The organism is Streptomyces sp. NBC_00273, assembly GCF_036178145.1.
Lineage (GTDB): Bacteria > Actinomycetota > Actinomycetes > Streptomycetales > Streptomycetaceae > Streptomyces.
The window spans coordinates 9,180,040-9,237,432 of the sequence record NZ_CP108067.1; the positions used below are offsets into that span (position 1 = coordinate 9,180,040).

General features: G+C 72.2%; 48 protein-coding genes and 1 pseudogene (2 of these 49 cut by a window edge). 19 read left to right on the top strand and 30 right to left on the bottom strand.

The features are described 5' to 3' along the window. Together OG386_RS41180 and OG386_RS41185 are read right to left on the bottom strand one after the other, a co-directional pair. On the bottom strand, window positions 1-40 hold the 5' end (the start) of the coding sequence (locus tag OG386_RS41180; protein WP_328792431.1) for a GlxA family transcriptional regulator. It extends 917 nt beyond the left edge of the window; only the first 40 of its 957 coding nucleotides appear in the window; the start codon lies at window positions 38-40; the stop codon falls past the left edge of the window. Between the two features lie 127 nt (window positions 41-167). Then, window positions 168-1,430: a hypothetical protein gene (locus tag OG386_RS41185; RefSeq protein ID WP_328792432.1), complete on the bottom strand. Its 1,263-nt coding sequence runs from the start codon at window positions 1,428-1,430 to the stop codon at window positions 168-170. 257 nt (window positions 1,431-1,687) lie between these two features. Here OG386_RS41185 and OG386_RS41190 point away from each other — a divergent pair, with 257 nt between their 5' ends. From OG386_RS41190 to OG386_RS41200, 3 genes are all read left to right on the top strand, one after another. Beyond that, complete coding sequence (locus tag OG386_RS41190) at window positions 1,688-2,698, top strand: hypothetical protein (RefSeq protein WP_328792433.1); 1,011 nt, start codon at window positions 1,688-1,690, stop codon at window positions 2,696-2,698. Between the two features lie 168 nt (window positions 2,699-2,866). Continuing rightward, complete coding sequence (locus tag OG386_RS41195; RefSeq protein WP_328792434.1) at window positions 2,867-3,301, top strand: hypothetical protein; 435 nt, start codon at window positions 2,867-2,869, stop codon at window positions 3,299-3,301. Between the two features lie 83 nt (window positions 3,302-3,384). After that, complete coding sequence (locus tag OG386_RS41200; RefSeq protein ID WP_328792435.1) at window positions 3,385-6,855, top strand: NB-ARC domain-containing protein; 3,471 nt, start codon at window positions 3,385-3,387, stop codon at window positions 6,853-6,855. Window positions 6,856-6,859: 4 nt separating this feature from the next. On the opposite strand, the gene OG386_RS41205 is transcribed toward OG386_RS41200, so the two are convergent. Next, window positions 6,860-7,996: a hypothetical protein gene (locus OG386_RS41205; protein WP_328792436.1), complete on the bottom strand. Its 1,137-nt coding sequence runs from the start codon at window positions 7,994-7,996 to the stop codon at window positions 6,860-6,862. Window positions 7,997-8,064: 68 nt separating this feature from the next. Continuing rightward, window positions 8,065-9,186 (bottom strand): aldo/keto reductase, encoded by a 1,122-nt coding sequence (locus OG386_RS41210; protein WP_328792437.1) that lies wholly within the window; start codon window positions 9,184-9,186, stop codon window positions 8,065-8,067. 146 nt (window positions 9,187-9,332) lie between these two features. Between OG386_RS41210 and OG386_RS41215 the strand changes: the two genes are divergently transcribed. Further along, window positions 9,333-10,292 (top strand): MBL fold metallo-hydrolase, encoded by a 960-nt coding sequence (locus tag OG386_RS41215; RefSeq protein WP_328792438.1) that lies wholly within the window; start codon window positions 9,333-9,335, stop codon window positions 10,290-10,292. A 41-nt stretch (window positions 10,293-10,333) separates the two neighbouring features. Here OG386_RS41215 and OG386_RS41220 read toward each other — a convergent pair whose 3' ends face one another. The 3 genes from OG386_RS41220 to OG386_RS41230 form a co-directional block, all read right to left on the bottom strand. Beyond that, on the bottom strand, window positions 10,334-11,731 hold the full coding sequence (locus tag OG386_RS41220) for a DUF7824 domain-containing protein (protein ID WP_328792439.1): 1,398 nt from the start codon (window positions 11,729-11,731) through the stop codon (window positions 10,334-10,336). 276 nt (window positions 11,732-12,007) lie between these two features. Further along, window positions 12,008-12,919, bottom strand: a complete 912-nt coding sequence (locus OG386_RS41225) for an SDR family oxidoreductase (protein ID WP_328792440.1) — start codon at window positions 12,917-12,919, stop codon at window positions 12,008-12,010. A gap of 26 nt (window positions 12,920-12,945) precedes the next feature. Then, window positions 12,946-13,575: a TetR/AcrR family transcriptional regulator gene (locus tag OG386_RS41230; RefSeq protein ID WP_328792441.1), complete on the bottom strand. Its 630-nt coding sequence runs from the start codon at window positions 13,573-13,575 to the stop codon at window positions 12,946-12,948. Between the two features lie 95 nt (window positions 13,576-13,670). Here OG386_RS41230 and OG386_RS41235 point away from each other — a divergent pair, with 95 nt between their 5' ends. Further along, window positions 13,671-14,219 carry a GNAT family N-acetyltransferase gene (locus OG386_RS41235; protein ID WP_328792442.1) on the top strand — a complete coding sequence of 183 codons (549 nt, stop codon included), beginning with the start codon at window positions 13,671-13,673 and terminating at the stop codon, window positions 14,217-14,219. Window positions 14,220-14,716: 497 nt separating this feature from the next. Here OG386_RS41235 and OG386_RS41240 read toward each other — a convergent pair whose 3' ends face one another. Then, the gene (locus tag OG386_RS41240) at window positions 14,717-15,532 is read right to left on the bottom strand and encodes a DUF2182 domain-containing protein (RefSeq protein ID WP_328792443.1); all 816 of its coding nucleotides are present in this window, start codon (window positions 15,530-15,532) and stop codon (window positions 14,717-14,719) included. Beyond that, window positions 15,532-16,965 carry a tyrosinase family protein gene (locus tag OG386_RS41245; RefSeq protein WP_328792444.1) on the bottom strand — a complete coding sequence of 478 codons (1,434 nt, stop codon included), beginning with the start codon at window positions 16,963-16,965 and terminating at the stop codon, window positions 15,532-15,534. Before OG386_RS41245 ends, OG386_RS41240 begins: the two co-directional genes overlap by 1 nt. 246 nt (window positions 16,966-17,211) lie before the next feature. On the opposite strand from OG386_RS41245, the gene OG386_RS41250 reads away from it, so the two are divergent. After that, on the top strand, window positions 17,212-17,529 hold the full coding sequence (locus tag OG386_RS41250; RefSeq protein ID WP_328792445.1) for an ASCH domain-containing protein: 318 nt from the start codon (window positions 17,212-17,214) through the stop codon (window positions 17,527-17,529). A 96-nt stretch (window positions 17,530-17,625) separates the two neighbouring features. Here the strand turns inward: OG386_RS41250 and OG386_RS41255 are convergent, their stop codons facing one another. Beyond that, the gene (locus OG386_RS41255; protein WP_328792446.1) at window positions 17,626-19,509 is read right to left on the bottom strand and encodes an ABC transporter ATP-binding protein; all 1,884 of its coding nucleotides are present in this window, start codon (window positions 19,507-19,509) and stop codon (window positions 17,626-17,628) included. Window positions 19,510-19,877: 368 nt separating this feature from the next. Beyond that, window positions 19,878-20,432, bottom strand: coding sequence for a flavoprotein (locus OG386_RS41260; protein WP_328792447.1), 555 nt, complete (start codon window positions 20,430-20,432; stop codon window positions 19,878-19,880). A 304-nt stretch (window positions 20,433-20,736) separates the two neighbouring features. On the opposite strand from OG386_RS41260, the gene OG386_RS41265 reads away from it, so the two are divergent. Next, window positions 20,737-21,231, top strand: a complete 495-nt coding sequence (locus tag OG386_RS41265; protein ID WP_327387703.1) for a hypothetical protein — start codon at window positions 20,737-20,739, stop codon at window positions 21,229-21,231. Here the strand turns inward: OG386_RS41265 and OG386_RS41270 are convergent. Beyond that, window positions 21,209-21,808, bottom strand: a complete 600-nt coding sequence (locus tag OG386_RS41270) for a GNAT family N-acetyltransferase (RefSeq protein WP_328792448.1) — start codon at window positions 21,806-21,808, stop codon at window positions 21,209-21,211. The two genes, OG386_RS41265 and OG386_RS41270, sit on opposite strands and share 23 nt — an antisense overlap. A gap of 161 nt (window positions 21,809-21,969) precedes the next feature. Here OG386_RS41270 and OG386_RS41275 point away from each other — a divergent pair, with 161 nt between their 5' ends. Both OG386_RS41275 and OG386_RS41280 read left to right on the top strand, forming a co-directional pair. Then, window positions 21,970-22,866: an NmrA family NAD(P)-binding protein gene (locus OG386_RS41275; protein WP_328792449.1), complete on the top strand. Its 897-nt coding sequence runs from the start codon at window positions 21,970-21,972 to the stop codon at window positions 22,864-22,866. Between the two features lie 68 nt (window positions 22,867-22,934). Then, on the top strand, window positions 22,935-23,945 hold the full coding sequence (locus tag OG386_RS41280; protein WP_328792450.1) for an AraC family transcriptional regulator: 1,011 nt from the start codon (window positions 22,935-22,937) through the stop codon (window positions 23,943-23,945). A gap of 21 nt (window positions 23,946-23,966) precedes the next feature. On the opposite strand, the gene OG386_RS41285 is transcribed toward OG386_RS41280, so the two are convergent. After that, complete coding sequence (locus tag OG386_RS41285; RefSeq protein ID WP_328792451.1) at window positions 23,967-24,461, bottom strand: GNAT family N-acetyltransferase; 495 nt, start codon at window positions 24,459-24,461, stop codon at window positions 23,967-23,969. Between the two features lie 194 nt (window positions 24,462-24,655). Between OG386_RS41285 and OG386_RS41290 the strand changes: the two genes are divergently transcribed. Continuing rightward, the gene (locus OG386_RS41290; RefSeq protein ID WP_328792452.1) at window positions 24,656-25,228 is read left to right on the top strand and encodes an anthrone oxygenase family protein; all 573 of its coding nucleotides are present in this window, start codon (window positions 24,656-24,658) and stop codon (window positions 25,226-25,228) included. 54 nt (window positions 25,229-25,282) lie between these two features. Here OG386_RS41290 and cpt read toward each other — a convergent pair whose 3' ends face one another. After that, window positions 25,283-25,804, bottom strand: coding sequence for a chloramphenicol phosphotransferase CPT (cpt, locus tag OG386_RS41295; RefSeq protein WP_328793538.1), 522 nt, complete (start codon window positions 25,802-25,804; stop codon window positions 25,283-25,285). Between the two features lie 121 nt (window positions 25,805-25,925). Here cpt and OG386_RS41300 point away from each other — a divergent pair, with 121 nt between their 5' ends. Continuing rightward, entirely contained in the window at window positions 25,926-28,097 is a 2,172-nt protein-coding gene (locus OG386_RS41300; protein WP_328792453.1) for a hypothetical protein, read from the top strand. A 176-nt stretch (window positions 28,098-28,273) separates the two neighbouring features. On the opposite strand, the gene ligA is transcribed toward OG386_RS41300, so the two are convergent. From ligA to OG386_RS41315, 3 genes are all read right to left on the bottom strand, one after another. Next, window positions 28,274-30,337 (bottom strand): NAD-dependent DNA ligase LigA, encoded by a 2,064-nt coding sequence (ligA, locus tag OG386_RS41305; RefSeq protein ID WP_328792454.1) that lies wholly within the window; start codon window positions 30,335-30,337, stop codon window positions 28,274-28,276. Window positions 30,338-30,452: 115 nt separating this feature from the next. Next, a complete protein-coding gene (locus OG386_RS41310; RefSeq protein ID WP_328792455.1) occupies window positions 30,453-32,030 on the bottom strand; it encodes an APC family permease in 1,578 nt (525 codons plus the stop codon). A gap of 105 nt (window positions 32,031-32,135) precedes the next feature. After that, window positions 32,136-32,873 (bottom strand): TetR/AcrR family transcriptional regulator, encoded by a 738-nt coding sequence (locus tag OG386_RS41315; RefSeq protein WP_328792456.1) that lies wholly within the window; start codon window positions 32,871-32,873, stop codon window positions 32,136-32,138. Window positions 32,874-32,978: 105 nt separating this feature from the next. On the opposite strand from OG386_RS41315, the gene OG386_RS41320 reads away from it, so the two are divergent. Next, a complete protein-coding gene (locus OG386_RS41320; RefSeq protein WP_328792457.1) occupies window positions 32,979-34,220 on the top strand; it encodes a saccharopine dehydrogenase family protein in 1,242 nt (413 codons plus the stop codon). A gap of 116 nt (window positions 34,221-34,336) precedes the next feature. Here the strand turns inward: OG386_RS41320 and OG386_RS41325 are convergent, their stop codons facing one another. Next, on the bottom strand, window positions 34,337-34,612 hold the full coding sequence (locus tag OG386_RS41325) for a hypothetical protein (RefSeq protein ID WP_328792458.1): 276 nt from the start codon (window positions 34,610-34,612) through the stop codon (window positions 34,337-34,339). Window positions 34,613-34,752: 140 nt separating this feature from the next. Here OG386_RS41325 and OG386_RS41330 point away from each other — a divergent pair, with 140 nt between their 5' ends. Further along, window positions 34,753-35,751, top strand: a complete 999-nt coding sequence (locus OG386_RS41330; protein WP_328792459.1) for a helix-turn-helix domain-containing protein — start codon at window positions 34,753-34,755, stop codon at window positions 35,749-35,751. A gap of 165 nt (window positions 35,752-35,916) precedes the next feature. Then, a complete protein-coding gene (gene fabV, locus OG386_RS41335) occupies window positions 35,917-37,131 on the top strand; it encodes an enoyl-[acyl-carrier-protein] reductase FabV (protein WP_328792460.1) in 1,215 nt (404 codons plus the stop codon). A gap of 72 nt (window positions 37,132-37,203) precedes the next feature. On the opposite strand, the gene OG386_RS41340 is transcribed toward fabV, so the two are convergent. From OG386_RS41340 to OG386_RS41360, 5 genes are all read right to left on the bottom strand, one after another. Continuing rightward, window positions 37,204-38,154 carry a carbohydrate ABC transporter permease gene (locus OG386_RS41340; protein ID WP_328792461.1) on the bottom strand — a complete coding sequence of 317 codons (951 nt, stop codon included), beginning with the start codon at window positions 38,152-38,154 and terminating at the stop codon, window positions 37,204-37,206. Then, window positions 38,151-39,485, bottom strand: a complete 1,335-nt coding sequence (locus OG386_RS41345) for an ABC transporter permease (protein WP_328792462.1) — start codon at window positions 39,483-39,485, stop codon at window positions 38,151-38,153. Before OG386_RS41345 ends, OG386_RS41340 begins: the two co-directional genes overlap by 4 nt. A 10-nt stretch (window positions 39,486-39,495) precedes the next feature. Continuing rightward, window positions 39,496-40,827, bottom strand: a complete 1,332-nt coding sequence (locus OG386_RS41350; protein ID WP_328792463.1) for an ABC transporter substrate-binding protein — start codon at window positions 40,825-40,827, stop codon at window positions 39,496-39,498. A 135-nt stretch (window positions 40,828-40,962) separates the two neighbouring features. Next, entirely contained in the window at window positions 40,963-42,645 is a 1,683-nt protein-coding gene (locus OG386_RS41355) for a glycoside hydrolase family 13 protein (RefSeq protein ID WP_328792464.1), read from the bottom strand. A gap of 213 nt (window positions 42,646-42,858) precedes the next feature. Then, window positions 42,859-44,139, bottom strand: a complete 1,281-nt coding sequence (locus tag OG386_RS41360; RefSeq protein ID WP_328792465.1) for an ABC transporter substrate-binding protein — start codon at window positions 44,137-44,139, stop codon at window positions 42,859-42,861. Between the two features lie 168 nt (window positions 44,140-44,307). Between OG386_RS41360 and OG386_RS41365 the strand changes: the two genes are divergently transcribed. Genes OG386_RS41365 through OG386_RS41375 form a run of 3 tightly spaced genes read left to right on the top strand, consistent with a single transcriptional unit; the run spans window position 44,308 to window position 47,944 of the window. Continuing rightward, window positions 44,308-44,814 (top strand): PadR family transcriptional regulator, encoded by a 507-nt coding sequence (locus OG386_RS41365; protein ID WP_314252823.1) that lies wholly within the window; start codon window positions 44,308-44,310, stop codon window positions 44,812-44,814. Beyond that, window positions 44,811-45,596: an ABC transporter ATP-binding protein gene (locus tag OG386_RS41370; RefSeq protein ID WP_328792466.1), complete on the top strand. Its 786-nt coding sequence runs from the start codon at window positions 44,811-44,813 to the stop codon at window positions 45,594-45,596. The genes OG386_RS41365 and OG386_RS41370 overlap by 4 nt, the downstream gene beginning before the upstream one ends. A gap of 2 nt (window positions 45,597-45,598) precedes the next feature. Further along, window positions 45,599-47,944 (top strand): ABC transporter permease, encoded by a 2,346-nt coding sequence (locus tag OG386_RS41375; protein ID WP_328792467.1) that lies wholly within the window; start codon window positions 45,599-45,601, stop codon window positions 47,942-47,944. 446 nt (window positions 47,945-48,390) lie between these two features. Here the strand turns inward: OG386_RS41375 and OG386_RS41380 are convergent, their stop codons facing one another. The 5 genes and pseudogenes from OG386_RS41380 to OG386_RS41400 all read right to left on the bottom strand — a co-directional run bounded on the left by OG386_RS41380 (window position 48,391) and on the right by OG386_RS41400 (window position 52,849). After that, the gene (locus OG386_RS41380; RefSeq protein ID WP_328793539.1) at window positions 48,391-48,936 is read right to left on the bottom strand and encodes an AAA family ATPase; all 546 of its coding nucleotides are present in this window, start codon (window positions 48,934-48,936) and stop codon (window positions 48,391-48,393) included. A 219-nt stretch (window positions 48,937-49,155) separates the two neighbouring features. Next, window positions 49,156-49,554 (bottom strand): annotated as a pseudogene (locus tag OG386_RS41385) (NUDIX domain-containing protein); the annotation flags it as partial. Between the two features lie 39 nt (window positions 49,555-49,593). After that, entirely contained in the window at window positions 49,594-50,493 is a 900-nt protein-coding gene (locus OG386_RS41390; RefSeq protein WP_328792468.1) for an NUDIX hydrolase, read from the bottom strand. 247 nt (window positions 50,494-50,740) lie between these two features. Continuing rightward, window positions 50,741-51,229: a DUF4265 domain-containing protein gene (locus tag OG386_RS41395; RefSeq protein ID WP_328792469.1), complete on the bottom strand. Its 489-nt coding sequence runs from the start codon at window positions 51,227-51,229 to the stop codon at window positions 50,741-50,743. Between the two features lie 90 nt (window positions 51,230-51,319). Then, complete coding sequence (locus OG386_RS41400; RefSeq protein WP_328792470.1) at window positions 51,320-52,849, bottom strand: adenosine deaminase family protein; 1,530 nt, start codon at window positions 52,847-52,849, stop codon at window positions 51,320-51,322. A gap of 319 nt (window positions 52,850-53,168) precedes the next feature. On the opposite strand from OG386_RS41400, the gene OG386_RS41405 reads away from it, so the two are divergent. Together OG386_RS41405 and OG386_RS41410 are read left to right on the top strand one after the other, a co-directional pair. Beyond that, window positions 53,169-53,669, top strand: a complete 501-nt coding sequence (locus OG386_RS41405) for a hypothetical protein (RefSeq protein ID WP_328792471.1) — start codon at window positions 53,169-53,171, stop codon at window positions 53,667-53,669. 524 nt (window positions 53,670-54,193) lie between these two features. Then, on the top strand, window positions 54,194-55,027 hold the full coding sequence (locus OG386_RS41410; protein WP_328792472.1) for a PIG-L family deacetylase: 834 nt from the start codon (window positions 54,194-54,196) through the stop codon (window positions 55,025-55,027). Between the two features lie 22 nt (window positions 55,028-55,049). On the opposite strand, the gene OG386_RS41415 is transcribed toward OG386_RS41410, so the two are convergent. After that, window positions 55,050-57,155 carry a xanthine dehydrogenase family protein molybdopterin-binding subunit gene (locus OG386_RS41415; protein WP_328792473.1) on the bottom strand — a complete coding sequence of 702 codons (2,106 nt, stop codon included), beginning with the start codon at window positions 57,153-57,155 and terminating at the stop codon, window positions 55,050-55,052. Window positions 57,156-57,195: 40 nt separating this feature from the next. Further along, window positions 57,196-57,393 carry the end of an FAD binding domain-containing protein gene (locus OG386_RS41420; protein ID WP_328792474.1) on the bottom strand. It continues 810 nt past the right edge of the window, so only the last 198 of its 1,008 coding nucleotides appear in the window; its start codon lies beyond the right edge, outside the window; it ends in the stop codon at window positions 57,196-57,198.

A 57,393-nucleotide genomic window follows, 5' to 3' on the forward strand; every position in this document is an offset into this window, starting at 1 on the left:
GGACGAGGACGGCTACGCGGTGGAGACGGGAGGGCGGCACGGGGTTCAGGGTACGGCGGGGGAGGGCACGGTCCGTCGTCCGGCCTTCCGTCGTCCGGTCCTCCGTCGTCACCGGCGGCGAGGACCGGACGGTACGAACGGGGTACCTGGCCTCCCCCCGGCCGGCGCTACAGCTGTCCGGCGATGAGGTCCAGGTCCCCGCGGGTGAAGCCCGGACCGTCGGAGCCGTCCGGGGCGAACGACTCGATGACGGCCTCGACGGCGGGAGCCGCGTCCGTGCCGTTCACCTCGGTGAACTGCACGTTGTAGAAGACGAGCCGGCCGTCCACGTCCTCGTTGGAGATCTCCAGGACCTCGTCGAGCCAGTCGGCCGCGTGGGCCACGTTGCCCAACGTACGGTCCAGTTCGCGCAGGGCGCTACGGCCGATGCCCGGCAGCAGCGTCGTGGCGAGGGCCGTGGCGTCGGCGAAGGTGCGCACGTCGGGCCAGAAGGTGTTGACGGGCCGCGGCCGGGACGCGTCCGTGAAGTCGAAGAACGTGAGCGTGTGGCGGACGCACACGTGGTGCACGTTCTCCTCGGCCGCCGTCAGCCGCAGGGTGACCTGCCGCCCGCCCACGGCGGCCCGGACCGTGGCGGTGGCGGCGGCGGCCCCGGAGGCGGCGTACGCCGCGATCGACGGCGCGTTCGACCGGGCCCCGGCGAACAGGCGCCGGCCCTGCTCGGGCGTCGGGAACGGCGTCAGGCCCTTGCGCAGGTTCTGCTTGGTCGTGGAGTCGTACACCCACTGCTCGCGCAGCGGCGGGTACAGCACCCGCTCACCGCGCTCGATCCGTTCGGCGGCGGTGTGCGCGGTCTGCAGGTGCCGGTGCAAGGTGGTCCAGAGCGCCGCGTCGTACGTGCCGCGCCCGTGGTCCGCATCGGCCGCGGTCAGCCAGGCGGTCTCCAGCTCCTTGAGCGCGATCGACACGGCGTCCATCCGACGGGTGCCCGGGCCGCCCGGCACCGGCTCGGTGTCGGGGTCGAAGTTCATGCCCGGGTCGTTGGCCGGGCTCTGCGGGCCGAGCGACACCATCAGCGGCAGGTTCCACAGCAGCCGGTGCGGGTTGGGGCTGCCGCTGTGCCCCGCCATGGCCACGGCCTGGGCGACGCTCTCGCCGGCCACCGTCCAGCACAGGTTCCAGAACGCCCGCGCCGCCCCCTGGAGCCGGGGGTCCTTCGCGTTCCAGGCCGGAGTGAGCTGCTCGGCGATCGAGCTGAGCCGCTCCTTGGAGATCTTGTGGTGCAGTGCACCGGATTTCCACTCGGTGGGCAACGCGTAGGCCAGCTTGCCGTCGTTCAGCGGTTTGACGGCCCACTTGCTCTTGTCCGGGACCTCTTTGGCGGTGCTCGGCGGTGGTGCCGGCCTGCCGGCCACCGGTGACGTCGTCATGGCACTCCCTCCGCGGCCCACGGGCGCGGGCCGGCCCCATCTTCGGGTCCCCGGGGAACGGGCGTCCACCGGTTCCGGCGCATTGGGAAGGGTGGGACGAGGGACCACACGAGAGGGGGTTTCTGACGTGCCAGGGCCGACCAGCCAGGGCCGACCGGCCCGGCCGACCGGTGGGCTCGGGCCCGGTCCACGGCGGCCGCACGCGGTGGTGACGTGATGTCATGCTTCGGCAGGGAGGAGGCGGACAGAATGTCCGCATGGAGGCCACGATCCGCTTCGAAGGTCCGGGAACAGGTGCGCAGGACGGCCGGAGGCTGGGGCTCCGGCTCTACGACCGGTGCGAGGTCGTCCTCGCGGGGCCGGACGCGTTCGTGGAAGCGGCCGCCCGGTATCTGTGGCCGCAGGCGCGCCCGGTGCCAGCCCACCCCGCTCTGCCCGCGGTCACACTCGTACCGGGCCGGATCGCGCCGGGGCTGACGGCCGATGCCTCGCGGCGGACGGTCACGCTCTACGCGTCCCCCGACGGTCACGTCCCCGACTTCAACGAAGGCGTCGAGTACACGGGAGTACCCGGCGTGGACCGGCTCGTCCTCAACCCGCACACCGGCAGCCGGTTCCTGATCACGGGCAGTGACGTCCGCGTCGTGAACCCCGACGTCGAGTCGGGCACGCGCGACGCCTTGCGGGTCGTCAAGCAGCTGGTGACCACGGAGTTCGAGGCGGCGGGCGTGTCGACGGTCCACGCGTCCGCGTTCGCCGTGGGCGGCGGGGCCGTCGCCGTGGCGGGACCAGCGGGTGCGGGCAAGACCTCGACCGTCCTCGCTGCGGTCGCCGCGGGCGCGCGCATGGTGGCCAACGACAAGCTGTACGCCCGTACCGATGCGGGCGGCACCCGCATCCGGGGTTGGACGGATCCCATTCGGGTGATCGATGCTCCGGGACGGCCGAAACGGACCGCCACGCTCGCCGCGTACTTCGCGGGCGACGCCGATCGTGTCGTCGTGGACCCGCTGCCCCTGCGATCGGTCGTCCTGGCGTGCGTCGGCACACCGTCGGTGCCGGTCCGGTGCGAGGAACTGGACCCGACCGCCGGCCTGGTGCTCCTTCGGCAGGAGGTCCTGCCGCCACGGGTCCGCTGGCTGGGAACCGAGCCCTGCGCGGCGAGCGCCCTGCTCCCACCGTCCGCCGACCGCTTCTTCCGCCTGACGTACGGCTACCGGGACGCGGCGCGCGCCATGGACCTGCTGATGCGGCGCCTGACGGTGTGAGCACCTGATCCCGTCCGAAGGCGAGGTACCCGTTGCCTGCGGTTTCTTCCGCAATGGGCCAACTGCTATTCATGCGAGCGCCTTTGCCTCACAATGGTCCGTTCGGGCACCGACGCCACACGTGCGGTCGCGGGGGCCCGCGGCACACGAGGCGGGGAGGGCCTGAACGTGTCCACAGGAGCACGCCGGATCGTCGCGTGGTCGGTCGGCGCCGTCTGCTCGGCCGTGGTGATCTGCCTCGTGGTGACGGCCGCGGTCGATCTGCCCGTCGCCGACAGCACGGCCAGTGTGGTCGCCGCCGTCGTGGCGGTGATCGGGCTCGGCCTGTCCGGGATCACCCTCCTGCGCGACCGCGGAAGCTCCGGCCCCGGCGGTGGCAGGACCGTCAGGGTCCGGGCCCGCGGCAGCGGCAGCATCGCCGCGGGCGGGGACCTACGGGGCAACGCCATCGGTGCCCGGTCCACAGCGACCGGGGCGGCCGGCCCCCCGGCCGGCGGCCGCCCGGCCCGGGGCGGGCAGGACGTCAGCGCGCGCGGCGCGGGTGCCGTCGGTGCGGGCGGGGACATCGTCGACAACGCCATGGGCGAGGACAGCGAGCGATGAGGCTGTGGCCCTGGCGGCGGGACTCCCGGGCACCGCGTCCGTCGCCACCGCCACCCGCACCGGAGGCGCCTGACGGGCGTGCGGTGGGACCGGGACCGGGGGAGCACCTGGACCCGGCGGGCCCGCCAGCTCCCGCGCGCGGGGCCGATCCCGGCGGGCAGGTCGGACGGTCCGAGGTCCGCGCGGACCGGGGCGCGCTCGGTGCCGGCGGCCACATGATGGGCAATGCCATCGGTACGGGCAGCAGCGCCACCCTGATCGAACAGGTGGTGGTCGGCTGGCCCCCCGGCCCCGAGCCGCCCCGCCGCCGGCAACTCGCACCCCCGCCGCTCGGCGAGACGGCGAACCGCGCGGGCATCAGCGCTTCCGTGAAGGAGGCGCTGTCGGACGGGGAGTGCGGGGGCCGGGCACCGGTGCTCTTCCTGGAGGGGTACGGCGGGATCGGGAAGACGACGGTCGCGCTCCAGACCTGCTGGCTTCCGGAAGTGGCCGAACGCTTCCCCGGCGGAGTGGTGTGGACGGTCATCGGCCAGTCCCGGACCGGGCCCGAACTGGCCGACCACATCGCGGACATCTGCGAGCACCTGTCCGGCCGCCGCCCGACGACCACCGATCCCCTCCTGGTCGGCGCCCTGCTCGGCGAGATCCTCGACGAGGGCGGTCCCGCCCTCGTGGTGGTCGACGACGTCTGGACGGAGGAACAGGTCAACGCCTTCCTCGTCGGAGGCATCGGATCCGCCCGGATGTTCACCGCACGCAACCGAGGCCTCGCGCCGGCCGTCGCCCGGATCGTCGAAGTCGGCCAGATGACGGAGGACGAGGCACGCGCGACCGCCTCGGCCGGCCTGCCCGAGCTCGACGCGTCGGTCCTGGAGAGCCTGCTGCGCTTCGCCAAGGGCTGGCCCGTCCTGCTCGGGCTGATCAACGCCTCGCTACGGGCCCACATCCGGGCCGGCGGACCGCCGGCAGAGGTGGCCGCCTGGGTCGCCCACCTCGTCGCCTCGGACGGGCCCGAGGCGCTCGACGCCACGATGCCGCCCCACATGCGCTCCACCGTCGCCGCGACGGTCAGCGCGAGCCTCGACCTGCTCTCCGCCGAGGAACGCGAACGCTACTTCGATCTGGCCGTCTTCGACGAGGACGCCGAAGTACCCGAACACGTCGTGGCCCTGCTGTGGAGCGTGACCGGGGGACTGGACCGCACCGAGAGCCGCAGGATGACGGCACTGCTCTCCACCCTGCGTCTGGTGTCGCAGCGGTGGTGCGACGGCGAGCCGGCGATCGCCGTCCACGACGTCCTGCGGTCGTACGTGCGCCACCAGATGTCCCCGCACGACCTGGTGACCCGCAACCGGTCGCTGGTGGCCGCGCTGCGCACGTTGCTGCCCGCCGGTGCGGCCGCCCAGTGGTGGCTGCTGCCGCCACGTGAGGAGTTCGCGCTCCAGTACCTCCCCTACCACCTCCAAGCGGCCGGGTTGCACGCCGAACTCGCCGAACTCGCCTGCGATCCACGGTGGATCGAATCACAGATCCGGTACCTGGGCTCGGTGGTGCTCGCCGTCTCCACCCTGTCCGGGATCGACACCGCCCGGGCCGCCGCGCTGGTGGCCGTACTCGACCGCGACGTCGAGGTCTTCGTCCCGGAGGCCGCCCCGTCGGCCGTCGGGGCGACCCTCGCCAGCCGGTTGGCGGGAACCGCGGAACTGGACGGAGTCGTCGAGCGTTACCTCGACGGGATGGCGCGCCCCCTGTTGCGCGCGCACTGGCCGCTGCCCGACACCGATGCGGCCACCGACGACGGGCACACCGGTCCCATCGGCGACTGCGCGGTGTCACCGCGCGGTGATGTCATCGCCACCGCGTCCGACGACCGGCTGGTGATCCTGTGGGACGCGGCCACCCTCCGGGTCCGCCACGTCCTGCGCGGGCACAGTCAGCGGGTCCGGGCCTGCGCGTTCAGCCCGGACGGATCCCGACTCCTGTCCGCGGCGACCGACGGAACCGTCCGGATCTGGAGCGTCGTCGACGGCCGTCCGCTGCACACCCTCGGGGAGCACTCCGCCCGCGTGCTGGGATGCGCGTGGTCCCCGGACGGCAGGTGGGCCGCCTCGACGACCGGTGACGGCACGGTGACCATCTGGGACGCCCGTACCGGCGAGAAGCGCCGCGAGATGCGCAGCCCGAGCGGAAACGAGTGGGACTGCGCCTTCACCCCTGACGGAGACGGCCTCGTGTCGGTCGGCGAGGACGGTGTCCTGCGGATGTGGGACACCGCCCGCGGTGTCGCGCGCTGGAGCACCGTCGTCCACGAGGGGAGGATCCGCTGCTGCACGGTCGCCCCCTCCGGCACCCTGATGGCCACGGTGGGCAGCGATGCGACGGTCCGCGTGCTCCGCACCGGCACGGGGGAGTTGGTGCACGTCCTGCGGGCGCACACCGACCGGGTCCGGGCCTGCGCGTTCTCGCCCGACGGCACTCTGCTGGCCAGCGCCTCGGAGGACCGGACGATCCGGCTGTGGGACACCGCCAGCGGGCGCCAGGTCCGCGTCCTGCACGGACACACCGACTGGGTGGGGGCATCGGTCTTCACGGCCGACGGCGGGACCCTCATCAGCTGCGGCGGGGACGCGACGCTGCGGACGTGGGACGTGACCGCCGACACGCCGCCCCGGACCGTACGTGCGACGCGCCGGGCCGTGGGGTGCTGCGCGTTCTCCGCGGACGGACGGCACGTGGTGGCCGGCCACAGCGACGGCGTCGTCCAGCTCTTCGACATCGCGACCGGCCGGGTGCGCTTCGAGGTCGACGGGCACGACGGCAGGGTCCTGGACTGCGCGGTCGCGCCCGACGGAGACGTCGTCACCGCGGGCGCCGACGGCGATCTCGCGCTGTGGGCCGCGCCCACGGGCGAGCTCCGGCGCCGGTTCAAGCGCCATTCGGGCCGGGTCTGGGGGTGCGCCGTCTCACCGGACGGCACCCGGATGGCGTCGGCGGGCGAAGACGCAGTGGTGAGGGTCCACGACCTGCGCACCACAGAGGTTCTCAGCGAGCTGGTGAACCACGACGGACACGCCCTCGGCTGCGCCTTCTCACCCGACGGAGAGCTCATCGCCTCCGTCGGGGACGACGGCACGCTGCGACTGTGGGACAGCCGCACCGGACGCCTGCGGTCGACGCTCTCGACGGGCCGGGAGAGCTCGCTGTGGAGTTGCTGCTTCTCGCCCGACGGTTCCCTGCTGGCCTCGGTCGGTTCGCCGGCGACGGCGCTCACCCTGTGGTCGACCGCAGATCGGACGGTGGACACGTCCGTCCCGATCGGCGGCGACCGGATCACCGGCTGTGCCTTCTCCCCGTCGGGACGGCAGATCGCGACCTGCGGCGACGAAGGCTACCTGGGTGTGTGGGACGTGGCCACGGGCACGCCCCTCACCGGCATCCGGGTCGCCTATCCGCTGCACCGGTGCGCCTGGTCCGCCGCGGGCACCGGCACCGGTTCCATGATCGCCGCCGCGGGGAACGGCGGGCTGTACCTCTTCGCCTACGAGGACGACTGACCGGTCAGGCGCCGTCGGCCGGGTCACCACCGGGGCCGTGCCGGACGAAGCCGTGGCGCGAGTACGACGCCGTCTGCACCAGCTCGGTCACCAGCCGACCGGGGGTGTGATTCCGGATGGCGGCGAGGAACTCCCGCGTCCCCCCGGCGAACAGTCGCGGGGCGACGTCGGGATGCTCGAGCAAGGAGACCCCGGGCGCCAGGTCGTAGGTCCGACCGTTGAGGGTCAGCCGGTCGGCCGACTGGGTGACGTCGAGGGGACGCGACACAGACATCCCCCAGCCGTGCGGTACGACGAGCCGGTCCTCCCCGGTGAGGAGGCGTACCGCGTTGAGGCCGCCGACGGAGGGCCGGAACATGGCGATCGGCCGTCCCGGCGCACTGAACACGGGGACCTCCTCGTCCGGCTCGCACAGATAGCAGCCGATCACCGCGGAGGAGGGAGTCGGCATGAAGTAGTGGTGCTTGTGGTATTCGTCGACCGTTTCGATCTGTCCGTCCAGCAGCATGGTCGCCACGAAGCGGTGCCGCAGGACGTTGAATCGCAGCAACATCTGCGCGAGATCGGCGAAGAGTTCCGCCTTCTTCCCGACCAGGAGCCGGATGCGTCGTTCTCCGCCGAAAGTGAGCACCGAGTCCGCGAACCAGTTCTCCGGTGTGGGGCACAATCCGTTGAACTGGTCCTTGAACTCCTTCTCGTTGCTGTGCAGCAGTAGCGCGTACCTGCCGTCGCTTTCCCTGCGACAGGTGAGGATGAAGTGGTTCCCGCGGTCGAAGTTCCATTCGTAGCTGCTGTCTTCGGTGATGCGCCCGCGCAGTGTGTTCACCGCCTTCTCCGTGAACACCTCCGCCGGGTCGCCGTCCAGCCAGAAAATGGACGACGTGTCGATGTTCATCGTGGTGTCCACCGGAACCACGGGCACGCCGCATTCCCATTCGACCAGGCATCCGGTGGCGAATCCCCCGGCCAGCCGCAGGACGTCGTAGGGGATTCCCAAGTCGGCGGCCGGGCTCACGCGGCAGTCCGCCCGGCGGTCCAGGGTCCGCAGGGCATCGCGCAGCAAGCGCTCGGTCTGCTGGAGATAGGGGATGAGGAATCGTTGTGCCCGGTCGTCCTCGACCATTGCGTCCGGTGCGGACACCACTCGGCCTCCTCTTCCTCTTCCGAGGGATGCGTGAGGGAAATGCGGCACCCTTCTACGGCACCCGTCTACGGCACGACGGCGACGGCCTCGATCTCCCGCAGGGTGTCGTCGGACACGGTCACCTTCGTGGTGCCCGCCCAACTGTCGACCTGGCCGGGAAGGCGCGCGCCGACGATCGCCCCGCTCACCCCGGGCCGGGTGAGCACCCAGGCGAGGGCGAGCTCGGAAACCGTGTGCCCGAGCGGGTCGGCGATGGTCCGCAGCGCGTCGACGACGGCCAGCTTGTGGGTCAGTGCGGGCTCGGCGAACTTCGAGGACCTCTTGCGCCAGTCGTCGGGCGCGAGCGCCCCGACGCGCGCGTGGTCGAAGGCTCCGGTCAACAACCCGGAGGCCAGGGGCGAGTAGGCGATGACGCCCGTGCCGTGCTCCTGACACCAGTCGAGGAGCGGGAGCGACTTCCGGTCGAGAAGGCTCAGGGACGGCTGCAACGAGTCCACGTGCCGGACCGCCTCGCAGCGGTCGAGCAGGTCACGGTCCACGTTCGACAGCCCGATCCAACGGACCTTGCCCTCGTCGACGAGTTCCGCGAGCGTGGCCCAGGAATCCTCGATCGACGTGCCGGTCCGGGCATCCGGCCGGTGGATCTGATAGAGATCGATCCGGTCCACGCCCAGGCGTTTCAGGCTGGCCTCGCACTCCTGGCGGATACTGCTCGGCCGCAGGTCGGACACGACCTTTCCGGGATTCTCGGCGTCCCAGACGCGACCGCATTTGGTGAAGACCAAAGGCCTTTCGGACGGATTGAGTTGCCTCAGCGCCGCCCCCACGACCTCTTCCGAGTGGCCACACCCGTAGGCGGGCGCGGTATCGAGCCAATTGAGGCCGCGATCGACCGCATGCAGGACGGTCCGTACCGAAACGGCGTCGTCGACCGGCCCCCACCCGTGCTCGTACGGTCCGCCGATGGCCCAGGTACCCAGTCCCAGGCGGGTGATCTCGGGGCCTTCGCGCCCCAGGCGCGTGGTGTCGACCTGATTCTGGACGGATTGCGATCGCGTCTTGTCTGGCTTCACGGTCGCGCATCTTAACGTGAGGCGTAACTGGCTGTCGATGAGGCCGATTTGAAGCGATCGACAATCGATCTCGCTCGCGATGGATATGGATCCCACGCGATCATTCGCGTTCACGGTCCCTGTCCGTGCCACTCGGCCGTGGTAACGGGCCGGCCCGGACTGCGTCGTGTCCGGCGCCCGGAAAACGGCGGGCCGCGGCGGGGCGCACCCCGTTACGATCGGGCCTCCACCCGATCACGGCGGTCCCGACGGAGGCACCGATGACACTGGCCCCTTCGCGGACACCCGCCCATCCCGAACGGCTGGAGCAAGGACACCCGTTCCGCCAGTGGAAGACCTGGCGCATACCCGGCACCGAGCTGACGCTCACCGGGTACTCGCGCGCCAACGACAAGACGTTCTTCCACGTCCCCGAACTGCGCTGCGCGCTCGACGCGGGCCTGGTGGAAGGGCGTCAGCCGGAGACCGTCTTCCTCACCCACACCCACCACGACCATTCCAAGGACCTCGACCACCTCGCGGCCAGGCCCGACGGGGTCGACATCCACCTGCCCGCCGCGGCGGTGCCGTACGTGGAGTCCTTTCTACGGGCCTCCGCCGAACTGAACCACGGCACCGCCTACGATCCGGCCCTCGCCGCGGGTTGCCGGCTCCACGGGGTGCGCGGCGGAGACGAGTTCACCTTCGGGCGCCGCGGCCACCACGTACGGGTGGTGGAGTGCGTGCACAAGGTGCCTTGCGTGGGGTACGCCTTCGCCGAACGCCGCAAGGCCCTGCTGCCCGAGTACGAGGAACTGCGCCACGACCTCGCCGCACAGGGCCGGGGCGCGGAGTTCGGCCGCATCCTGGCACGGCGGCGCAAGGAGGGCGCCGAGGTCGAACGCGAGGTGCGCAAGCCGCTGTTCGCCTTCCTCGGCGACACCCATGTCAGCGTCTTCGAGGACAATCCGTGGCTCTTCGAGTATCCGGTGATCATCACCGAGTGCACGTTTCTCGACGACGCCGAACTGGAGCGGGCCGACCGGGTCGGACACACCGTCTGGAGCCGGCTGAAGCCCGTCGTCGAGGCCCACCCGGACACCCTTTTCGTCCTCACCCACTTCAGCCTGCGTCACTCGGACCAGGACGTCCTGGACTTCTTCCGCGACGAGCGGCTCGACAACGTACTGCTGTGGGTGCACCCGGACAGCCGACTGCCCGAGCAGCACCAGCACGGCTGACCGCCGCGGGCCCCGTTCCGGCCGCCGTTCCTGGGCCCCGGTCAGACCCCCGCCAGCGCGTCCCGCAACCTCCTTGCCTGTCTGAGGAGTTGGGACGAACCCGGTCGCTGCGCGAGCGCCGTCACCTCAGGCAGCTCGCCGCGCGCGCCCGACAGCCGGGCGGAGTCCGCCGCGACGGCCAGCAGCGCCCCGTGCACCTGGGGCCGGGTGCGGGCCAGCAGACCGGGCAGGGCGGTGGCCAGGACCGCCCAGACCGCCCCGGCGCCCTCCGGTACGGTGACGGCCGCCCGCAGTGACTCGGTCAGCAGGGGCACCCTCAGCGTGCCCAGCCCGACGAGTTCGGTCAGCTCCCGGCCCAGCAGCTCGCCGTCCAGCCGGCCACGCGAAGCCAGCACCACCAGCGCCCGCCCCGCGGCCTCCCGCTCGGGCTCGGGGACGGCGGCGAGCCCGTAGGCCACGGCCAGATGCACGGCGGGCCCGGCAGGGCCGTCGGCCCGGGCGAGCGCCTCCAGGAAGGCGGGGGAGCCGCAGCCGTCCTGGTCGGCCGCCGACGCGACACCCGTCAGGAGCCGGGCCGCGGCTATCTCCGGGTGCCAGGGCAGGGTCGCGACGGTGTGCGCGTCCCGGTAGTCCGGCAGGGACCAGTGCGGACAGGAGATGGCCGGCTCGAAGACGCGGAACAGTGACCAGAACTGTCGGGGGAACGCGCCGCGGCCCTCGATGGCCTCGTGTCCCACCAGGATCCGGCGGCCGATGCGTGCTCCCCGGCGCCTGCTGGGACGCTCGGCCTCACCCGCTTCGCGCTCCCGCCACCACGCCGGCCGGGGCAGACCGCCCTGTCGCAGCCAGGCGGCCACCCGGGTCCCCTCCGCCAGCCCCAACCCCTCCGCGGCACGCACCGCTTCGGGGTCCACCCGGCCGCCGCAGCGCAGCAGTGCCTGCCCCAGGTCCGCCGGTCCGGGCCGGACACCGAGGCGTTCGTACTCCGCGAGGCGCTCGACCAGCTCGTACGGCTCCACCGCGCCCGTCGGCCGGCTCGGTACGGACAGCAGGAACGGCACGGGGTCACCGGCCCGCAACCGGGCGGCGACCTCGTCGGCGCGCGCGCCCGCCACGTAGTCCAGCGCCACGTGCTGGCACAGTTCGAGCCAGCCCGCCCGGGTGTTCTCCCAGGGCTCCTCCGGCCGTACCGGACCGACCGCCGCGCCGACGATGCCCGCTATGCACCGCACCTGCCCGTGCGGCTTCACCTTGAACTCGCGCGGGACGGAGCCCAGCGAGGCGGCCACTGCTTCCCTGTCCCGGAAGTCGTGGCTCACCACGGCGTTGAGCACCCGTTCGAACGGCACCACGCCGGGGTCGTGGCGACCGGCCAGCACGGCCGCGACCTCGTCGGCGAGCGCACTCAGTGACGGTACGGCGAATTCCCCCTTGATCATGTGATGAAGGCTAGACGCTGCCACTGACATTGATACTCGTAGCGGGTTCCGGTGGTCGTGGCTCTGCCACTGACTGACGCCCTGCTGGGCTGTCTTCCCGCTGTACCGTCCGGCTGCCGGGCCCGTTCTTCATGGCTCCGGCCAGGTGGAACATGACCTGATAGGAGCTTGGTCAGAAGCCCCCTCAATGTCCTGTCTGTCCCACCTGGCCGGTGTCACCTCCGGCTAGGAAGGCACCTCCAGCATGACAGCAGCGCCCCCGTCGGCGCGGTGGGGTCAGAGCGGGTCGCCGAGGGGGCCGTACTCCGCCTCCAAGTTCTTGGCCCAGTGCGCGGCGAAGTCGGGCTGGGTGCCGTCGGCATCCGTGAACCCGTACTCCTTGTAGAGGTCCCAAGTGGCCAGCGCCCGGCCGCTCCTGGCGATGACGTCCGGGTCGGCTGCCAGGGCCACGACGGCCCGCCCCAGGTAGGCGGGAGTCTCGGAGTGGGCGAAGTTCGGGTCCTCGGCGGCGCCGTCGCGCCAGTTGGCCTCGGTGACGCCGAAATGCTCCAGCAGCGCCTCCGAGCGCAGGAAGCCCGGCGTCAGGGAGACGGCCGCGACGCCGTGCGGCCGCAGCTCGGCGGCCTGCGCGACCGCCAGCCGGATCACCGCCGACTTCGCCATGTCGTAGAAGAAGGAGCCGCGGTAGCGGGCGGTGTTGCCGTCGGTGACCTCCACGACCAGGCCGCTCCCGCGGGCGACCATGAGGGGCAGCGCGTACCGGCTGGTGATCACATGGGTCTCCACGGCTCGACGCAGGAGGCGCAGGCCCCGGTCCAGGTCCTGCTCCCACAGAGGGTGCTCCCAGTCGGTGAGCGGGTCGCCGCCCCAGACGGAGTTGACCAGGACGTCGAGCCGGCCGTCCTGCTCCGCCGCGATCCGCGCCACGAGGGCCCGGACTTCTTCCGGGTCGCTGTGGTCGGTGCGGACCGGGACGCCCACCCCTCCGGCGGCGGTGATCTTCTCCGCCGTCTCCTCGATGGTCTCGGGGCGGTCGAGGTCGGAGCGCGAGGTTCCGCTGCTGCGGCCGGTCACGTAGACGGTCGCCCCGGCGGCTCCGAGCTCGATGGCGATACCCCGCCCGCCGCCCCGGGTGCCGCCGGCGACCAGTGCGACCCTTCCGGCGAGCCGTGGTGTCTTCGTCGTCATCTCTTCCTCCATGTCTTCCAGCGGATTCACGTGGTGGAGGCGGCGGTGGCAGCGGCGGCGTCGGTTGCGGTGGCGACGTGGGGGGCCAGTACGGCGTCGAGCCCGTGCCGGACGCGCTGCACGAGGGCGCCCTCGCGGTCGAGCGCCCAGATGAGACCCGCCCCGGAGGTGACGGCCTGCACGGTGGCGGTCAGCGCCTCGACATCCGTCGTGGCACGGAGCTCGCCCGTGGAAACGGCCGCCGCCAGCAGCGTTCCGACCGCCCGGCGCTGGGCCCGGTGCACGGCGAGGGCCCGCTCGTGCAGCTCGGGGTCCGTGAGGTCCGTGCACAGGAACGCCAGGTGGTTGGCGAAGGTCTCCGGCGAGACCATCGGAGTCATCCACTGCGCGAGGAGGGCGGCCAGGGCGCCGAGCGCCGAGCCCTGCTCCCCGCGGATCCGGTCGGGCAGTGCCTCCGTGTCCCGCACGGACCGATCGGCCAGTGCCAGGATCAGGCCGCGCTTGGAGCCGAACCGCTGCACGAGCGTGCCGGGGACCAGGCCGACCTCGCGGGCCACCGCCGCCAGGGTCAGCCCGGACGGCCCCACCCGCCCCATCACCTCGGTCGCCGCACGCAGGATCACCTCGTCTTCCACCCCGCGGGGACGTCCGGCCACAGTCGCTCCTCCTTAATAAATGAACGTGCATTTATTAAAGCACGCCGAGATCCGCGCCCTCGCCCCAGGGGCCCGCCAGGCCCTAACGTTGGCCCATGATCAATACGCCGTCACGGGTCGAACTGCGCCCGCTCACCGCCTCCGACCAGGACGAGTTCTGCACGCTCGTGCGGGCCAGCTCCGAGCTGCACCGGCCATGGATGCAGCTACCGTCGACCGCGCAGGAGTTCCAGGTCTGGACGCGCCGCTTCGACGACGGCACCAACTTGGGCTTTCTGGTCCGTGCCCGGGAGACCGGCGCGACCGTCGGCATGGTGAACATCAACTCGATCATCCGGGGCCGCTACCAGGGCGCGTCCCTCGGCTACGCGGCCTTCGCCCCGTCCGCGGGGCGCGGCTACATGACCGAAGGGGTCGCCGCCACCCTGCGGTACGCCTTCACCGACCTGCGGCTCCACCGGCTGGAGGCCAACATCCAGCCGGCGAACACGGCGTCCCTGGCCCTGGTCCAGCGGCTGGGCTTCCGCTACGAGGGGCTCTCGCCCGCCTACCTCTACATCGACGGGGACTGGCGGGACCACGAACGCTGGGCCGTCACCGCACCGAGCCCCTGGACACCCGATCCGTCCCTTCCCGAGGTCTGAGCCGTACGGCGCCGCCCGTGGAGCACGCGCTACGGCGAGCCGGCCAGTAGCCGACGTCCTCGAACAGCAGCCAACGCAGCACAGGGTGGTCACCGGGCAGCTGGTCGGCGAACCGCGCGGCGGTCGCCCGGCAACTCGTACAGCGCCCCGTGCGGCTGCCAGGGTTGAACCAGATACCGTGCGCCCGGCCCTTTCCCCCGGCGTTGCGGCGAAGGTCTGGAACGGGTTCCGAACTGGACCCCTCCGCACCCTCATGCCACGCCTCCCGGTCCGGCCGTCGGCCGTCGCGCCGTCAGGTTCAGGTAGCGGTGATGGGTTGGCCGTCGTACGCGGCGCCCAGGTCGTCAGGTCGTCAGGTCGTCAGGTCGTCAGGTCGTCAGGACGTCAGGACGTCAGGACGTCAGGACGTCAGGACGTCAGGACGTCAGGACGTCAGGACCAGCTTCACCCCGCGCCGGGGAGAGCGCACTCCGGATCGGCGGCGCTCCCCCCGGCGCTCAGTACCACCGTCCGGCGGCCGCCGGGAGGGCGACCGCCAGGGAGGCCGCGGCGAGCGCCGCCGCGGCGAGGCGCGTGGGGCGCCGCGGCTTGCGGGCCAGCCTCTCCGTCATGACGATCCCGGTCAGTGCGGCCATCCACACGAGCATCCCGCTCCTGCCGCTCGCCACGGCCATCACCAGCATCAGCGCCCAGCACGAACGCAGGCACGCGCCACCCTGGCGCAGACCGAAGCGGCCCGCCCCCGCCACCGCGCGCCAGCCCGTCGGCGGCAGCGGGGAGGAACGGTGACAGTCCCGCAGGGCGCGCCGCTTGTGCACGGTCAGCTGCCAGGCGGCCGCGAGGGCGAGCGCGCAGGCGAGTGCGACATCGTCCGGCAGCCGCGCCCACAGCGCTGCCGGACCCAGGAGCAGTGCGCCGTATCCGATCCAGACCGCCAGGTAGACGGCCGCGCACGTGGCCATCGCGCGCTGTCGGCGTCGCCGCAGGCTGTTCGTTCCCACGTGCTCGAGCGCAGGGACGGCCGCCGGCAGCATCATCGCGACGCTCATCAGCGCCCACATCGCCAGATCCCCGGAACCGGCGACGTCGTGGACCGCGTGCGTCGTGGACACGTGGTGGTGCGGGTCCCCGGTACCGAGGCCGCGGGCCGCGCCGTCGGCGCCGTGCGACCCGCCGGTCACGGCCAGGGCGACCAGGGCGATCCAGGCGGCGACGGCCGCCAGCTCGAAGGCGAGCGAGACGCGCGGCCGCAGCAACCGCCGCACCGGCGCCGTCCGCGGGGGCCGTACCCGCGCCGCACCCTGAACCGTCATCAGGTGTAGCCGAGGCTGACCCGCCCGATCTCGACGGGCGGGTCCTCGGTCTCCGCATCGACCGCGTCGACCGGGCCGAGCGCACCGAGCGGCAGGAACGTCACGCGCAGCGCACGGTCGTCCCACGCGTTCTGCGCCGCCAGCCTGCGCACGAGCGGGGTGATCTCCACGGTCACCCGCAGACCGTGCGGGTGCTCGTCGCCGCGGGGATCCTGGGCCCGCTCGATGCCGAAGAAGGAGAGGTTGCCCACGCGGTGGCTCTCCGCCAGTTCGCGGGAGGCTCCGTCGGGCAGGTTGACGTAGATGCCGTAGACCGTGTCCGGGTTCTGCTCGCCCTCGATGTCCTCGACGTTGAGGTACACGCGCCGGTCGGCCTCGGGGACGGGGACGCCCAGCGCCGCGCCGAGCGACCGCGTCGTCCGTTGGTCGATCGGTACGGTGACGCTCGCCGCGCGACCGACGAGCTGCACGGTGTCCTGGGAGGCGCCGGCCATCTCGCGCCGCTTGGGCGGCACCGGCCCGGACTCGTTCGGACTGCTCATCGACGCCTCGGGTACGGGGGAGGGGGTCGGGGGAGGAACTGGAGGTGGCGCAGGAACCGGTACGGGCGACTCGTACGTGTACCCCAGCTGACCGGCGATGTCGACGATGGCGGACGCCGCCAGTGTCCGTTCGCTCCCGTCGGCGTCGAAGAATCGGTACTCCTGGGTGATCCAGCGCGGGTCCGTCGGGTTGTCGTGTCCCGGGCGGCTCGCCCATGTGTGCCAGAGGCGGTCGATGTTGGCGTGGTGGAGCCAGAAGATCGGGTCCAGCGCCGCCGTGTCGGTCCTCCCCATCCAACGGCCGATGTGGCTGTGCACGGCGTTGTGCGGGGTGCTCTCGACGGCTCCGTCCCGGTTCCAGAAGGCATCGCCGTCCGGTGTGATCCCGCCGCCGAACTCGGCCTCGCCGACGAACTGGGTGCGCCCCAGCGCATAGGCCGGGGAGGTGATCTCGAAGGGTAGTGGTGCACCCAGGTTGAGGCGGTGCGCCCGCTCGGCGAACAGGGGGTTGGCGCCGCCTTCCTCTTCGCGGAAGGCCGGCGGGATCCGGGCCTGCGAGGGGTCGGCGTCGTAGTCCCAGAACGGCAGCGCCCAGTCGGCCGGACCGCCCAGGTCCACGACCGCGGCGCGGACGATCCGCTCGAAGTACCAGAGGTACATGCGGTGCCAGGAGAGGAAGTACCACGAGCCGTGCTTGCAGCTGTTCCACAGCGGTTTCGGCGGTGTCTCGGCCGTCCCGTGGATGGCCGCCTGGTAGGCCCAGCTCGTGGGGTCGTCCGCGTCCCGCCCCTTCATCTCGGTGACGGCTGCCGCGTAGTGCGCGAGGGTCAGGTCGTCTTCCGGCAGGGTCCACACGTTCTTGCGCACGTGCACGACCGGCTGAGGGCACACCGCGTCCGCCTTCCGTCACGCCGGCCGTGATGCGGTTCCCGCGGCCCGTTCCCCGCGGCCCCGTTCCCCGCACCGCCGTGCCGCCAGTTCTCCATCGAGTCAGGTCGGAAAGAAATTCGGGATGAACCATACCCAAACGGAATCCCGTGATCGACCAGGCGCGCGGGCGGCGGTGGGCCCCGTCGGGATTCGCCCGCTGCGACGGGGGTGGGGCAAGATCGGGACAAGACGATCTGAGGTGTGCCGATGAACTCGCAGTCCCTGTACTTCCATCCCGACTACCTCGACGCCGTGCGGGCCGGCCGGAAGACCACCACCGTCCGCTTCCGTGACCCGGTGGAGGCGGGCCCCGTCAGCCTGGTGTTCGAACTGGACGAGGAGGTGGTCCTGCCGGGTGTCGTCACGCAGGTCACCGAGAAGACGGTCGCCCGGCTCAGCGACGTGGACGCCCGGGCGGACGGCTTCCGCGACCTGGCCGAGCTCCACGACAGGCTCCGGTACCACTACCCCGACATCGGGCCGGCCGACACCATCACGGTCGTGCACTTCCGGCCGGTGCGCTGAGCCGGTGGCCCCGGGCGAGCACGCCGGGAGGCGCCCTCGGCGGGGCCGTGGGTCCGGGGGACGTGCGGCGCGGCGCGTCCCCCGGACGTCACCGGGCTACCGGTCCTGGGAGAGCCGGACCAGCTCGGCGAAGGAGCCGTCCAGTCGCACCAGCTCCTCGTAACCGCCCTGCTCGGTGATCCGTCCCGCGTCGAGGACGATGATCCGGTCGGCGAGGCGGCAGTTCTCCATCCGGTGGGTGACGATCACCGTGATGCGGTCGTCCTTCATGTCTCGCAGCCCGGAGAACACCATGTGCTCACCGCGCGGGTCCATGGCCGACGTCGGCTCGTCCATGACCAGCAGCCCCGGCTTCCGGTGGAACGCCCGCCCGCACGCCAGGCGCTGCCACTGGCCGCCCGAAGGCTCGTGCCCGCCCCAGATCGAGCGGGCCAGCAGGGTGTCCAGGCCGTCCGGGAACTCCTGGACCGCCGCCCGCATGCCGACCGCGTCCAGCGCGTCCCAGACGGCTTCCTCGCCGCGCGGGTCGGGCTGGCCGAGCGTGATGTTCTCCCGGGCGGAGAAGGGCCAGTACCCGTACGACTGGGTGACGAGGCCGACGTGCTGCCAGGCGGTGCGCTGGTCGGCGTCGGCGGTCGGGACCCCGTCCCAGGAGACGACGCCGGACGTCGGGGCGGTCAGTGAGGTCAGCAGCCGGATCAGGGTGGACTTGCCCGCGCCGTTCTCGCCGACGACGGCGATGACCTCGCCCCGGGACAGGGTCAGGGAGACCGGTCCGAGCGAGGGGGTGTCCTTGCCGGGGTAGGTGTACGTGGCCTCCTCCAGCCGGATCTTCTCCGGTGCGGCCTCCATGACCTGCGGGCCCCGCGGACCGGACTTCTCGGCGGCCTCGGCGACGAAGGCGGTGTAGTCGCCGAGGTAGAGGGCGTGCTGGAACATGGCCGCCCCGTACACGACGAGCTGCGAGAGCGCGGCGGTGGAGGTCCGCATGGCGACGATCGCCGTACCGGCGGCGGCGATCGCCATGTACCCGCCGATGACCAGCCCGGCGAGGGCGCCGTAGGTCGCCACGACGAAGACCCCCGAGGCGGTGGCCGCGATCAGGTAGACGGTGAGGTAGCGGGGCGCGGAGCTGACCATCCTGGAGTCGATGCGCTCGCAGACCGCCGCGTACCAGTGGTGGGCGTACGGACGCATGCTGTTGCCGCGCAGCTCGTCGGCGAGCTTCGGGGTGGTCAGGTGCCAGCGCATCATGTGCTTGATGTTGCGGGAGGCGACCGTCTGGTTGTGCAGGCGGTAGTCGAGGCGGGCGGCGTAGACCGAGCCGAGGCCGCGCGGGACCACCGACAGCAGGAGCAGCGGCAGCAGCACGGGATGGACCACCGCGAGGACGGACGCCACGGCGACCATGTCGATCAGGCCGCTGGTGAAGCCGAGGGCGTCCTGGAGCAGCATGGCGGAGCGGGCGGATCCGGTCTCGGCGGCCTCGGAGCGCTCGGTGAAGTCGGGAGCGTCGTACGCGGCGAGTTCGACGTCCATGTGGGCGTCGACCATGGCGAGGTCGGCGAGGGTGGCCATGCCGGGATTCAGGCGGCGGGCCGCGCTGCCCGAGGCGATGGAGGCCAGCGCCCCGAGCGCCGTCATGGCAGCCGCGACGACCAGCGGCCAGGCCGCCGCCGAGATCCGTTCCTCGATGCCGTCGCCGGTCAGGAGCGGGACCATCGCCCGCGAGATCGCCGCGAGCGCTGCCGCCGTGCAGATCCCGCCGAGGACCTGGGCGCCGACCAGTACGTGGAACGCGGTGCGGTTGACGGCGAGCGCGAGCCGCGCGGTCTGCCGGAGGGCGGACGGAACCCGGCGGGCCATCTGCCCGAGCGACAGCGCCTCCATGGTCTCGTTGTGCTGGCCCCAGGTGTACTTGAACTCGGGTGGGGCCGGTGGTGCGGCCGTCTTGCGGTGCTCGGTCTGCTGCTCGGACATCCTGCGTCTCCTTCAACTGGGTTGTCTTGGAGGCCGGTTCGACGCTCGCAGCGCATGCCGGAGAAGCCCGGCTCCGCGGTGTGCGGAGGGGCGGCAGCGTGGTCGCGGGAACTGGAGGCAGTGAGTACAGCGCAGGCCGAAGGCCGGAGCAGCGGGATCTGGCCGACCTCGCGGCGACGGCTCCCTAGCCGTGGCCGCTGATCGTGTTCGGGCGCCGTCGGGCTCCCGGGCGCAGACGCACGGGAGGTTGGCCGGAACCCGCCGGTACGGGGGTCAGCCCACCGGAAATCGCTTGCGGGCCCGCGGCGCGCCTCCGGCTTCCGCCAGGTCCGGGGCGCGGGGGACGGCGAGCAACGCGGGAAGGCGCTCTAGATCTGGGGCACGGCGCGGTCGAGGGCACCCAGGGCATTGATGGCGGTGGGCCAGGGGAAGTGGATCGGGGCGTCGGGGTCGGCGGGGTCGGGGGCGTATCCGGTTTCGCCCTGGAGGAGTTCGACTCCGGCGTTGCGCAGGGTGTTCAGGGAGACGTCGAACTGGGGGTGGGCCGCGAGGGCGGTGTTGGTGCAGGGCATCGCGATGACGGGCGTGCCCTTGCCGGTCGCTTCGGCGGCGAGGCCGACCACGAAGTTGTGGGTGAGGCCGAGGGCCCACGCGTTGATGGTGTTGAAGGTGGCGGGTGCGAAGAGGAGGGCATCGGCCGCGGGCCACACGTCGGGCTGGCCGGGGAGCTTGTACTGCCAGCGGACGGGATGGCCGGTGAGAGCGGCGAGTCCGTCGAGGCTTTCGGAGAGCCAGTGCGCTGCGGTGGGGGTGAGGCCGAGGCACACGTCCCAGCCGCGGGCCTGGGCGTCCTCGATGACCCGGGCGACGTCGAAGACGGGCGGGGCGGCGGAGCAGAGCAGGTGAAGGGTCTTCGTGGTCATGCCGCAATATGATCACATGGTTTGAGCTGGATCACGCCCCCGGGAGCAGGTCCGGTTCCGCCGGCACCGGACTCACGGCGGCGGAGCGTTGCGGTGCTGGTCCGCTGCGGTGCGAAGTGTCCGCCCGGGCGTCGCACTCCTGACCGCCGCGATGCCGGGAGTCAGCGGCGCCGACGGGCCGAACGGGCGGCTCCGCCCCTGCGCTGCGGGGCCCCCGCCCCTGCGCGTGCGGGGCACGCCCGGATGGGGGAAGCTGGGTTAAGCCGCACCGCCGACAGCGGGACAGAAGGGCGAGGAGGGCCTCGTGGATACCTCAGAAGACGGCCGGCTCATTCGTGCACCCCGGTCCTGGTTCCGGTCCCGGGTGCGGACCGCCACCGTTCTGTGTGCGGCGGCGGCTCTTGCAGCGGCCGCCGTCCCGGCCTCCGCGCAGGGCCCCGGGGCCGTATCGGCTCCTGCGGAACCCCTCGTGGTCGTCGACTGCTTCTCGCAGTCCCAGGTACGCCCCGAGGAGTACCTGCTGGCCTGCGGGGACGGCAACAACCGCCTCGTCGGACTGACCTGGGACACCTGGGGCCCGAAGACCGCGACGGCCACGGGCACCGACATGGTGAACGACTGCGTCCCCTACTGTGCCGCGGGCCGCTTCCGGTCCTACCCGGTGACGGTGACGCTGAGCGCTCCGGAACCCTGGCCGGGCCACCCGGACGTCGAGCGCTTCACCACGATCCGGCTCCTCTACACGGACACCGCACCGGCGCCGGTCGCGAAGGACGTCACGTACAAGCTCGTGTACTGACCGACCGGACGACCCTCCGTACGGGCTTCAGAGCCGCGGCGAGCGGCTCCGGGTCCGTCGCCAGGCGGGCGTGGAGTTCGACGTCGTAGCGGACCCCGTCGTAGGCGAGCTTCTGGCGCTGGTGTCCTTCCACGGCGAAGCCCGCGGCGTGAGCGACCGCGCACGAGCCGGGGTTGTTCACCCGGTGCCCCAGCTCCAGTCGGAACAGTTCGGCTTCGTGGAACGCCCAGCGGGCGAGGGCCTGGCAGGCCTGAGTGGCCACGCCCCGCCCCCGGGCAGCAGCCGTCGTCCAGTAGGAGACCCAGCCGACCGAGTGCTGCCGGTTCACCGCGCCGACCGACACCTGTCCGAGCACCGTGTCGGCGCCGTCCACGACGGAGAAGGCGAAGGCGGAGCCGGCCTCCCACTCGGCGGTGCGCTCCGCGATCCACCGCTGCGCGTCCTCCGGTGAACCGATGGGCCGGCTGGTCTGCTCACGCATGAGGGGGTCCGCGAACGCGGCCGTCACCGGTGCCGCGTCGCGCACGGCCCATCTCCGGAGCACCAAACCCGAGGAGACTTCGACACGTTCGCGCATGCCGTGAGTCTTCCTCCCCGCCCGCCGCCCTGTCATCCCGTTTATCGGGCTCCCCACGCCGAACGGTCCCGGTCAGCCCGGGCCGTGGACGTGGACGTTCGCGTATGCAGGTGAGCTCTTCGGCTATGTCGCGTCTCGTGGTGTTGGATTTGACTGGGGTCATGACGAAGACGACGAAGAACGAGAACGCCACTCAGGCCACCGGCCGGACCACCGGTGCGCACGCGAACCACGCCGACGCCGGCGGCATCACCCTGGTGATCGGGGGTACCGGCAAGACCGGCCGGAAGGTTGCCGAGGGGCTCGCGGCCCGGGGCCGCCCCGTCAGGGTCGGATCCCGCCGCGGCGAGCCGGCTTTCGACTGGAACGATCCGACGACCTGGCTTCCGGCGCTCGAAGGCGTGGACCGGGTGTACGTGACGTACTACCCCGATCTCGCCTTTCCGGGGGCGGCCGTTCAGGTGACGGCCTTCGCGGAGGTGGCGGTCGCGGCCGGCGCGCGGCGCCTGGTGCTGCTGTCGGGGCGCGGCGAGGAGGCGGCGCGGACCAGCGAGGACGGCCTGAAGGCCACCGGCGCGGACTGGACGATCGTCCGGTCGAGTTGGTTCAACCAGAACTTCGACGAGAGCTTCTTCCTCGACTCCGTTCGGGCGGGCGAGATCGTCCTGCCGACGGCGGACGCGGTCGAGGCGTTCGTCGACACCGGAGACGTCGCCGACGTGGTGGTGGCCGCGCTGACCGACGACCGGCACATCGGAAAGACGTACGAGCTGTCGGGGCCGCGCCTGATGGGCTTCGAGGACGTGGCCGCGGAGCTCTCGAAGGTGACCGGCCGTGAGATCGCCTATGCGCCGATCCCGATGGAGGACTATCGTGCGGTGCTGCGGGAGAACGGGCTGCCGGAGGAGTTCGCCGAGCTGTTCACCCTGATCCTGGACGGGCGCAACGCGCACCTCGTGAACGGGGTCGAGGAGGTGCTGGGGCGGCCGCCCCGGGACTTCTCGGACTTCGCCCGGGAGGCGGCGGCCACCGGCGTCTGGGACGTCCGGGCCGTCTGATGCGGACCGGCCACGCCCGCGCCCGGGTTCGGGCCGGGGTGTCGTTCCGTCGTGGGGAGGATGTGCGCATGGACATGTTGGCCGGTCTCCTGGCGGGCCCGCAGGCCCGGGGTGCGTTCCTGCTGAAGTCGGTGCTCAACCCTCCGTGGTCGGTGCGGATCGAAGACCGTGCCCCGCTGTCGGTGGTGACCATGGTGCAGGGCTCCGCCTGGCTGCTGCCCGACGACCGGGGCGCCGAGCCGGTACGGATCGGCCCCGGGGACGTGGCCGTCGTACGGGGGCCCGTGCCCTACACGGTCGCGGACCAGCCGGACACCCCCGTCCAGATCACGGTCGGGCCGGACCAGCGGTGCAGTACGCCGCAGGGGGAGGACGTCTCGGAGTCGATGGCCCTCGGCGTACGGACCTGGGGTGCCGCCCACCCCGACGCGGGGGCGGCGGTGATGCTGAGCGGTACGTACCAGGCGCCGGGCGAGGTCGGCGGGCGGCTCTTGAGCGCGCTGCCCACGATCCTGGTGAGGCCGGCCGGAACCGCCGACGCCACCCTGATCACGCTCCTCGGTTCGGAGATCTCCAGCGAGGAGCCCGGCCAGGAGGTGGTCCTGGACCGGCTGTTGGACCTGCTGTTGATCGGGGTGTTGCGGGCGTGGCTCGCGGCACCCGGTTCCGGCGCCCCGGGCTGGTTCCGGGCACAGGGCGATCCGGTGGTGGGGCCGGCGCTGCGGCTGCTGCACGAGAGCCCGGCGTACGGGTGGACCGTGGAGGAGCTGGCCCTGAAGGTGGGCGTCTCCCGGGCGTCGCTGGCGCGCCGCTTCACGGAGGTCGTCGGCGAGCCGCCGGTCGGCTATCTGACGGGCTGGCGCCTGGCGCTGGCGGCCGATCTCCTGCGGGAACCGGATGCCACGGTCGAGAAGGTGGCCCGCAAGGTCGGCTACAGCAGTGCCTTCGCACTGTCCGCCGCCTTCAAGCGGGTCCGCGGGGTCAGCCCGCGGGAGTTCCGCTCGGGGACGACGGCGCCGGCTGCGGCGCCGGCGCAGGGCCCGCGGGGCACGGTCGTTCTCGGCCGTGCCGTTTCCTGAGGGCGGTTGCGCACGGCCCCCTCAGGGGGCGAGTGAGAGCCTGGCGACGCGTTGGTCACCGCTGAGTTCGCCGGTGGGGCGGAAACCGAGGCTGAGGTAGAAGGGCTCGGGGCTGTTCGCGCCGGTGTTCCAGCTGACGTACACGTCGTGGATGCCGCGGGCGCGGATCTCTTCGGTGGCCGCCCGCACGGCGAAGCGGCCGTAGCCCTTGCCCTGGTGGCGGGCGTCGATGTTCAGGCGCCAGATGCCGCTGCGCCGGTCGTCGGGGTCGGCGGCCGGGTCCCACACGATGTCGTGGAAGGCCATCACGAAGCCGACGGTCTCGTCGCCGTCGACGATGGCCCGGGGCCAGGCCGTCGCGGTGTGCACGTACGCCTCGGCGAGCGACTTCACCACGGGGGAGACCAAATGGGCCTGGTCGGGGCGGACCTGTATCGCGCAGACCGCGTCGAAGTTGTCACCGGTGACGGGCTCCAGGCGCAGCGGTCCAGGTGCGGGGGTGTTCAGAGCTGACATGGTCCCAGCGTATCCCTGGCTCCGACGCTCCCCGGGAGTGCGCAGCAATGGCTAAAGATTCACCCAAGGGGTTGGCGAACCCCGGCGAGAGATCGAACAGGTGATGTCACGATCGGGCGTTCGTGTTCAGAACGTGTCGCACCGCACTGCATCGCACCGTGCCGTACTGACTGTTGGAAGAGGACGAGAGTCGAATGACCACCAACCCGACGCCGCACGATCCGACCCGGCCGCCGACCTCGTCGACGACACCGGGCCGGCCGCAGGGCACCCGGCTCGCCGCCACCCTGATCACGCTGTCCACCGTTCTGGTGGGTCTGATGGCCGGGCTGTTCTTCGCCTTCGACGTTTCGGTGATGCCGGGGCTGGCGGCGGGCGACGAGCAGACGTACGTCACCGCGATGCGTGCCTTCAACCAGGCCATCGACGGCAATCCGCTCTTCGGCTCGGTGTTCCTGCTGGCCCTGGTGGCGGCCGCCGCCTCGGCGGTGGTGGAGTACCGCGGCGGCCGCCGCGCCACCGCCCTGTGGGTGGGGGTGGCCGCGGTCGCGTACCTCGTCGTCCTCGTGATCACCTTCGGCGTGAACATCCCGCTCAACAACGAGCTGGCCGACGGTGGCGCGGTAGAGCAGATGACGGACTTCTCGATCGTCGAGCGGTTCAAGACCACCTGGGTCACCACGAACATCGTCCGCACCCTGCTCTGCACCGCGGCCCTCACCGCCCTCGCCCGCGCGACCCTGCTCCACGGCCGCACCACGCGCTGATCGCACCGGGCGCATCCGCCGGGGAGTCCCTTCGCCGGGGAAGGGACTCCCCGGTCAGCCGGTGTGGGAGGCGATGATCCGTGCGCACTCCAGGGATTCGGCGTGCGTGGTGTTCACCTCGAGGTCGTAGGTCACTCCCCGGTGCACGGCGTCCGCCTGCGCCGCGGCCATGCCCCCGACCCGGTCCCCCCGCGCGATCTCCCGGCCCGCGGCCACCGCCTCGTCGCACCGCACGCCGACCCACAGGACCGGCACGTCGCCCAGCGCGTTCCGCCACCGCTGCTGGGACGCCGCCCCGCCGAGGAACACGTCGTCGACGACGATCCGCGCGCCCGCACGGGCCATCGCCACGATCCCCTCCGTCCAGGCCGCCTCCAGCGCCCGGAAGGTCGCCCCGACGCTCACCGTGCCGTCCGCCGCGATCTCGATCCCCTCCTGGGCCGCCTGCATCGCGGCGGGCAGGGCGTCGACGAACGCATCGCACCCGAACGACAGCCACGGGTCGGGCAGCACGGCCTGCAGACACCGTACGATCCCGGACTTGCCCGAGCTGGAACCACCGTTGAGAATGATCATCTGAGTCACCGCGCCACAGTAGGACGCCGACCGTCCGGTACGGAACAGGTTTGCGCGGACCCCCGGTGCGCCCCGGGAAAACCGGGTGCGGCCACCCGCGCGGCCTTGGGATCATGCCGGAATGGTCCACCGACTCGACCCCCTGGTACTTCGGCACACCCACCGCATCCCCCGTCCCGCGGGACCCGCCGGGGAAGGCGCCGGCACGGCGCAGCAGTTCGACGCCGTCCTGATGTCCGTGGGGTTCAAGCTCTCGGCAGAGCTCCTCGAGCACCTGTCGGGACTGTCCGGGCCGGCGGTCGTCGACACCGCCGTACGGACGCTGGGCACCGTTCGGGAGATGGTCGGCGACCACGTCCAGCACAACGCGTACTTCATCGACTTCCCGGCCAACGTGCCGGACACCTTCGACTTCTGGATGCGGTGCATCGCCGAGGCGCTCGCCGACGACGACGCGCGCGCGAGCACGCTGGAGCAGCTGAGCGCCGGCGTCGTCGACCTGCTCACGCTCCCCTCGTACGGGAACTACCGGCACACGTACGCCGAGATGCTGACCCACCACGACGAGCTGATCGCCGCGGCGGGCGACCGCATGACGGTCCTGCACCTCGGCGCGGCCCCGGAGGACGAACTCACCTCCCTCTACCTGGCCTTGGCGGGCAGCACCACACCCCTGGGCGAGGACGGCCTGCGGGACCTGCGGGACCTCGCCGGCCACTGCACGGACGGACCGCAGCCCGAGGAGATCCCCGTACGGGAGAACCGGGCCGTGGTCAACGAGGCCCGGCTGAAGGCCGGAGCGAGCCTGCTGCTGGACACGGTCACCGACGTGCTCCGACTCGCCTGCGCGCTCGCCGGCGGCGACGTCGGCCTGCAGGAGCCGACGCGGCTGCGCGGGCTCTCCCGCGCGGTGCGCCGGGCCCTGCTCGCGGGGCTCGACGCGGTCGTCGGCGCGGCGCCCGCCAAGCTCGCCGACGTGCACGCCCACCGCGAGATGTGGAAGCGGCTCGGCGAGCGGCTGCACCCGCACGAGTACCCGCAGTGGCCGCATGCGGCAGACGTGTTCGCCGTCGCCCGGGATGAGAAGGCGGCGCGCACCTTCGACAGCCGGGTGGAGGAACTACATGCCCGGCGGGGCCCCACCGGCGCGGCCGAGTTGCTGAAGGCCGCGCCCGGCAAGCTGCTGCGCTCCCTGGACCGGCTGCTGCGCTCCGCCCACACCCAGGACGAGCGCGACGCGGTCGCGGCCGCCGCCGAGCAGGCCGTCCCCGACGTCTCCGGCCGGGTCCTGCTGTCGGTGCGCGAGCACCTGCACAACCGCGGGCACGAGACCGGAGCGCAGCGGGTGTTCGTCAACCGCTCCGGCCGGGCCTGGGTCACCGAAGACACCCGTCCGCCGGTGTTCGCGCCCGAGCGCAAGCGGATGATCGCCGCGATCGACGCGGAACTGCGCCGCCGGGTGCCCGCCGCGGACCACCTGCTGATCGACCCGGACGTCCTGGACGTGGCGCTGCCGCTCAGCGGCAAGGCGACCGCGCCCGGGTTCGGCGTGCTGCCGCGCGGCTCGGTGTCCCGGGTCGACGGCGAACTGCTGCGCTTCTTCGCGTACTGGAAGCAGACCGCGCGCAGCACCGACTACGACCTGTCGGCGGCACTGCTCGACACCGACTACTCGACCGTCTCGGGGCTGTCGTACACCAACCTGACCGAGATCGGGGGCACGCATTCCGGCGACATCACGAACGCGCCCCACGGGGCCTCGGAGTTCATCGACCTACGCCTGGACGCGGTGCGCGCCACGTGCATCGTCCCGCAGGTCCACATCTACTCCGGGGAAGGCTTCGAAGAGGTGGAGGAGTCGTTCTTCGGGTTCATGCTGCGCGAGGCCGAGCAGAAGGGACGACCCTTCGAGCCGCGTACGGTGCGCATGAAGTCGGACCTGCGCGGTCCGGGCCGGGTCGCGCTGCCGCTGGTGTTCCTGCGCGGGTCCGACGGCCGGTGGATCGCCAAGTGGCTGCACCTGTACCTGACGGGATCCCTGTCGTACAACCGGGTCGAGGACCACCGGGTGACGGTCGCGACGCTGATGCGCGCCGTCGCCGAGCGCGAGCAGCTCACCGTCCGCTACCTCATCGAGCTGATGACCGGCAGCGCGACGACCGTCACCGTGTGGGACGGGAAGACCGTTCCGGCGGGTCCCGTCACCTACATCGGCCTGGAGCGGCCCGAGAAGCTGCACCCGGGGTCGCGGATCGTCACCCCCGAAAACCTGCGTGACCTGATCCCCGCCTGACTGTTAACGTGGCCGTGGCGAGGCCATGAAGGGGCTTCCTTCTCAACAATCCAAAATAGCCTCTTCGCTTTCCTCGCCACCGACTTGAGACCTCCGGCCGGCTCCGCATCACGCGGGACGGCCGGAGGTCTTTCCGTGCCGGACGCCGGGCCGCAGCCGGGCGGGATCAGCTCGGCTCAGCCCAGGAAGTCGGCGACCAGTTCGGCGAAGGCCTCCGGGGTGAGGACCTCGACACCGAGCTCCGCGGCCTTGACCGCCTTCGAGCTGGGCTTGCCGCTCGCGGAGGGTGCGGAGACCAGGATGGTGGTCTTGGCGCTGACGCTGCTGCCCGCACGCCCGCCCGCCTTCTCGATCAGTGCGTTCATCGCGTCCCGCCCCTGGCCTTCGAGCGCTCCGGTCATCTTCCCGGTCACGACCACGACCTTCCCGGCCAGCGGCCCCGAGTCCTGCGCCGCCGCCGCTTCCTGCGGCTCGCTCATGTTGACGCCCGCCGCGGCGAGCTTGTCGATGACCGGGGCCAGGGCGGCGATCTGCTCGACGATCACCGGGGCCTTCTCCGGGCCGATGCCGTCCACGGCCTGCATGGCCAGGGCATCGGCCCGACGGACGGCGTCCATCGTGCCGAAGTGCCGGGCGATGCGTCGCGAGATGCTGCGCCCGGTGCCCAGAACGCCCAGCGCGCAGACGACACGGCTCAGCGGTCGGGCCTTCGCCGCCTCGATCTGTTCGGCGAGCTTCGCGGCCCGCTTGGCGCTGCCGGAAGCGGTGGTGAGCTGCTCCAGGGACAAGGTGAACAGGTCGGCGACGTCCGTGACGTCACCGGCGTCGACCAGGGCCTTGACGTACGTCCGGCCCAGCCCGTCGATGTCGAGCATCTCGCGCCCGGCGGCGTACTCGACGAGGGCCGGCAGCGCGCAGGCCGCGCCCTGCGCGCAGCGCCACCGCTCCTGCGTCTTGTCGATCTCCCCACCGCAGTTGGGGCAGGCCTCGGGCAGGGGTACCTCCGTCGCCCCGGCCGGGCGCAGCGCCACCACGGCGGCCTGGACCCGCGGGATGATGTCGCCCGCCTTGTAGACCGTCACCGTGTCACCCAGGTGGAGGTCACGGCGCCGGATGTCAGCCGGGTTGTGGAGGGTGGCGCGGGTGACCGTGGACCCGTCGATCAGGACCGGGGCGAGTACGGCGGTCGGGGCGAGCACCCCGGTCCGGCCGACCTCCCACACCACGTCCTCCAGAACGGTCTGCCGCTCGACGGCCGGGAGCTTGAAGGCGACGGCGAAGTAGGGGAACCGGCTGCCCAGCCCCGCGGCTTCCTGCTCGCCCGCGTCGTTGAGCTTGATCACGACGCCGTCGATGCCGAACGGCAGCCCCGCGCGCAGGGCGGCGATCTCGTCCACCCGTTGCTGGACCTCGGCGAGGGTGGCGGCCACGTGCAGTCCGACCGGGGTGTCCGCGGTCGTCCGGACTCCGGCCCGAGCGACCGCGGCCAGGGCCTCGGCGTGCGTGGCCCCGGCGGGCAGGAACGATTCTCCGTCCAGTTCGACCGCGCCGTACGTCCAGAAGGTCATCATCAGCCGGTACGGGCGGTCCTTGGCCCGCAGCGTGCCGGCCGTGCCGTTGCGCGGGTTGGCGAAGACCTGCGCGCCGTGCGCCGTGCGGACCGCGTTCGCCGTCTCGAACTGCTCCTGGGTGAACAGCACCTCGCCGCGCACCTCGAAGGTGGCCGGCACCGGCAGCCGCTCGGGCAGGCCCTCGATCTGCCCGATGACATGGCTGACGTCCTCACCCGTGCTGCCGTCGCCCCGCGTGATGATCTGCACCAGCCGCCCCGCCCGGTACCGGGCCGCGACGGCCGCGCCGTCCAGCTTGGGCTCGACGGTGAACCCGCCGACAGGTGCCTTGCCCAGCCGCCGCTGCAGGGACTCGCCCCATGCCAGCAGGCCGTCCGGGTTGAACACGTTGTCCAGGCTGAGGAGCCGGGTGGTGTGCGCGACGTCGCCGGCCGGGGCGGCGCCGTCGCCGACCTGCCCCGTGGGGGAGTCGGCGGCGGCCTCCTCGGGGTGCTCCGCCTCCCAGGCCAGCACGGCGAGCCGGAGCTGGTCGTAGGTGGCATCGTCCATCGGGCTGTCGCCGTCGGCGTAGTACGCCCCCGATGCGTCGCGCAGGCGCCCGAGCGCCGCCTCGTAGTCGGAGCGGCTGGACGTGCTGGACAGCGCCTGATCGGCGGAAAGGTTCATCATGGGAGTGATCCTCTCGCGAGCCACTGACAATCGCCCCGGCCCGCCCCGGCCCGCTCGCCGCCGGCCCTTCGCAGTGGGCGTGCGGGCCGTCACGACCCGCCCGCCCACCGCGCGTTCACCCTCGTGCCACGGGCTCCGCAGTCCGGGCCGCGACGCTTCCCGCCGACCGCTCTGCCGGTGCGGCCTCCGCCGTCCTGTCCGCCGGGTCCGTAGGGTCCGCCGGGCCGTCGTGGGCGGTCGGGCGCTCCGCCCAGAACGCCGCGGACGCCGCGCGCCGGGCGAGCATCACCAACACCCCCACGAGGCTCAGGCCGAGTGCGATGACCAGCGGCGGGCCGAGACCGAACCAGGACGTCCCACCGGAGGAATTGGCGGGGTCCGCCATGTCGACGACCGCCTCGACGAGCAGCCAGATCAGCATTCCCGCTCCGACGAGGGGACCGGCGCCGATGAACAGGAACTCGCGCACCCCCGCGGTCAGCAGGCGCCGGTGGTAGACCGCACAGGCGATGCCGGTGAGGGCGTAGTAGAAGGCGATCAGCAGGCTCAGGGCCGTGAGCGAGTCGGCGAGCGCGTTCTCGCTGACCTGGTGGATGAACAGGTACCAGACGGTGGCCGTGCCGGCGACCCACCAGGTGCTGACGGCGGGGGTGCGGTACCGGTCGTGGATCAGACCGAACCGGCGGGGGAGGGCGTGCCTGCGCGCCATGGACAGCGCGGTCCGGGACGCCGGGATGATCGTCGTCTGGGTCGAGGCGAGCGCCGAGGTGGCGACGGCGACGAGGACGATCCAGTCCCAGCCGCCGAGGGCCTCGCGGGCCAGGGAGGCGAAGACGGCCTCCTCGTCGTCGGCGTGCGCGGTGAGATAGCCGGTGCCCGCGAACGCGACCACCGCGAAGGCCACGGAGACGTACGTGGCCAGGAGCACCACGGTCGACCAGATGCCGGCCCGGCCCGGGGCGGAGGAGGGGTCCTTCGTCTCCTCGGTGAGGTTGACGGCCGACTCCCAGCCCCAGTAGACGAAGACACCCAGGAGCAGCCCGCCGGTCAGCGCCGTGCTCCCGGCCCCGAACGGGTCGAGCCAGCCGGCGGACGGGCGCAGCGCGCCCGCGGAACCGGATCCGGCGTAGACCCGGTACAGGGCGACGCCCGCGAAGACGAACAGGCAGACGGTCTGCAGCAGTACGAGGACGTTCTGCAGACGGGCCGCGGCCTGGGTGTCCCGGACGCACAGCGCCGCCATCGTCACGATCACCAGCACGGTGAGCGCCTGGCGGATCAGCGTGTTCCCGGCCCAGCCGTCCAGACCGACGGCCAGCAGACTGAAGTTGACGGCGACGTCGGCGAGCGAGCCGACCACCAGCACCCCGGTCATGGTGATCGCCCAGCCGCCCAGCCAGCCGGTCGTGGGCCCCAGTGCGCGCGTCACCCACGAAAAGGTCGTGCCGCAGTCGGGATCCGCCCGGTTCAGGTAGTAGAAAGCGGAAGCGATGAGCACCATCGGAACGAACGACGCGAGCATCACCCCGGGGGCGTGGACGCCGACCAGGGCGACGATCGGCCCGATCACGGCGGCCAGGGAGTACGCCGGCGAGGTCGCGTTCAGCCCGATCGCGAGGGCGTCGACGAATCCGATCGCGTTCGGTCTGAGCGTGGCGGGGGCGGCGGACGTCCGCGGGGTGTCTTCGACCATGGTCCCTCACTGGTGCACTGTGAACGGCGCGTGAATGCGATGAGGAAACCCGTGCTCCGCACAGGGGGTCAATGGTGTTGGCATAAGCGCGGGCGGAAGACCGGGTCAGCCGCGCCCCGCAGCGCCCCCGCCCCCGGCACCCGCCGACTCGGCGAGCTGCCTCTCGGCGGTGTCCAGCAGCATGTCCAGCGCGACCGGGTACGCACTGTGGGGCATCCGGGCGGCCAGCAGTCCCGCGGTGGCCGCGATGTTCGGGTACGCGTCGGCCGGCAGCCGGGCGTACGTCGACTCCCACCGCTCCTCGTCCGACTCGCGCGCCTTGTCCGCCAGGGCGAGGGGCCCCGCGTCGAGCGTCGCGAAGGCCAGGGCCTGGTCGATGTAGGCGTGGTAGATCCGTACGGCGTCCACGTCCGCGAAGCCCGCGCCGCGCAGGCTGCCGAGGATCGCCTCGTCGGCCGCGATCTCGCGCGGCCGCCCGCTCACCCGGCTCGCGGTCAGCAGTGCGGCCTGCGGGTGGGCGAGGTAGGCGCCGTGGATGCGCAGCCCGAGTGAGCGCAGGTCGTCGCGCCACCGCCCGGTGGGGACCCAGCCGTCGAGCGCCCGGCCGATCAGCTCCTCGCCGATGGCCAGGGTCAGCCCGTCCATGCCGTCGAAGTACCGGTACAGGGTGCTGGGGTCCGCCCCCAGAGCGGCGCCCAGCCGCCGGGCGGACAGGCCCGCGCTCCCGTGCTCGCGCACCATCCGCAGGGCCGTCTCGACGATCAGTCGTTCGGAGAGCACCGTCCCCTGCCGGGTCGGGCGCCGCCGCCTGCGGGCCTCCTCAGGGACCACGTCCTTCGCCATCGCCCGCCTCCGTCCATCCTTATGCCAACACCATTGACCTTAACTCGGACGGAACGGTTCCATCAGCCCCCTGAGGCGCACGCCTCACAGAGAAAGGACCTCGCCATGCGTGTTCTGCTTGTGGGTGCCGGCGGTGTCGGGAGCGCGATCACCAAGATCGCCGCCCGCCGCGACTTCTTCGACCACTTCGTCGTCGCCGACTACGACCTGGCCCGCGCCGAGGCCGCCGTCGCAGCCCTGGGCGGCGACGAGCAGCGGTTCAGCGCCTGCCGCGTCGACGCCTCCGACGAGGCGGCGGTCACCCGGCTGCTCACCGAACGCGGCTGCGACGTCCTGATGAACGCCACCGACCCGCGCTTCGTGATGCCCCTGTTCAACGCCGCGCTCGCGGCGGGCAGCCACTACCTCGACATGGCCATGTCCCTTTCCCGCCCGCACCCCGACCACCCGCACAGCGAATGCGGCGTGAAGCTCGGCGACGAACAGTTCGAACGGGCCGAGGAGTGGGAGAAGTCGGGCCGCCTCGCCCTCGTCGGCATGGGCGTCGAGCCCGGACTCTCGGACGTCTTCGCCCGCTACGCCGCCGACCACCTCTTCGACGACATCGAGGAGATCGGCATCCGCGACGGGGCGAACCTGGCCGTCGAGGGCTACGACTTCGCCCCGTCCTTCAACATCTGGACGACGATCGAGGAGTGCCTGAACCCTCCGGTGGTCTACGAGCGCGAGCGCGGCTGGTTCACCACCGAGCCGTTCAGCGAGCCGGAGGTCTTCGACTTCCCCGAGGGCATCGGCCCCGTCGAGTGCGTCAACGTCGAACACGAGGAGGTCCTCCTGGTCCCGCGCTGGGTCGGAGCCCGCCGCGTCACCTTCAAGTACGGCCTCGGCGACGACTTCATCGGAAAGCTCAAGACCCTCCACGCCCTCGGCCTGGACTCCACCGAACGGGTCGCGGTCCGCGGTGAGGACGGCAGCACGGTCCGGGTCTCGCCCCGCGACGTGGTCGCCGCCTGCCTGCCCGACCCCGCGACCCTCGGGGACCGGATGACCGGAAAGACCTGCGCCGGCACCTGGGTCAAGGGCACCAAGGACGGCCTGCCCCGCGAGGTCTACCTCTACCACGTGGTCGACAACCAGTGGTCCATGCGCGAGTACGGCTCCCAGGCCGTCGTCTGGCAGACCGCCGTCAACCCGGTGGTGGCCCTCGAACTCCTGGCCACCGGTGTCTGGTCGCAGCCCGGCGTCCTGGGCCCCGAGGCCCTTGCGCCGCTCCCCTTCCTGGACCTGCTCACCGCGTACGGCTCCCCGTGGGGCATGCGGGAACAGGGCGACACCCCGGGCAACTGACCGTCCGGCGCACCGGAGGGGCAGCGCCGAAGCCGGCGCGCCACCCCTCCGGCGGCCGGGCCCGACGCGCGGGAACGGGTCGAGGCCTCGGGTCCGGACGAGGCGGGATGCGCCGCTCAGCCGAGGGCCCGGTACGCCGGTGACGGGTGGACCAGGTCCGGGCGCTCCACCACGTACCCGGCACCATGGACGGCCAGCATCGCCCAGTGCCACGCCTCGTCGTGGAAGACCAGTCCGCGGAGCGGGTCACCGTCCGGCTCGTGCGGGTAGCACGTCAGGGCCGCCTCCCAGGCGTCCTCGTGCGTCAGGCCACCGTGATGCCGCATCACCCACGCATAGCCACGCCGCTCGGACCGCAAGCAGTCGAGGTACTCCTCCTCGCTCCACGTCATGGACCGACCCTAAGCGGCCGGCCCGAGGCGCGACGGAGCGGGGTGGGGCGCGACACCACGCCGTACCGAACCATGCGTCCGCAGCGGTACGCCTGTTGCATCCTGGCCCCTGTCGGAGGTCTCGAGCCGGGGGGCGGAACATGTGGTCAGTGGTGTCGGCGAGTGACCTGCCCGTGGGGGAGCGCTTCGACTGGTTCTCCGACACGCTCTCGCGGGAAGTGGTCCCCACCGCACTGAGCACCGAACGGCCCGCCGAGTTCCAGGCCGAGGCCGCCGTCCTGGAGCTCGGCGAACTCCGGCTGGCCAGGCTGGAGTTCTCCCCACTCAGTTCGCGGCGCACCCCCGCGCTGATCCGGCGCGGGGACCCGGGACAGTACCAGCTCGGCCTGATGAGAGGGGGACGCGCGTTCCTGGCCCAGCAGCGCAACGAGTGCAGCGTCGGCGCCGGGGACATCCTGCTCTGGGACACCTCCCGCACGTCCGACGTGCAGACCGCCGCCGATGACGGCCTGGTGGGCCTCGCCATGCTCCAACTTCCGCAAAACGCATTGCCGTTGAATGAGGACCGGCTCGGTCGGCTGCTCGCCCGCCGGATCCCGGGAGACCAGGGCGTGGCGGCGGTCCTGACCGCCTTCGTGGACGCACTCGAAGGCCACGGCGGCCAGTGTTCCCCGGCGGAGCTGCACCGGCTCGGTACGGTCGCGGTCGACCTCGTCGCCGCCTGTCTGGCCCAGCACCTGGACGCCGAGGCCGAGCTCCCCCCGGAGGTCCGAACGCAGGCCCTGCTCCAGCGCGTCTACGCCTTCATCGACCACAACCTCGCCGACCCGGCCCTGACCCCGTCGGCGATCGCCGCTCGCCACCACATCTCGGTACGCACCCTCCACCAGCTCTTCCGGCGGCAGGGCGACACCGAGACCGTCCAGGCCCGGATCCGCCGGCGTCGCCTGGAGCGCTGCCACTGCGACCTCGCACGCCCCCAACTGATGGGCCACCCCGTGAACGCGATCGCCGCGCGCTGGGGTTTCAGCGGCCCGGCGGTCTTCAGCCGGTCATTCCGCGAGAGGTACGGCCTCACCCCGACGGAGTTCCGCGCACTGAGCGTCAAGGACGTTCGCGCTGTGGGCACTTCGTCGTGACGCATCCCTCGCTCCGGCGGAAGTAGCGGAACACTCCAAGATCGACTCGTGATCCTTGTCCGTGGTGGCGGCCACGTTCCGTGATCGGCCTGTCGCAGACTGGCGGAACGTGGCGGCCCGACCGGTTGCCGCGTCTTCGGCCCCGTCGACCCAAGGACTGCACACATGAGCGAGCGCGTTCTCACCCCCCGCAACCGGGGCTTCCTCTTCCTCGACTCCCACCCGGCGGGCTGCGAGCGGCTGGTGGCCGACATGTGGCGGGCCTGCCCCGACCCCGTCGACGTGCCCGAGGGGGCCGGGCCGGTGGCGCTGGTCATCGGCTCCTCGGCCGGATACGGCCTCGCGGCCACGGTCGCCGGACTCAAACGCGCCGGAATCCGTGGCGTCGCGGTCTCCTTCGAGAAGGCCCCCACCGAACGGCGCACCGCCACGGCCGGCTGGTACCGCACCGCCGCCACCGCCGACATCGCCCGTACCGCCGGGCGGGATCTGGTCTTCCTCAACGGCGACGCGTTCTCCGACACGATGAAGAACGAGGTCGCCGACCTCATCGAGCAGCGTTTCGGCGGCAGGCTGGACTACCTGATCTACTCGGTCGCCGCGCCCCGGCGCACCGACCCGGACACCGGCACCACGTACGCCTCCGTCCTCAAGCCGATCGGCCGGACGAACCGCACCAAGACCCTCGTCTTCGACGACCGGGGCGCTCCCGAGGTGCGCGAGGTCGAGACCGGGCCGGCCGAGGGCGATGACGTCGAGCAGACCGTGGCCGTGATGGGCGGTACGGACTGGGAACGCTGGATCGACCACCTGGCCGGTCGGGGACTGCTCGGCGAGGGCTTCGCCACTGCCGCGCTGTCGTACATCGGCTCGCCGCTGACAGCGGCGATCTACCGCCAGGGCACCATCGGCGCGGCCAAGGCCCACCTGGAGGCCACCGCCCGCACCCTGGACGAGCGGCTCGGCAAAGCACTGGGCGGGCGGGCCGTGACCTCCGTCAACGGCGCCGCCGTCACCCAGTCCTCCACCGCCATCCCCGGCATCGCCTTGTACACCGGCCTGCTGCGCGGTGTCCTCGGAGCGGACCTGGTCCCGCCGGTGCACCAGCTCGCCGCCCTGTGGGACCAGCTCACCGGTGCCGCGCCGCTCGCCCTGGACGACGAAGGCCGGGTCCGCCTGGACACCTGGGAACTCACCGACGACGTCCAGGCGGCCGTCGCCGAGCGCTGGGAGACCGCCACGACCGACACCATCGCCGGCCTCGCCGACCTCGACTGGTTCCGTGCCGAGGTCCAGCGCCTGTACGGATTCTCCGTGCCGGGCGTCGACTACGCCTCCGCGGTGGCCACCGACGTACCCTGGCCCGTTCCCACCGCCTGATCCCGGCGCGGGCCCCGCCGCCGGTCCCTCGACCGGCAGCGGGGCCCGGGGTCTGCGCCGGGTGGGCGGCGGTCACTTCACCGAGCCCGCCATCACCCCCTGGACGAAGTGCCGCTGGAAGGCGAAGAAGACGATCAGCGGGACCACCAGGGACAGGAACGCCCCGGGCGCGAGGACGCCGATGTTGCTCCCGAACTGCCGCATCTGGGACTGCAGTGCGACCGTGAGCGGCTGGGACCCGCTGTCCGCGAAGAGCAGCGCCACGAGCATGTCGTTCCAGACCCAGAGGAACTGGAAGATGGCCAGGCTCGCGATGGCCGGGCGGCCGAGCGGCAGCACCAGCCGGGAGAAGATCCGCCACTCGCTGCCGCCGTCCATCCGGGCGGCTTCCAGCATCTCGCGCGGTATCTCGGCGAAGTAGTTGCGCAGCAGGAAGACCGCGAACGGCAGACCGTAGGCGACGTGGAAGAGGATCACGCCCGCGACCGTGCCGAACAGCCCCACGGCGCCGAAGAGCTTGGCCACCGGCAGCAGCCCGATCTGTACGGGTACCACCAGCAGTCCGACGACCACCAGGAAGACGGCGTCCCGGCCGGGGAACTCCAGCCACGCGAAGGCGTATCCGGCGAGCGACGCGAGGGCGACCACCAGTGCGGTGGTGGGAACGGAGATCAGGACGGTGTTCCCGAAGGCCGCCGCGATCCCGGAGTCCTCCAGCAGGGCCGAGTAGTTGTCCAGGGACAGCTGGGACGGGTCGGTGAGCGCGGTCCACCAGCCGTCCGAGGCGTTGTCGCCCTCGGAACGCATGGAGGAGATGAGGAGGCCCGCCAGTGGGGTGATCCACACCAGGGCGACCAGGATCAGCGCGCCCTGGACGAGGGAGTTGCTCAGCAGGCGCGACAGCCGCTTCCCGCGCCGGCGTCCGGGTCCCCGTGCGGGCCCCTTCGCCGACGGGCCGGGTAGGGGGCGGACCGCTGCCGTCCGCCGGGACGGTCGGCGCTCGATGGTGCCGTGGCCGCTCATGCTCCACTCCTTCGGAAGCGCCGGATGTTGAAGACCATCGCCGGGACGACGAGGAGCAGGAGCACCACGCTGAGCGCGCTGCCGAGCCCCTGGTCGTTGCCGCCGCCGAAGGAGACCAGCCACATGCGGGTGGCCAGCACGTTCGCCTCTTCCTGGACCGGACCGGGCGCGATGATGTAGACGAGGTCGAAGACCTTCATCACGTTGATCACCAGGGTCACGAAGACGACGGTGAGCACCGGAGCGAGCAACGGCACGGTGATCTTGCGGAAGATCTGGCCCTCGGAGGCGCCGTCCATCCGCGCGGCCTCCAGGGCGTCCCGCGGGATGGCCGCGAGGCCGGCGCCGATCAGGACCATCGCGAAGCCGGTCCACACCCACAGGTAGGCGCCGATGATGGCCGGTGTCACCAGCGCCGGACCGAGCCAGTTCACCCCTTGGTACGGGGCCGCGAAGTTGGCCGCGGGCAGCCTGACCGTGTACGGGGCGTCGTCCAGCCCGGTGAAGTGGAACGACCCGTCCTCGGCCGTGACGGCGGTGGCGGCCACCCGGCCGTCCCGCACGGCTTCGACCGTCATGCCGGGCAGCCCGTTCTCGCCCGGGTCGATGCGGCCCGGGGTGCCGGCGCCGCCGGGGGCGAAGTCGAGGTAGACGACCCCCCCGATGCCGTCCGGCAGGGGCGCCGCGGGGGCCGCTGCCTTCGCTCCGGCCGGCATCGCGTCGGGTGCCACCCCGATGAAGCCGAGACCGACCGAGTGGCCCGGACGGACGGTCTCCTCGGTGCTGTACGGGCCGCCCGGCCCGCCCGCCAGGCCCTGGCCCTCCCGGGCCCTGGCCGTCGGATAGGCGGCGGTGTCCACGAAGCCGTCGTGGACACCGACGACGGCGGCGTTGAGCACGCCCCGGGACGGGTCCTGGTCGTAGGCGAGCCGGAAGATGATGCCCGCGGCGAGGAACGACACGGCCATGGGCAGGAAGAGCACGAGTTTGAACGCGGTCGCCCAGCGCACCTTCTCGGTGAGCACGGCGAGCATCAGCCCGAGCCCGGTCAGCAGGGTCGGGGCGACGACGACCCAGAGGGCGCTGTTGCGGATCGCCTTGAGGGTGGCCCGGTCCTGGACGATCGCCGCGTAGTTGGCGGCCCCTACGAAGCGGTCTCCGTCGGCGTCGAAGAGGCTGCGGCCGACGGAGAAGAGGACCGGGTAGACGACCAGTGCGCCGAGCAGCAGCAGGGCGGGCAGGACGAAGACGACCGCGAGGCGGCGTTTCCTGCGCTGGGCCCGGCGCCGCCCGTCGGCCGCGCCGCGGGCGGCGGTCATGGAGTCAGCCATGGGAGCCGCCTCAGTTCCCGTAGGCCTTGGCGGCCTCGGCCTCGAGCTTCGCGGCCGTGCCCCGCGGGTCCGACGGGTCGCGCAGGAAGTCCTGGAGGAGCTTCCACTCGCCGGCGCCCTTGGTGCCGCCGAACGCGGCCGGGGCCTGGTCCGACATGTCGAAGCGGATCGAGTCGCCCGCCCCGATGAGCGAGTTGGCGGTGCTGCGGGTGATCTCGTCCCCGTACGCGGTGAGGTCGAGCTCCTTGTTCGGGGACAGGAAGCCGCCGGCGCGGGCCCAGACCTCGGCGGCCTCGGGGCCGGACAGGAATTCCAGCAGCTTCATGCCGGCCTCGCCGTTCTTCGCGTCCTTGAGGACGACGGCCGCGTCACCGCCGCTGACGACCGGTGCCTTGCCGCCGTCGACCGCGGGGAACGGGAAGAACTTGGCGTCCTTGCCGGGCTTCTTGCCGAACTGGTCCTTGGCGATGCCGCCGACGAAGTCGCCCTCGTAGACCATGCCCGCCTTGGGTTCGGGGCCGAAGACCTGTGCGACCGACGTGGGGAAGTCGGTGCTGAGCGCGGTCTGGGCGCCGCCGGCGACGAGCTGCTTGTCCTTGAACAGTTCGCCGAGGGTGGTGAGCGCCTTCACGACGCTGTCGTCGGTCCACTTGAGCTTGTGCTGGGCGAGCTGGTCGTACTTCTCCGGTCCGGCCTGGGAGAGGTAGACGTTCTCGAACCAGTCGGTGAGGGTCCAGCCGTCCTCGCCGGCTATGGCGAAGGCGGGGCGGCCGGAGTCGGCGAGGGTGCGGCCGGCCTTCAGCAGGTCGGCGTAGCTCGTGGGTTCGTTGACACCGGCCTGGGCGAAGGCCTCCGGGGAGTACCAGACGGTCGACTTGTGGGCGGCCTTGAAGTAGAGGCCGTAGTACGTGCCGTCGACGGTGCCGTAGTTCCGCCACACCGGGGCGAGGGTGGAGCCGGCCTTCCGGGCGGCTTGGTCGGACAGGGGCTGGAGCCAGCCCTCCTTGGCGAACTGCTGGAGCACACCCACTTGGGGAACCAGCACCACGTCGGGCGCGTTGCCGCCTTCTATCTTGCTTCCGACGAAGGTGGAGACGTTGTCGCCGGAGGGTACGAAGACCGTCTTGGCGCCGGTCTTCTCGGTGAAGGCGTCCAGGACCTTCTTGAAGTTCTGCTGCTCGCTGCCGGTCCAGACGCCTGCCACGGTCACGGTCTGGCCGCTCAGTTCGCCGCCGCTCGCGGGTCCGGTGGCGTTGCCGCAGGCGGTGGCACCGAGGGCGAGGGCGAGGGCCGCCGATGCGGTGGCCGCGGTCCGCCGGGTCGTCTTGCTGGGTCGTCGCATGGGGGAGTCCTTGTCTGGAGGTCCGGGACACGGGGCGGAGCCCGGACTGCGCGGGGAAGGAAGGGAGGAAGGGAGGAAGGGAGGAAGGGAGGAAGGGAGAGAGGGGAAGAAGAGGAGGAGGTCAGGGGCCGGGGGTCACGGGGCCGGGCATTCGGCCGTCCACCAGGCGGCGGTGGCCGCGGGCAGGACCCCGTCGGGACAGGGGCCGCTGGCGAGCAGCGGGGCCCCGGGGACCGGGGCGGGCACCGGCTCGGTACCGAAGTTCACCGCGCAGACCAGGCCGTCGCCGCGGCTGATCGCCAGTACCCCGGGAGGCGCGTCCAGCCAGCGCAGGGGGCCTTCGCCGAGCTGCGGCAGGGTGCGCCTCAGCTGCAGCCCGTCGCGGTAGAGGTGCCAGAAGGAACGGGTGTCGGCCAGGGCGCGGTCGGTGGCGTGCTCGGCGAACCACTCGGGCTGCGGCAGCCACGGCTTGGCACCGGCCGCTTCTCCGGAGAAGCCGAACGGCGAGGCGTGCCCGGACCAGGGCAGCGGCACGCGGCAGCCGTCCCGGACGTGCTTGCGGCTGCCCGTACGGTGGAAGATCGGGTCGGTGAGGACCTCGTCGGGCAGGTCGAGGACCTCGGGGAGGCCGAGCTCCTCGCCCTGGTAGACGTAGGCGGCGCCGGGCAGCGCGAGCATCAGGAGGGCCGCCGCGCGGGCGCGGGCCGCCCCCAGTCCGCTGCCTTCCACCCCGGGCTCGCCCGCGTAGCGGGTGACCGTGCGGACCTGGTCGTGGTTGTTGAGGACCCAGGTGACGGTGGAGCCGGTCCCGGCGATGTCGCGCATCGCGTCGGTGATCGTCGTGCGGAAGGCCTCGGCGTCCCAGGGGGCGCTCAGCAGGTCGAAGAAGAACGCCTGGTGCAGCTCGTCGGGGCGGACGTACTCGGCGTGCTCGCGCGCGGTGGGCACGGACACCTCGCCGACCAGCAGCCGTTCGCGGCCGTCCCGGGCGGTGTACTCCTCGCAGACCGAGCGCCAGCGCCGCCACACGCCGTGGACCTCGGGCTGGTTCCAGGCCAGCTGGTTGACGGCGTCGCGGGCCCGCTCGTCGGCTCCGGGGTCGTCCGAGTCGGGCAGCGCGGGGTGCTTGAACAGTCCGGCGGCGACATCGATGCGGAAGCCGTCGACCCCGCGGTCCAGCCAGAAGCGCAGCACCTCCTCGAAGTCGTCGCCCACGGCAGGATCGCGCCAGTTCAGGTCGGGCTGCTCGGGCGTGAAGAGGTGCAGGTACCACTCGCCGGGGGCGCCGTCGGGCCCGGTGGTCCGGCTCCAGGCGGGACCGCCGAACATCGCGCGCCAGTTGTTGGGGGGCTCCGTTCCGTCCGGGCCGCGGCCGGGCGCGAAGTGGAAACGGGCGCGCTCCGCGCTGCCCGGCTCCGCGGCGAGCGCGCTGCGGAACCACGGGTGCTCGCTGGAGCAGTGGTTGGGAACGATGTCGAGGAGCAGCTTCAGCCCGAGCCGGCGGGCGTCGGCCACCAACCGGTCGAACTCCGCGAGGTCGCCGTAGACCGGGTCGACACCGCGGTAGTCGGCGACGTCGTAGCCGTGGTCGTGCTGCGGCGACGGGTAGAAGGGGCTGAGCCAGATGCCGTCGACACCGAGCTTGCGCAGGTAGGGGAGCCCGGCCCGGACGCCGGCCAGGTCGCCGATGCCGTCCCCGGTGCTGTCGAGGAAGCTGCGGACGTAGACCTGGTAGATCACCGCGTCGCGCCACCAAGGGGCCGAGGTGGTGGCGGTGGGAGAGGGGTGGCCGGTAGCGGCCGGAAGGGTGCTGAGCATCTCGCGTCGACCTGTCTGCTGAATGCGAGAGCGCTCCGGATCGGTGCGCTGTTATGCATGCATGTTAAGTAGCGGCGACTGGAAGGTGTCAACGATGTGTCCAGAAACAGTGAAAAGCTGGGGTGGTTTGTACCTGATTGCCCACATGTAAAAGGAAGGGCCTCTACTTAACATGTAAGTAGAGGCCCTTGAGGAGGGAGGGGAAGGGTGCGATCAGCCCTTGCGGGAAATGGTCCCGAGCTCGCGCGCGAGCCGTGCCGCCGCCTGCTCCGGCGTTTGGCGCAGCGCCAGAACGTCCTGCGCCACGGCCTGCACGGCGAGGCTCACCTGGTCGTAGCGCGGACTCTTGGGCCGCGGCACCGCCGACAGCACGCTCTGGCGCAGCGTGGGCAGGTACGGATACGCCCGGACCAGCTCGGGATCCTCGTACAGCGCGGCGCGCACCGGAGGCAACGAACCCTTGGTGAGCACCTGCCGCTGGACCCGCTCGCTGGTGAGGTAGGAGATCAGGTCGGCCGCCGACGCCGGATGCCGTGCACGGCTGCTCACGGCGAGGTTGGAGCCGCCCAGCACGCTGGTGCCGGGCCCGTCGGGCCCGGGCAACGGCACCGCGCCGAACTTGCCCGCGACCTTCGACCCCTCCGCGCCCGCGTCCGCGTACACGTAGGGCCAGTTCCGCAGGAACAGCAGCCGGCCCTCCTGGAAGGCCCGCCGCGACTCCTCCTCCTTGTAGCCGAGCGCGTCGCGGGAGATCCAGCCCTTCCGCACGCCGTCCGCGAGGAAGCGCAGCCCGGCGCGCGCCGCGTCGGAGTCCACGCTCACGCGGGCGCCGTCGTCGCGCAGGATCGATCCGCCCGCCGAGTGCACGGCTTCGGTGACGTTGACCGTGAGCCCCTCGTACGGCAAGAACTGGCCCGCATAACCGTCCAGTCCGTACTTCGGGGCGATCGTGCGCGCCTGGCGGATCAGCTCGTCCCAGGTGCGCGGCGGCTGCTCGCCCTCCTGGTCCAGGAGGTCCTTGCGGTAGTACAGCAGTCCCGCATTGGTGACGTACGGGACCGCGTACAACCGGCCGTCGAAGGTCGCGGTGTCGACGACGGGCCGCAGGAAGGAGTCCAGCGGGAAGCGCTCGCGCCGGAGCGGGGAGATCCATCCGGCCGCCGCGAACTCGGAGGTCCAGGCGACGTCGATGTTCAGGACGTCGAACCGATTGCGGCCCGATCGCAGCTCACTGATCATCTGGGCCCGGGTCTCGTCCGCCGAGTCGGGCAGCTCGACGAGCGTGACGCGCTCGCCGGGATGGGCGTCGTTCCAGTCCGCCAGGAGCGGAGGGAGGTAGTCCGTGAGATCGCCCGCCGTGACGAGCGTCAGGGGGCCGCGGTCCCGGTCCTCGGAGGCCGCGCCCGTCTCGGCACGCACGCCGAGACCGGTGTAGCCCGCCAGGACGACCGCCCCGACCAGGAGAGCTCTACCCGCGGCACGCATCCACCGCATAGATTCCTCCCAGTACACGATCCGGCTGCGTCGCCGACCATCGTGGCCTATATATACCCGTTAGGCATGGGCGATACTAGATGCCCAGGCAGACGAGACGGACGGCGGCGCAACTCGGCCCGCTGCCGAGTGAACCGTTGACTACGGAGCGGGAAGGAGGGGGAGCGAGTGCGGCTGGCGCTCCTTGCGCTCCTCACCCGTAGCCCTGCGCACGGTTACGAGCTGAAGCAGGACCTTGAGAAGCTCCTGGGCGCCGCGTACCCTCAGCCCAACGTCGGCCAGATCTACGTCACCCTCGGACGGCTGGAGAAGAGCGGCCTCATCGAGGGCGAGGACGTCGAACAGTCGGGTCGCCCCAACAAGCGCACGTACAAGCTGACGGACGCCGGACGCGAGGCCGTACTGGCCTGGTTCGAGGACACCACCGAGGAACCCCGGGTACGGGACGAGTTCTTCATGAAGCTCGCGCTCGCACCGCAGTCGGGTCTGGCCGATCCGGTCGCACTGATCAACAAACAGCGGCGGCAGTACCTCAACACCATGCGGGACCTGTCCAAGCTGGCCGCGGCGGAGGACCGCGACAACAAGATCTCCCAACTGCTGATCGAGGGCGCCATGCTGCACCTGCAGGCCGACCTCGACTGGCTCGAACGCTGCCAGGAGGAGCTGGAATGAGCGACGCCGCCACCACCGCCGCTCCCGGCGCGTCCGTCGAGCCCATCGTGCGGGCCGAGGGCCTGACCAAGACGCACCACGGCGAGGGCGTGCCGGTGCAAGCCGTGCGCGGGGTGGACCTGTCCGTCCGGCCCGGCGAGTTCGTCGCCGTCACCGGACCCTCCGGAGCCGGCAAGTCCACGCTCCTGCACCTGCTGGGCGGCCTCCAGCGCCCCGACGGCGGGAAGCTGTGGATCGGCGGGGAGCGGGTCGACGCGTACCGCGAGGCCCGCTGGGCGGTCCTGCGGCGCCGCAGCATCGGCGTCGTCTTCCAGTTCTTCAACCTGGTCTCCAACCTCACCGTCGCCGACAACGTCGAACTCCCCGCCCTGCTCGCCGGCGCCTCCCCGAAGGCCGCCCGCGCATCCCGGGCCGAACTGCTCGCCGAACTCGGCCTCGAAGGCCGCGAACGCTCCATGCCCGGCGAACTGTCCGGTGGCGAGCAGCAGCGCGTCGCACTGGCCCGCGCCCTGGTCAACCACCCCGCACTGCTGCTCGCCGACGAGCCGGCCGGCAGCCTCGACAGCAAGGGCACCCGCGAGGTGCTGCGGCTGCTCTCCCGTTTCCACCAGCGCGGCCAGACGATCGTGATGGTCACCCACGACGCCCGGATGGCCAGCGCCGCCGACCGCGTCATCTCCTTCTTCGACGGGCGCATAGCCGACGACGCACAGCTCGGCGGCGGACGCCGCGGGCCGGCCCGCGGCGTCTCCGGCGTGCTGGACCTGGAACTCAAGGAGTGACCGTGCGGGCCACGCTGCGCTGGGCGCACGCCGACTTCCGCGCACACCGCGGCGAAGCCCTCTTCGTCGTCCTGGCCAGCGCCGGCATCATCGCCTCGCTCCTGCTCGCCGGCGCACTGTTCAGCTACGCCGCCAACCCCTGGCAGCGCGTCTTCAACCAGTCCCACGGCGCACACATCTGGCTGCACACCCGCGCCGGTGCGGACACGGCCGCCCTGTCCCGCGTGGACGGGGTCGCCGCCCTTTCCGGTCCCTACCGCACCACGGCCACGACGGTCGAGTCGCGCGGCGCCCGCGTCGGGGTGACGCTGCGCGCGGCCACGACCGTGCCCCCGGAGACCGGACGGCCGCTCGTCACCGACGGCGACTGGCTCGCCCGACCCGATACCACCGCTGCCGGCACCGGCGCGGGTACCGGCAGCGGCGCCCTCGTCCTGGAAGCCTCGGTCGCGCGGGCCCTGTGGGCGGAGCCGGGCGACACCGTACGGGTCACCGGCCCGGACGGCGCCCCGCACGCACTGCAGGTCAGCGGGATCGCCGAGGTGGCCGAGCCGCGCTACCACCCGGGCGGCGGGCCCGGCATCGGCTGGGTCCTCGACGACACCCTCGACGAGGTCGCCCACGGCGACACCGGCCAGAGCGTGGGCCTGCGCCTGCAGGACCCGGACGACACCGACTTCACCGTCCAGCGGGCCGTGACCGTCCTGGGCGCCGACCGGGTCGCCCAGGTCACCAAGTGGCAGCAGGCACGGGCCGAGGCGGGCGGCGACGACCGGCTGCTCGGCCAGATGTTCGCCGTCTTCGGGCTCGGTGCGCTGCTCGCGGCCGCGCTCGCCGCCGCCGGAGCGATCGGCGCCCGCGTCCGCGGGCAACTGCGGGACATCGCGATCCTCAAGGCCGTCGGCTTCACCCCCGGGCAGGTGACCCGTGGCTTCCTCGTGCAGCACCTGGCCTTCGCCCTCCTCGGCGTGGCCCTCGGCACGGCGGCCATCGCCCTGCTGGGTGCCCGGATACCCGGACGGATCGGGGCAGCGACGGCGGTGTGGCAGGACCTGCCCGGCCACACCGCGCTCATGATCGGCATCCCGTGCGGTGCGGTGCTGCTGATCGCGGCCGCGACCGGGCTCTCGGCCTGGCGGGCGGGCCGGGTCCCACCGGTGCCGGTGGCCCGGGCGGCGCTGCCGTCCGCCGCGCCGATGACCGCGCTCGGCAGGCGGGCCCTCGGCGTACGCGTGCCGCCCGCCCTGGTCCTCGGATGGCGTGCGGCCTTCCCGCGGCGCGGTCGGACGCTCGTTCCCGTGGCCCGGCTCGCCCTCCCGCTGGTCCTCATCACGGTCGCACTCGTCGCCTGGTCGACGCTGGACCAGTTCCGCAGCCGGCCCGCGCAGATGGGCTTGCCCGCGGCATTGACCGTACGGGCCGGACAGTCGGCCGGGGCGTCCGACGCGGAACTGGAGCGGACCCTCGCCGAGGTCCGGGGCGTCGCCGCGGTCCATCCCGGCGCCGAGATGGCGGCGCTCGTACCGGGTCAGACCGGCACCATCACGCTCCGCGGCCTGGGTACGGCCCGGGACCCGTACCCCGCCAAGGTGGTGGAAGGGCGCGCGGTCAGCGGTCCGGACGAGGCGGTGGCCGGACAGGGGCTGCTCGACCTCCTCGGGGTACGGGTCGGCGCGTGGGTGCGGATGACCGTCGAGGGCCGACCACAGATCCTGCACGTCGTGGGCCGCACCATCGAACCCGAATCCGGGGGCCGGGTGATCACCACGAGCATCGACGCGCTGCGCGAGCGCGATCCGGGGCTACGACCCGACTTCCACGCCCTGGTGCTGCGCGAGGGCGCGGACCCCGAGGCGGTGAGCGCCGCGCTCGCCGGGGCGACGGCCGGGGCGCTGGAGGTCCGCGAGACGCCGAACCCGGTCGACCGGCTGGAACCGGCGCGCGCGGTGATCGCCGCCCTGATCGCGGTCCTGGCGCTGATCGGGCTGATCGAGCTGCTGACACTGATCGGGACCGGCGTACGGGACCGCGGCCGGGACCTGCTCGCGCTGAAGGCGATCGGGCTGACGCCCCGGCAGATCGGCGCGATGATCGTGACGGCCGCCGGCCTGACGGCGCTGGCGTCCGCCGTGGTGGGCACGACGGTCGGGGTGCTGTCCGGCAGGTGGCTGGTGGACACCCAGGGCGCGTCGAGCGGGATCGGCGCGGGCATCGCCCAGCTGCCGCCGCTCCCCGTACTGTTCACCGTGATCGTCGGGGCGGTGCTGGGCGCGGTGGTGGCGGCGGTGCTCCCGGCGACACGAGCGGCACGCCGGCGGCCGGCCGACTCGCTGAGCGAGACCCTCTGACGCTCCGACGGGCTCGTCAGCGGAACGGGTGGGCGTCCTCCTCGGCCCACCGCTCGGGGAGCCGGTGACGCGTACTGCCAGCAGCTCGGCGTTGACGTCTCGGCCCGCGACGTCGAGCACCGCATTGGCAGCCTCCTCCCGAAGACGGCGGCCATCTGGGCATGCGCCTCCCTTCGGCCGATCTCGCAGCAGGTCGACCGCGAGGTTCTCGCCGGCGGGGCCAGGTGCGGATGGGTCTGGACGGTGATGGACGACACCAGCACCACGTGCTCGACGCCCGCCCGCCGGGCTGCGCGAGGACGTCCGCGTCCGGGCCCGTACGGGACACGAGGACCATGCGCGCGTTCTCCCGTCGTCAGGTGATCAACTTGAGGACACGCCAGGAGCTCAATCGCACTTCAGGTCAAGACGACTCCTGGCGAGGGCCGGACCTCGGAGCAGCAGGGTCAGTCGATGCGCGCGGGCAACCCCGCGAGACCGGTGTCGCGCATGATGCGTTCGACCGTGTCGGGCAGGGTGCTGTCGGCTCCGACGACGGTCTCGACGCCACCGGGAAGGAGGTCGCGCTCGCGATACCAGTCCCGCAGTTCCCGCTCGGTGACCTGAGCCAGATGGTCGGGGTCGGCCTTCGAGGCATGCCGGGTCAGCGTCTCCTCGATCGGGACGTCGAGGTAGTAGCAGCGGGACACTCCACGGTGGTCGCCGAGCAGGCCCGCCAGCATGTCGCCGTACCGGTCGGCGTACAGGATTCCCTCGACGACCACGTGGTAGCCGGCGTCCAGTGCGTAGCGGGCGACCGTGTCGATCAGCCCGATGTTGGCGCCGCCGGGCACATCGCGCTCCCTCAAGACGACCCGCCGCACGTTGTCCTGGCCGACGAGGGCCAGGCCACGGCCGAACCGGTCGCGGATCCCCGCCGCCACCGATGACTTGCCCGACGCCGAGTTCCCGCGCAGGACCACGAGCCGGGTCCCGTCACTTCCCACGGTCATTCGGCGCACCCCACCGTTCCCCGAGAGGCCGGGCAGGAGGCGGGTGCGGTCGATGCCGTCCGCGGCGTACTCGACGAGGTCGCCCGGCTGCTGGAAGTGCACGGCGGCGGGCGCGCCGGCCCGGTAGGCGTCCAGGCCGGCCCGGCAGTACGCCACCATCGGCTCCGGCAGAGCGCCCAACGGATACCAGCCCATGCCGTCACACCGGTCCGGCTCCGTCACCCGGGGCAGGCCCGTCCACCGCCGTACCTCGAAGAAGACGCCGATCCGCGAGCTGCCGCCCCGGGGCGGGCGGTGGTGGACGGTGACCGCCGCGGTCACGTCCGGCGCCGCGATCAGGACGCCGGTCTCCTCGCGGGCCTCCCGGATCACCGCTTCGACCATGTCCTCGTCCGGGTCGAGGTGCCCGGACGGCAGGTGCCACAGACCGGTCGCGTACACGGGCCCGGCCCGGCGCGACAGCAACACCTCCGGGCCGCAGTTGCCGTCGCGGCGCAGTACGAGGTGGACGTCGACCGGCACGGTGTGCCGGGGGCCGCCGCTCACGGTGCGGTCCGGGCGCGGCGGGTACGGCGACCGCGGTCGTGCGGATGGTCCGGTGCTCGGGTGACGGTGCACCGGATCGTGGTCGTGGTCGTGGTCGTGGTCATGGGTGGTTCATGCCCACCCGAGCTCGGTGTAGAGGCGGCCGGCCCGGATGCCCTCGAGCGCGGCCCGGGCGTAGGGGACGACCGGTTCCGGGAGGGCGCCGACGGGCCACCAGCCCCAGGACAGGCAGCGGTCGGGCTCGCGCACCTCGGGTGCGCCGTGCCACCGCCGCGCGCGGAAGAAGAGCTGGATGCGGGGCAGGCCGCCCGGTCGGTCCACGACGTGCACGACGTGGACCAGTTCCACGTCGCCCGGGTCGATGCCCAGGCCGGCCTCCTCCGCCGCCTCCCGCACGAGGCAGGCGACGGCGGATTCCTGCTCGCAGTGTCCGGCGAGGAAGTGGTGGGTGGACGCCGCGAAGGCGGAGTCCGGGTGCCGCAGCCCGAGCAGGATCTGCCCGTCCCGTTCGAGGTAGAGGTGAACGCCGACGACGTTCCGTCGCGCCCGGCCGCCGGATCGGGCCGGAGCCGGTACGGCGGCCGGGGCGAGGCTCCGGGCCCGGTGGAGGTCGATGACCTCCTTCGTCCACGGGCACATCGTCAGGAAGGGGATCGTGGCCGCGTCGAAGTGGCGGAACATGATGCCTTCGGGGCACGGAAGTTCGTCGGCGTCCCCGTCCCAGGCCCCCAGGTACACCTGGATGCGGCCGTCGGTCGGCCCGTCCGGCCCGGGACCGTGGCAGCTGACGACCGTGAAGGGTTCCAACGGCACGGTCAGGCCGGTCTCTTCGAGGAGTTCCCGCTCGACGGCCTGCGCCGCCGTCTCCTCGCCCTCGCGGCCTCCGCCCGGGACCGACCACGTGCCCGGGTCGCAGATGTCCTTGTTGGCGTCGCGCAGATGCAACAGGTACCGGCCTCGCGAGTCGACCAGTAGCGCGGCGGTGCCGTGCGGTTCGACGGATTCGGTCATCGGAGCTCCTTCACTGGTGCTCTGAAGAACGGTCCGGGTCCGGGGCCGTCACGGCCGAACCCGGGGCATCGCGCGAACCCGTGTTCGGGTGCGGGGCGGGGCCCTTGCGGGCCCGGGCCGAACGACGTTGAAACTCGCTCGAACAGGTCGGGGTCACTCCTGAGGGGGATTGCGGGCGGGAGGCTCGGGCGGCGGCGGTCAGGATGAGGATGAGGATGAGGATGAGGCGACGGTCAGGCCGCGGCGGTCAGGCGTTCCACCATGCGTCCGTGCCGCAGCCGACCTCGTAGTGCCACCACCCTTCGTCCCGCCCCCGGTCCAGGAGGGCCTTGATCCCGGCGAAGTCCGCGCCGGCCGGCGCGGTCAGGGCCAGCATGGGGAAGTCCGCGCTGAAGACCTCGCCGCCGAGCCCGAACTCCGACAGGCGCTGGTGCACCGCCTGCGGGCTGCGGCCCAGGGGGCCGGTGGGTACGGGCAGCACACGGATGGTGCAGTTGCCGGAGGAACTGACCCGCCCGACGGCCCAGTGGAGGCCGTCGGCGTCGGTCCGGTACCGCACCACATCCCCCTCGGCCACCCCGTCCTGCAGGAAGGGGCAGTTCTCCACGCTCGCGGTGTCATCCCCGAGCTTCATCGCCCACAGGCCCTCGGTGTCCTGCGGGAACCACCCCTCGCGCGGGACGAACCGGAACCACACCTTGATCTTCTCGACCGCGTTCTCCATGACAGCCATCATGCGCCGATCGTCGATGACACCGCGGACCGGGCGTGCGGGCCGGACCGCGCCCGTGAAGGGCCGCGGGCCGGCTCCGCCCAGGTCCCGGGATCAGTGGGAGCCGGGTCGGGTGGCGCGGGCGTGATCGGCCTCGAAGCGCTGGAAGGCCGCCTCCTGCCGCCACTCGACCTGTGCCTTCGGGCTGGCGGCCAGGAACCGGGCGCACCGCTCGCTCGGGTGCTCGGCGCCCTGCTGCTCCTTGGCGCACGCCCCCGTCGGACGGTAGCCGGTACGGACGTCACGGTTCCACAGGCCCCGGCCGGGCAGGAACGAGTGTTCCAGGGAGGCCCGGGCCAGATCCTTCAGCTCCGGGTAGCCGAGTCCGTACACCTCCGCCGCCCTGCGGTACTCGTCGGTGATCTCGATCCGGGACACGCCCGGGTCGTCGGTGGCGAGGACGACCGGCACGCCGTGGCGGCGGTAGGTGGCGAAGGGGTGCGCGTCGCCGGAGACGCGCAGGATCTGCTCGTTGCTGTGGAAGGGGACCTCGACGGCGATGCGCCGCTCGGCCATGTAGCGCATGAGCGACTCCCAGCGGTCCTCGTGCAGGACGGACACGCCGTGCCCGATCCGCTCGGCGCGGCCGGTCTGGGCGGCCTCCCTGATGTGGAAGGTGAGGTCCTCCGGCTTGACCAGGCCGGGCACCAGCTCGCCCGCGTGCAGGGTGATGTGCGCCTTCGGGTACTGGGTCTTGAGGTAGTTCAGCATCCGCATGTGCAGGCGGTAGTCGCGCAGGGCGACCGGGTCGTCCTCGGGCTGCACCAGGTTGACGGCGACGAAGCGCGGGTCGCGTTCGGCCAGCCGCATGCCGAGCGCCATCTGGGTGAACACCCGTTCCGGGGTGCCGGCGCGGGCGACCTGGGAGATCCACCTGTACGGCAGCGAGCACGCGGCGTCGGGCTGCGGGGTGTCACAGTGCGCGGCGCCGCGGAACTCGACGTCGGTGCCGTCGGCGTCGGCGCGCGCCTGCCGGACGACCGCGTCCAGGCCCCCGCCGGCGAGGAGCTCGTCGTGCATGCGGTCCAGGTCGGCGTCGTAGCCGACCCGGTCGGCGAGCTCACGGGCCTGGCCGGAGGCCGGGGAGATCATGGTCTCCAGGTAGAACTGGTTCTGCCGGGCGGCGGAGCCCGCGACCTGCGCGAGCATCCGGCCCGGGTGCCGCCAGGTCACCTCGCCGAACTTCCCGAAGGTCGCGAAGAAGTGGTCGTGGCCGTTGCCGTCCGCCGGGAAGTCCTGCATCGACCAGGCCCGGATCACCTGCTGGCGGAAGGCCGCGTCGGTGACGGCGTCGGTGGCGGGCCGGGTGCCGGCACCGCACGGCGGGGGCACCGCCGTGGTGGTGTCGGTGGTGATGCACAGGCCGTCCCCGGCGGCGAGTTCGATGAGGAACTCGGTGGTGACCGCTCCGGACAGGTGGTTGTGCAGGTCACCACCCTTGGGGAGGTCGGCGAAGAAGTCCCCGGGCCGGCCCGGCCCGGCGGCCGGGGGCGCGACGGAGGCGGGGGCGGAGGCCGCGTACGCGGAGGCGGGCGCGAGCAGGGCGAGGGCGGAGAGTGCACCGATCAAGTGGGATGGGATCACGGGCACATGGTGGTGAAGGGCACCACCACACGGCGGTAGGCCGTGCCGAGAGCCTTCCTGCGTCACCCGTGAGGCCCCGCAGAGGATCGTTCCTTCCAACGGGGACCGCACCCACCACCTGAGTGGGCGCTGGCATGAACATCGGAGCCGGAGTCGGCTCGGAGCTCACGTAAGCTCGTGATCACAGACAGAGTTGGGGTGCCCGATGCCGTGGAAGCGAAGTCGAGACGCGAGCCCAGCGGTACCTCTGCCGACGCAACAGTGGCCGGCGACATGGGATGAAGCCGGTCTGCTGACGCCGGAGCAGCGGGTGCGGGCTGTGGTCGAGGCGATCACCAACGGCACCACCGCCCGCCTCGATCAGCTTCAGGGCCTGCCGGCCGGGGCCGTCCTGGCTGTCGAGCGTGATCAACAAGCTCCGATGGCAGCCGCCTACCGAGAATTCCTCTCCCTGATTGGCGGTGGCGCAGGGCGTTTCATGCAGGGGACAGACGTTTACCACCCCCGCATCCTTGGCCTGGGGACGGCTGCCCGCGAGCTTCTCGAAGAGAACGAATCGTCCTTCCACTTCGAGGCCACCGACCGTGTCTTCTCCATGCACCAGGGATATCAGTTCGAGTTCATGCGAGGCACCGGACCTGACCCCGAAGTCTGGTCGTACTCCGAAGGCGATCATGCAGACGTTCCTGTTCCCAGCTGCTCGTCCTTCACCGACTGGCTCCGTGCGACCGCCGAGAGGGAGATACCGGTCTGGAAGCATCACGCCGAGACGGTTCGCGAGGAGACCAACGCCGACGGCAGTGTGACCTGGCACTGGTAGCCAGTCCTGGTCAGGTGCGTGTCACTTCCTTGCCCGGAGTCATCGGCCTGGGCGACGAAATCCGAGGGGCGCTCGCCGGGCCGGGGCAGCGTCGGACGATATGCCCGCCCCGATCAAGGCTGCCCGCGCACAGGCCAGAACACTGCCACCGAGTCCACCGCCCCGCGCCGGGCCCGGGCCGAACGCATGTTGCCGGCGCGGGTGACTCCCCGGCTACGGTCAGCTGCCGGACGTCGTACCTCCCACAAGCAGCTCAGCCGGCACAGCGCTTTCCAGCCCTTCCCCGGGCGATCGACGGGGCCGCCCGGGCGGGCCAGGACGGTGGCTGTCTGGAAGGCTGAGCGGCAGGGCCGGGAACAGCCGGGCCGGTCGGCGCGGTTGCATTGATCGAGGGACCGGCGCCGCACGGGCGGGGAGCACGGCGACCACGAGGTCGTCCGCCCCACCAGGATCCGGCCCTCCAACATCGCGGTGCGCCCGCCGCGCACTCGGACCCAGAAGTACTTCCTCAGGAGGATTGTTTCGTGGCTGACCGGCCCTTGACGCTCATGGCAGTGCACGCCCACCCCGACGACGAGGCCACCGGAACCGGAGGGGTCCTCGCGCGGTACGCGGCAGAAGGCATCCGCACGGTTCTCGTGACGTGTACCGACGGCCGTTGCGGCGACGGACCGGGTGGGGCCAAGCCGGGCGATCCCGAGCACGATCCGGCGGCCGTCGCCTTGATGCGCCGTCAAGAACTCGAGGCGAGCTGTGACGTCCTGAAGATCAGCGATCTGGAAGTGCTGGACTACGCCGACTCCGGGATGATGGGCTGGCCGAGCAACGACGCTCCCGGGTCCTTCTGGCAGACCTCCGTGGAGGAAGGCGCCGTTCGACTCGCGGAACTCATGCGGCACTACCGACCCGACGTGGTCGTCACTTACGACGAGAACGGCTTCTACGGCCATCCCGACCACATCCAGGCCCACCGCATCACGATGGCGGCGTTGGAGATGACCGAGCTGACACCGAAGGTGTATTGGACGACGATGCCCCGCTCGGGGATGCAGCGGTTCGGGGAGATCATGCGCGAGTTCCATGAGGAGATGCCGGAGCCGGATCCCGCCGAGGCCGCCGCGATGGCCGAGATCGGCCTCCCCGACGACGAGATCAGCACGTGGGTGGACACCACCGCGTACAGCGGTCAGAAGTTCGACGCGCTGGCCGCACACGCCAGTCAGGGCGAGAACATCTTCTTCCTCAAGATGGGCAAGGAGAGGTTCGGCGAGTTGATGGGCATGGAGACCTTCGTACGCGTCAAGGACTCCACCGGCGCGGCCGTACCCGAGAACGATCTCTTCGCCGGACTGCGCTGATCCTCCGTCCGACCGGTCCTCCTCAGCCGAGGGCAGCCAGGACGCGGTCCGGGGTGAGGGGGAGTTCGCGGATCCGGCAGCCGGTCGCGTGGTGGAAGGCATTGCCGATGGCTGCCGCGGTGCCGACGATGCCGATCTCACCGATGCCCTTGCCGCCCACCGGGTTGAGGTGCTTGTCGTGCTCGTCCAGCCAGTGCACCTCGATGTCGGGCACGTCGGCGTGGGCGGGGACGTGGTAGGAGGCGAGGTCGTTCTGGGTGAAGTCCCCGAAAGCCGGGTCCACGGTGCTGTGTTCGGTGAGGGCCATGCCCAGGCCCATCACCATGCCGCCGACGAACTGGGAGCGGGCGGTGAGCGGGTTCAGGATGCGTCCCGCGGCGAAGACGCCCAGGAGCCTGCGGACCCGGACCTCGCCCGTGACGGCGTCGGCCTGCACCTCCGCGAAGTGGGCGCCGAACGCGTGCCTGGCGTACGGGGACTTCTGCTTGGCGGAGGCCGTCGTATCGGCGGGGACGGACACTCCGGCCTCCGGGATCGGGCCGGAGCGGCGGGCGAGCAGGGCGAGCAGGCTCGTGCAGGCGTCGTGGACCGCCCAGCCCCAGGAGGCCGTACCGGCCGAGCCGCCGGCCACCGAGCCCTGCGGCAGCGAGGAGTGCCCGATCTCCACCGCCACCCGGTCCGGGGCGACCCGCAGCGCGTCGGCGGCGATCTGCGCCAGGACCGTACGGGCGCCGGTGCCGAGGTCCGTGGCGTTGGTCTGCACGAGGTACGTACCGTCGGGGAGGGCGTGCGCCCGCGCCGAGGAGGGCGCGACGTACACCGGGTAGGTGGCGGCGGCGACCCCGGTGCCGATCAGCAGCGGGCCGTCCTGGCGCGGCGTGCGGTGCGCGGCCCAGTCGAACCGGGCGGCCCCCTCGCGCAGGCATTCCACCAGGTGGCGGCTGCTGAACGGGTGGCCGCTGTCGGGTTCTGCCCGGGGCTCGTTGCGGACGCGCAGCTCGACCGGGTCGATGCCGAGGGCGCAGGCCAGCTCGTCCATGGCCGACTCCAGCGCGTACATGCCGGGACTCTCGCCGGGCGCCCGCATCCAGGAGGGCGTGGGCACGTCGAGGGGCACGACGCGGTGGGTGGTGAGGAGGGCGGGCGCGGCGTACATGACGCGGGCGGGGACGGCGGCCTGTTCGACGAACTCCCGGACGCGGGAGGTGTGGGTGGTGACCTCGTGGGCGACGGCGGTGAGCGTGCCGTCCGTACGGGCGCCCAGGCGCACGCGGTGCAGGGTGGGCGCGCGGTGTCCGACGACGGCTGCGAGGTGGCGCCGGGGCAGGGCGAGGGTGACGGGACGGCCGGTGTGCAGTGCGGCCATGACGGCGAGGACGACGTGTGGGCGGGGGGTCCCCTTGCAGCCGAAGGCACCGCCGACGTGTTCGGAGACCACCGTGACGCGTTCCGCGGGCAGCCCGAAGAGGGAGGCCAGGGTGGAGCGTACGAGTCCGGACCCCTGGCTGGAGTCGTACACGGTGAGGGTGCCGGCGTCGGCGTCCCAGTGGGCGGTGGCGGCATGTGGCTCCATCGGGTGGTTGTGCAGCGGCGGTACGGAGTACGCGCAGTCCACGCGCACCGGCGCTGCGGCGAACGCGGCGGCTGCGTCGCCCGTCTCGCGGTGGGCCGGATAGCCGCCGTTGACCTGCTCGGGGGTGTAGGCGGCCGGGTGGCCGGTGTGCAGCACGGTGTCGTGGGGCTCGGCGTCGTAGTGGACGCGTACGGCCGCGGCCGCGGCCCGGGCGGCCTCTGGGGTCTCGGCCACGGCCAGGGCCACGTACCAGCCGCGGTGGGGTACTTCGAGGTCCTGCAGCACGCGGAGGGTGGGGTCGTCGCAGGAGCCCAGCCGGGGCGCGTCGAAGGGCGTGAGGACGTCGAGGACGTCGGGCAGCGCCAGCGCGCCGGCGGTGTCGACGGCGGTGACGCGTCCGCGGGCCACGGTGGCGGGCACCGGCCATGCGTACGCCCGGTCCGGCAGGGCGTACTCCGCCGCATAACGGGCCTTTCCCGTGACCTTCTCCCGGCCCTCCAGACGGGTGGCGGGACGGCCGAGGGAGGGCGCCGGGGCGGCGGGGCTGGATTCCATGGCGGGTCCTCGCGATCGGGGGCGGGGCGGAGGAACGTCTTCAGGAACGGGAGCCGCGGGAGAGGGGACTCCCGGAAAGGGAGCTGAGCACGTCGCGGGCGAGGCCGCGGGCGAGGTGGACCTTGAAGGCGTTGTCGTGCAGCGGCTCCGCCGGGGCGAGCTCGGCCTCGACGGCCTCGCGCACGGCGCTCTCGGTGGGCGCGGCGCCCCGTAGCCGTTCCTCGGCGGCGGTCGCGCG

Coding starts and splice junctions, on each gene's coding strand:
- OG386_RS41260 (WP_328792447.1), bottom strand. CDS start 20,432: ATGACCACGAAGACCCTTCACCTGCTCTGCTCCGCCGCCCCGCCCGTC.
- OG386_RS41340 (WP_328792461.1), bottom strand. CDS start 38,154: ATGAGCGGCCACGGCACCATCGAGCGCCGACCGTCCCGGCGGACGGCA.
- OG386_RS41290 (WP_328792452.1), top strand. CDS start 24,656: ATGACCACCAACCCGACGCCGCACGATCCGACCCGGCCGCCGACCTCG.
- OG386_RS41320 (WP_328792457.1), top strand. CDS start 32,979: ATGCGTGTTCTGCTTGTGGGTGCCGGCGGTGTCGGGAGCGCGATCACC.
- fabV (WP_328792460.1), top strand. CDS start 35,917: ATGAGCGAGCGCGTTCTCACCCCCCGCAACCGGGGCTTCCTCTTCCTC.
- OG386_RS41235 (WP_328792442.1), top strand. CDS start 13,671: ATGATCAATACGCCGTCACGGGTCGAACTGCGCCCGCTCACCGCCTCC.
- OG386_RS41330 (WP_328792459.1), top strand. CDS start 34,753: ATGTGGTCAGTGGTGTCGGCGAGTGACCTGCCCGTGGGGGAGCGCTTC.
- OG386_RS41240 (WP_328792443.1), bottom strand. CDS start 15,532: ATGACGGTTCAGGGTGCGGCGCGGGTACGGCCCCCGCGGACGGCGCCG.
- ligA (WP_328792454.1), bottom strand. CDS start 30,337: ATGATGAACCTTTCCGCCGATCAGGCGCTGTCCAGCACGTCCAGCCGC.
- OG386_RS41395 (WP_328792469.1), bottom strand. CDS start 51,229: ATGATGGCTGTCATGGAGAACGCGGTCGAGAAGATCAAGGTGTGGTTC.
- OG386_RS41390 (WP_328792468.1), bottom strand. CDS start 50,493: ATGACCGAATCCGTCGAACCGCACGGCACCGCCGCGCTACTGGTCGAC.
- cpt (WP_328793538.1), bottom strand. CDS start 25,804: ATGATCATTCTCAACGGTGGTTCCAGCTCGGGCAAGTCCGGGATCGTA.
- OG386_RS41270 (WP_328792448.1), bottom strand. CDS start 21,808: ATGCGCGAACGTGTCGAAGTCTCCTCGGGTTTGGTGCTCCGGAGATGG.
- OG386_RS41370 (WP_328792466.1), top strand. CDS start 44,811: ATGAGCGACGCCGCCACCACCGCCGCTCCCGGCGCGTCCGTCGAGCCC.
- OG386_RS41415 (WP_328792473.1), bottom strand. CDS start 57,155: ATGGAATCCAGCCCCGCCGCCCCGGCGCCCTCCCTCGGCCGTCCCGCC.
- OG386_RS41255 (WP_328792446.1), bottom strand. CDS start 19,509: ATGTCCGAGCAGCAGACCGAGCACCGCAAGACGGCCGCACCACCGGCC.
- OG386_RS41345 (WP_328792462.1), bottom strand. CDS start 39,485: ATGGCTGACTCCATGACCGCCGCCCGCGGCGCGGCCGACGGGCGGCGC.
- OG386_RS41380 (WP_328793539.1), bottom strand. CDS start 48,936: ATGACCGTGGGAAGTGACGGGACCCGGCTCGTGGTCCTGCGCGGGAAC.
- OG386_RS41280 (WP_328792450.1), top strand. CDS start 22,935: ATGGACATGTTGGCCGGTCTCCTGGCGGGCCCGCAGGCCCGGGGTGCG.
- OG386_RS41325 (WP_328792458.1), bottom strand. CDS start 34,612: ATGACGTGGAGCGAGGAGGAGTACCTCGACTGCTTGCGGTCCGAGCGG.
- OG386_RS41215 (WP_328792438.1), top strand. CDS start 9,333: ATGACACTGGCCCCTTCGCGGACACCCGCCCATCCCGAACGGCTGGAG.
- OG386_RS41355 (WP_328792464.1), bottom strand. CDS start 42,645: ATGCTCAGCACCCTTCCGGCCGCTACCGGCCACCCCTCTCCCACCGCC.
- OG386_RS41360 (WP_328792465.1), bottom strand. CDS start 44,139: ATGCGGTGGATGCGTGCCGCGGGTAGAGCTCTCCTGGTCGGGGCGGTC.
- OG386_RS41225 (WP_328792440.1), bottom strand. CDS start 12,919: ATGACGACGAAGACACCACGGCTCGCCGGAAGGGTCGCACTGGTCGCC.
- OG386_RS41190 (WP_328792433.1), top strand. CDS start 1,688: ATGGAGGCCACGATCCGCTTCGAAGGTCCGGGAACAGGTGCGCAGGAC.
- OG386_RS41285 (WP_328792451.1), bottom strand. CDS start 24,461: ATGTCAGCTCTGAACACCCCCGCACCTGGACCGCTGCGCCTGGAGCCC.
- OG386_RS41250 (WP_328792445.1), top strand. CDS start 17,212: ATGAACTCGCAGTCCCTGTACTTCCATCCCGACTACCTCGACGCCGTG.
- OG386_RS41310 (WP_328792455.1), bottom strand. CDS start 32,030: ATGGTCGAAGACACCCCGCGGACGTCCGCCGCCCCCGCCACGCTCAGA.
- OG386_RS41350 (WP_328792463.1), bottom strand. CDS start 40,827: ATGCGACGACCCAGCAAGACGACCCGGCGGACCGCGGCCACCGCATCG.
- OG386_RS41185 (WP_328792432.1), bottom strand. CDS start 1,430: ATGACGACGTCACCGGTGGCCGGCAGGCCGGCACCACCGCCGAGCACC.
- OG386_RS41220 (WP_328792439.1), bottom strand. CDS start 11,731: ATGATCAAGGGGGAATTCGCCGTACCGTCACTGAGTGCGCTCGCCGAC.
- OG386_RS41300 (WP_328792453.1), top strand. CDS start 25,926: ATGGTCCACCGACTCGACCCCCTGGTACTTCGGCACACCCACCGCATC.
- OG386_RS41315 (WP_328792456.1), bottom strand. CDS start 32,873: ATGGCGAAGGACGTGGTCCCTGAGGAGGCCCGCAGGCGGCGGCGCCCG.
- OG386_RS41275 (WP_328792449.1), top strand. CDS start 21,970: ATGACGAAGACGACGAAGAACGAGAACGCCACTCAGGCCACCGGCCGG.